The organism is Mesorhizobium sp. WSM4308, assembly GCF_002294905.1.
Lineage (GTDB): Bacteria > Pseudomonadota > Alphaproteobacteria > Rhizobiales > Rhizobiaceae > Mesorhizobium.
In genome coordinates this window covers 57,672-115,342 of record NZ_NSFW01000019.1, presented here as the reverse complement: position 1 = coordinate 115,342, position 57,671 = coordinate 57,672, and the positions used below count along the sequence as shown (strand labels likewise).

Sequence of the window (57,671 nt, the reverse complement as noted above, 5' to 3'; positions counted from 1 at the left end):
AGAAAGCTGATATCGTGGTTAGGCGGGGCAACGCTCCTGGTTTGGATCGCCGCCCCAACCATTGCTGCGTTCATTTTTTGCAATAATGTAAACGAAAGTTCGGATGACTTGCTCCAGGGGAGCGCAGAGTACAGAGAACCAGAGCTGATCAAGGTCTTGAATGGAAAACACGTTGATCAATACAATAACCACTTGCCAACTTATGAAAAGTACTGGACCTATCGTGAGCAGGTTATTAATAAGTACGGGGTAGTGCTTATTTCTGAACCGGAAGAGGGTCAGCAGCCCTTCCCTGATGCTCCCCTGAGTAACGGCTTTTGGCGAAACGCTGATTACCGCGTCTACACAGAGGAGATCCAAGACGGCGTGTATCATCAGTTGGCCGAACCGCTTGATGGCCGCCGTACCACAATCGCGAAGGGCGCACTTTTTGTCTTCCTTCCGACACTCGTGCTCCTGCCCTTTAGCTTAGCTGTTTGGTGGATCGTGATCCGGCGCTCGCTGCGGCCAATCGAGGTACTGCGACAGCAGATCGGATCGCGCGACGGCGGCAATCTGTCACCAATGGACTTGGGCGATTTCCCGGCAGAGTTGGCTCCAATCGCGGCATCCGTCAATCGGCTTCTCGATCGTCTGCGGGCGGCTCTCGAGGCCGAACGCGAGTTCGCCGCAAACAGTGCGCATGAACTGCGCACGCCGATCGCAGGTTCAATCGCTCAGATGCAGAGATTAGTGGCCGAGCTTCCCAATGGGTCGGCCAAAATGCGTGCGCGCGGCATCGAGCAAGCGCTGTCGAGCCTTGGCCGCCTTGTCGAAAAAGTGCTTCAGCTCGCTCAAGCCGAATCGGGGGTTGGCATGGCGGATCACGCGATCGATCTTGTCCGATCGGTTCGGCTGGAAATCGATGACCTGAGGAAAAAGCCGCAATATGCCGGACGCCTGCATCTTAACGTCGACGGCTGCCCCACTTTGATGCGCAAAGTGGATGTCGATGCGTTTGGGATCCTCCTTCGTAACCTGATCGAGAATGCGCTGATACATGGACTGCCCACTGTTCCGACAACAGTTTCCGTCCAAACTGATGGAACCATCGCTATTGCAAACGCCGGACCGGTGGTGCCCCTCCCCGACCTCGAAGGGCTTACAAAGCGATTTAGTCGTGGTGCTACTCCTGCTGCGGGCTCAGGCCTTGGTCTACATATCGCTAACATGGTTATCCAGCGGATCGGTGGCAGTCTAGAGCTTGCGTCGCCCGCCCGCGGTCGCAATGATGGTTTCGAGGCGATCATACGAATTCCTCAATGACACCGGTGAATTCGACGACAGTTGGACACAGGGCGGATTGCTGGCAAGGCTGCTGACAGGGCGAACTGTACGGCAGTATGTATACGGCGTAGAAATCGTACTTCACACAACGCATTTCGGCCGCGGCAATCAATGCCGCTATCATCGTCTGAGCAGTTCGATCGAAGCGACACGACATGATCGGCAAAATCGAAGGCTCCGCCTCACCGCTCGCTCGATTTCGCCCGGGGAGAAAAAAGGCCATCCGAGAAAGTGCAAGCCGCCGCGCAAAGGCGACGTGTCCAATTGTCTGGGTGCCCCTGTGCGCCGGCCCGATCGGGTTGGCGCAGGTCCAGTAAGGACCCGGACCAACCATTCCATTTAGACGACCGGCAGGTTTTAATCGGCGTCCGGATCGCCGTCCCAAAATGCCCCAAGTATACGGCTAGAAAGGCTGCCAACGATCGAGCTTTGGTCGGAGGCGTGCTTGTCAGCGTCTTGGGTGCTTGACCGGCCTTTGCAATGGCCATCGCCATCGCAAGTATCGTGCGTGGCCAGTGAGACCGCAATTTCATCAGCCTGGAGCCGACCGTATCGGTGCTTTTTTATGATTTAGGGATTTTTCGTTTTCCTCTTGGATCATCACGGGTTTGGAGAGGATCTGGTGTTAAGTGCCATTCGGAGCGCCGGCGAACGGCCCGAAATTAATGTGGTCGAGTGATGAAGCCTCCCGAATGCGTTAAACGAGACCCTTTATGGCGGCCCTGGCTGACAACAGTCTGAAAGCTGCAAGCGGCATGCGAAAATGGGGCGATCCTGAATGACGACAGATGCTATCAACATGAAAGAGGCTCGCCCTGAAAGCTGAGCACGCTTTATGCTCAGGCTGCTGACAAGGCCAAAGCAGCGTAAGTGCGTAGTGAAATCCAAGGTCCACATGGGTCGTCGCGCGTCCCATGCGCCTGGGAAGGCGCCGGCCCGGCCAAGCTTTCCCAGCTCGTCCGCATGATGCTTCGCTGAGCGTCAATGGACGTTGGCGCGAGACCAAGGCGTCGTGCGTTGCAATCCGGACGGTCCAGGGTATCAGGAGTTTCACGGCCTCGGCCCGCTTGGCTGGCCACAGTTGAAGCTCCAACGTACCGGCTGGCACCGGGAAATTGGGCTCTGCGCTGCCTCAACGCTGATGGCACGGTCAATGCTTGCCTACCGATGGGGCCGCCCATGCCGTGATGCTGTCGGTCGACGTTCGCAAACCAGACCCTCGCGAGACCCAGCGAAGGGGCTCGCCGGTACGACGAGGGACCTTACCTCTTTATGCGCGGCATCATTATCGAGGATGACATGTTGCCTTACACGTCGTCCCTCGCGCTCGGGTCTTTGTGGGGCGGATGAAGTCCTGATCGCGGTGGCACTGCTGCATGTTTGCGTAAGACCCATCCAGTCACGATCGCGCTGTCCTTCGATGTCGCGGTGCTGATAGGCGGGCAGATCGGTGTGCGCGGCGCCCGCCAAAGGATCGTCGTCACGCCGGAGGAGGCGAGCGTCATAGCCGGCGCGCCGGCGAAAGGCGCTTTCTGTCGGATGCCCGACAATGTCGGATATCGCAAGTATCAAGGTTGGATCAAACCTTGCGAATCGGGGCTTTCTTACTTGGCACGGGGCATGCTCAGGTATCCGCAAACACCCAATGGATAACGAGCAGACTTCCCATGGCCTCACCATGCCGAAAGTTTCCCGGACGCATCCAAAGATGAGGCTCGCGTCAGGCCCAGCAACACGCTGACGGCTCATGTGGCTCGGCGTCGCGTGCCGATCCACTTTCTCCCAATAGGCGTTCGGGAGACATAGATCCTTCAAAATGAGGAACAGATCACTTTGCCAGGAACGCAGCCCATAACCCCACTCTCCCTACCAGAACTACCAAGCAAGCCCCGCACTCATGGGCTTCGCAGGACGTCCGTTGCGTCCGAGTTGGTCGGCGCGGGGCCGGCTCCGATCCCCGTCGCATGGGAGGACGGCAAGGCGAGGGATTTCGTGCTCGACAACGGCATGGAGGTGGTCGTCATTCCCAACCACCGGGCGCCGATCGTCACCCACATGGTGTGGTACAAGATCGGCAGCGCCGACGAGCCGCCGGGCAAATCCGGCATCGCCCATTTCTTCGAGCATCTGATGTTCAAGGCGACGACCAACCATGCGGGCGGCGAATTCGACCGCGCAGTGTTCGAGATCGGCGGCTCCAACAACGCCTTCACCTCCTCCGACTACACCGCCTTCTATCAGACAGTGGCGCCGTCGGCGCTCGAGCTGATGATGAGCTTCGAGGCCGACCGAATGCGAAACCTCATCCTGACCGACGATGTCGTCAAGACCGAGCGCGATGTGGTCATCGAGGAGCGCCGCTCAAGCACCGACACCAACCCGCAGGACGTTCTCCATGAGGAGATCGACGCGACGCTGTGGCAGAACCACCCCTATCGCATCCCGATCATCGGCTGGATGCAGGAGATCGAGCAGCTGAACCGCGTCGACGCCACCGTCTTCTATGAAAAGTACTACTGGCCCAACAACTCCGTGCTGATCGTGGCCGGCGATGTCGAACCGGACACGGTGCGGGCGCTGGCCGAAAAGACCTATGGCAAGGTGGCGCGCGGACCTGACCTGCCGCCGCGCATCCGGCCGGTTGAGCCCGAGCAGAACACCAGGCGCACCGTCACGCTCTCAGACGCCCGCGTCAGCGTGCCCAGTTTTTCGACGCAGTGGGTGGTGCCGTCCTACCACACCGCCAAGCCGGGCGAGGCCGAAGCGCTCGACCTGCTGGCCGAAATTCTCGGCGGCGGTAACCGCGGCCGGCTCTACCAGGCGCTCGCTGTCCAGCAAGGTATCGCTTCCAGCGCCCGCGTCTATTTCCAGGGCACTATGCTCGACGACACCAAGTTCGCCATCTATGGCGCACCGCGCGGCGATGCCAAGCTGGCTGATCTCGAAGCGGCGGCCGCTGCCGAAGTTGCCCGCATTGCCGAGGATGGTGTCAGCAACGAGGAACTAGGCAAGGCCAAGGACCACTATTTGCTCAATATGATCTTTGCGGAAGACAACCTGGACTGGCTCGCCAGCATCTACGGCTCGACGCTGGCCACCGGCGGTACCGTGAAGGATGTCGAGGAACGGCCGAATCGCATCCGCAAGGTTACCCCCGAGCAAATCAAAGCAGTTGCCGCCCGCTATCTCGCGTTCGACCGTTCGACCACGGGCTATCTCTTGCCCAAGACGGAGAATCAAGAGATGACGCTCGGCGCTCGGCCCCATGCTGCGATGAACATCCAGGAGGTGAAGTCCGAAAAGGGCATCATCGCCTGGCTGGTGGAGGACCACACAGTGGAAATCGTCAACATCGGCTTTGCCTTCAAGGGCGGCACCAAGCAGGACCCGGTCGGGAAGGAGGGGATGGCCAAACTGATGGCCGGCCTGTTCATCGAAGGCGCTGGCCATTACGACAGCGGTGCCTTCCAGGTGAAGCTCGACCATGCCGGCGCCGAAATGAGTTTGGACGCGCAAAGCGACGACATCTACGGATCGATGTGCATGCTTTCCAAAAAGCAGGACGCGGCGTTCGGCCTGCTTCGGCTCGCGCTGAACGCGCCGCGCTTCGAGCAGGGGCCGATCGATCGCGTCCGCGCCGAGATTGTCTCCCGCATCGTCGGCAGCGAGCGAGACCCTAACGCCATCGCTCAGCGCAAATGGCTGCGCGCGATCTATGGCGCGCATCCTTGTTCAAGGCTGGGAGAAGGCACAAAAGAGAGCCTGCCCGGCATCACGCCGTCCGACCTCCGCGCCTTCCACCAGGCCATTTTCGCTCGCGACGGGCTCCATATTGCCGTGGTGGGTGACATTGACGCGAACACGTTGAGGGAAAGGCTTGACCAGCTGTTTGGTGATTTGCCTGAGCAACAAACCCTCGTCCCCGTCTACGATGTCGCGCCGAAACTCGGTCAACTGGTGGAGGAGAACTACGACCTGCCGCAGACTTCGCTGACGTTGGCCTGGCCTGGCGTGAAGCCTAGCGCGCCGGATTTCTACGCGGCCGTGCTGCTGAACGACATCCTTGGCGGCTCATACTTGACTTCCCGCCTTTACGAGGAGGTACGTCAAAAACGCGGCCTTGCCTATCACGTCAGCTCTGAACTAACCCTTGACTCGCTTCTGGTTACGACAGAGACACGCTCGGACTGCGCTGCCCAAACACTGAGCATCGTGCGAGATGTGGTAAAGCAGATGGCGCAGCAAGGACCGACCGGGGCCGAGCTCAAGGCGTCGAAGAAGCACCTGATCGGCGCCTATGCCATCGACCAACTGGGCTCGACCCGCTCGATTGCAGACCGGCTCCTGGATTTGCAGATTCACAAGGCCGACGTCGACTACAACCAGCGTCGCGCCCGCAGCATCGGTCGGGTGACGCTCAAACAGGTCAAGGCGGCGGCCAAAAAGCTGCTTTCGGCCGAGCCCGCCATTTTGGTGGTCGGCCCGCCGCTGGGCGGCAAGGATGAGTAAAGAAACTCATCTCACCTTCCTTCTTCATCGGGGCTTCTCGTGGGAAGAGCGAATGTGGAGGCCCGTGGGCCAAGCAGATCATGCAGACGCGCGGAGTCGTTTTCGCCGACCTTGCGCGGCATTGGCGGTCCGGCGGCCTCTCGCCGAAATGGCGCTCCTCAGCATGTATGCCGCCTTTTTGCAGAATTCAGTCGCATGCCACCAGCAGGCATGGTGGATGAAGCAAACATCCGACTGCTTAATCCATCAATTGATGAACCGCGGGCACTCAAACTAACGAAACTGCTGTCTTTTCATCGGGCTAGCGTGGTCTACCAGCTGCTTTGCCGAGGCCCTACGACGAACCCACTGGTGCAGAATACACACTGACGGCCTGTCGACCTGGATGTTCGCTGCGTTGAGGAGGAATCCGGTATTGCCCCTGTGCCTGCCGATGATCCGCCGTCTGAAATCCCCGCACCTGTTTGGAGCCATCGACCGCCTGCCGGCACTCGGCAGACCAGTTGGCAATAAGACGTTCGAGGTCGTCAATCCGTCGACCGGCGAAGTTTTGGCAGAGCTTCCCGATATGGGCGTGGAGGAGACACGTGCTGCGGTAGACAAGGCCTATGTTGCGCAGTCGGGATGGGCCGCGTTGACGGCCCGAGAACGTAGCGACGTTCTTTGGCGATGGCATCAGCTGATCATCGACCATGCAGGCGATCTCGCCGCGATTCTGACTGCGGAAATGGGCAAGCCGCTTGCCGAAGCCATTTCAGAGGTATCGCATGCGGCGGCGTATCTGCAATGGTATGCCGAGGAGGCCAATCGCGTCTATGGCGAGACGATCTCGGCACCCTCGACAGACCGCCGAATGCTAGTGATCAAGCAGCCCATCGGCGTTGTTGGCACGATCACGCCATGGAATTTCCCGGCCTCCATGGTGGCGCGCAAAATCTCGCCGGCCTTGGCTGCGGGCTGCACAATCGTGCTCAAGCCCGCTGAACAGACGCCGCTCGTGGCTGGCGCAATGTTCGCCCTCGCCCATCAGGCCGGCTTTCCCGATGGCGTGGTCAACCTGATCTATGCGTCCGAAGGTGATCGCGTGGGCCGTGAACTCTGCACCAATTCCAAGATTCGAAAGATCAGCTTCACCGGTTCGACCGAGGTCGGACGGCTGCTGATGCGTCAGTGCTCTGACCAGATCAAGAAGGTCAGCCTTGAACTCGGCGGCAATGCACCTTTCATCATCTTCGATGATGCCGACATTGACGGTGCTGTTGACGGTGCGGTCCAGGCGAAGTTCCGCAATGCCGGCCAGACCTGCGTTTCCGCGAACCGCATTTACGTCCAATCGAGCGTTCACGATGAGTTCGTCAAGAAATTCGTGGAAAGAATCCGGCACTTGTCGGTTGGCGACGGATTCGATGCCGGAGTGGACATCGGACCGCTCATCGACAAGCATGCTCTGGCCAAGATCGAGTCTCACGTCGCAGATGCCATTGCGAAAGGCGGCACAATACGATGCGGGGGCCAGCGTATCGGCAAGAATGGCACGTTTTTCGAACCCACGGTCCTCACCGAGATTTCCAGCGTCATGGCAGTCGCGCAAGAGGAGACATTCGGGCCGCTCGCGCCGATCATTCGCTTCAACGATGCGGATCAGGTCGTGCGCGAGGCCAATGACACGATATACGGCCTCGCCGCATACTTCTATGCCTCAAACCTGAAGCGGGTCTGGCGTGTGGCAGAGGCTCTGGAATATGGCATGGTTGGCATCAACACGGGACGCATGTCCTCGGAGGCGGCACCGTTTGGCGGGATCAAACAATCCGGCATCGGGCGGGAGGGTTCCCGTCATGGCCTCGAGGACTATCTGGAAATGAAATATCTTTGCATGGGCGGGATTTGAAACCTGCTGCACTGTCTCTCCGCCCCACCGGGGGGCGGCCTGCGGTCAATGCCGCCACCTAATTGGAAGTTCCAAACGCCGTTGACCTGAAACACGGATGCCCGGCAGGAGACTGAGCTCGCTGTCGGGCCGGACATGCCTTGGGAGGGCATAAGTCAGCGCTCCTAGGGCCGATGGGCCACTCAGTTCGTGCGCCTTTTGCCGATTGCGTTGCATGTGCCGTGCCAAGCCAAAAAGCATTGATAAACCGCCGATGGATCAGCTTTTGCCCTGTTGCGCATTCTACATTGTGGGATATGCGACAATGCCCAAGCGGTTGAATCGTCGTGTTGCAGAACCCCAGACGGGTCATGACTGCTATTCTTAGGACAGTGCGCAGCAAGCCGCTACTCGCTGCACTCCAGGCACACCATTTCCATAATCAAGCGGTGGGTGCTATGTTGACCGAGCTGTCGACCAGGGAACGGTGTGAGGCCTCAGATCCCTCCATATTGTTGCACCCGCCGGTCCAACAGGACTGCAGGTCCGGCCTCAAAGGATCTTGGCTGCTATGGCGACATTGCGGTGCACGCCGCTTTCCGACCAATGATGTGCGTCCAGGTCGAGGCCGGCCCTAATGAACCACCGCCTTGGCACCCTCGCCCATCTCATTTCGGCATCGACAAGCTAGACCAGAGCGCACTTGCAAGGCGCCATGCAGTCCTGTCGGCGGGCGAACTGTTGGTGACGGGTACAGCTGCGAGCGAACGTTCATCCACCGACGCACAGCGCGGACTGTCGCTTTTCAAATTAGGAAATCTCTGTAGCCACCATTCATGAGCGCGCGGCCACGCGAGACGGCCCGACGGATGCGGTCGCGCAGATGATCGCGAGGATCCGCCCAGTCGGCATGGACGCGCCGTTGACCGATGAGAACTTCGGCGAGCTCGCGATGAGGTGCTCCGGCGAGCGAACCGTCGAGCGCACGAAGAACGAAGGACAAACGAACGCCGCGCTTTTCCGGCGCAAACAAGCGGGGGGGCAACTGTTGCCCTAGACTGAGAGCATTGAGGCACTCCAGTCCCCTCAGTCGATGCTTTAAAAGCACCGCGGGCCAGATGGCTTGCGTATGCAGGCAAACAGGGTGGAGGATATTCGCGCCCGAGACGGCGAGCTGCAGCGCGTGGTCCGCATTGCGAAGAAGAACATGCTGGCTCTTGTCGGGCGCCAGCAGGACGATTGCACGACAGGGCAATGCCGAGAGTTCGAACGGCGGTGTCGGCGACGAGGCAGGCAACCGTTCCGCAATGACCGGCAGCACATGGACGCACCAGAGCGGACACCAGAATACGACCGAAGCGCGGCCACAAGACTCCGCGAAACAGAACACCCCAGCGTGACAGGTCGCCGGCCGACGCGACCATATCGAGAAAGGATTGGAGAGACCAAGTCTTGCAATGCTGGCGCGCAGCGGTCAGATCGCGCTGGAACGCTGGATTGCGGCGTAAGAACTCCCAAGCCCACTCCCGCAGCGTCAGGCCAGCGGTGTAGTCGTATGATCTTTCATCCCGCCAATCGGCCTGATCCGCGCCAGTCAGGAGATTCATGACTGACATCCCCTGCCCGCGCCTGCGTGCGTCGAAACATTATGCCACTTCGCAAAGCATCGGCGAAGGCAGCAGACGTCGAAGACCCCGTTTCGTTGAAGCGTCAGCCATCGCCACTGTCGGCGACAGAAGATGTGCCCAAATTGCCACCAGACCGTCGAACTGGCACAGCGACGGCCAGCGCGACCTGGAATTGATCCCGTAACGGTCATCGGCTCCTGCGTCGCGATCCAGACGTCCCTTGAAGGCGCAGTAGCGCGGCAGTGGATCGCACGCTGCTTGTCGGCAAGTTGTCGTAGCGGCGGCGCCATAGGCACGGTCATCGGAGGGTCTCCTGCGGCAAGCTTTCGCCATTGGAGGCCAATCTCCCCGCTAGGGCAGCCTGTGCAGTTGCACAGGTGAAGCGGATCAATCAGGGGGAGCCATGGCGGAAACTGGATGATGGCGGCTTGAGGAGAGCGGCGTATCGAGGCGGGTGATGAAGCCTGCCAGTACCTCTCAAGGAGAGTGATACGCCATGAACGAGACTATCAACACATTGTTCGCCTTCGTCAGCCCGACGAAATCGATGATACCCTGACGGATGTACTTCGCAGCGGCGCGCGCAAATTGCTTGCGCATGCGATCGAGATGGAGGCCGAGGCGTATGCCAAGGCGGTCGACTGCCTGACGAAAGATCATATTGCGTCGCTGGCGCTCTACGATTTCCCCGCCCAACACTGGGATCATCTGCGAACGTCCAATCCCATCGAAAGCGTCTTTGCAACCGTTCGCTATCGCACGGTGCGTACCAAGGGCTCGCTATCCTCGAAAACCGCCCAGCTGATGGTCTTCAAGCTGTTGGCCGCGGCCAGGAAGTGGCGACGATTGAAAGGACAAAATCAGTTGCCGAAACTCATCGCAGGTGCCAGGTTCCTGGACGGAATCCAGGTCATCGAAACGAAGCCGCAGAGCGCCGCTTGATCAGCCTCGTCACCCAAATTCCAGCATAGCTCCATCGGAACTGCCAGCCTTCCTTGCCGATCAGGCGCATATCAGCGCTGACGATACCGAGGACGGCGATGGCGGTCACCTCCAGGCCGCCGAGTAACGACCCTCAAAACACCGCACTGGTCGAGGCCAGCCTGAACCGGTATCTTGTGCCTGCCCTCGGGAGTCGCTCTATCCACCATGTGATCGACACCGACATTGCTAACATCACCAAGAAGATCGTCGCCGGGGGTCACCCGCAAGCGGCTAACACGGCCTTCTGGTGTATGCGGGCATTTTTCAACTGGTGTCGCAAACCGCCGCAACGGCTCATCCGCGGTTTCCCCGCGAGGGATTGGAAAATCCGGATCCGGCCCCGATCGTCAAGCGCAAGCGAGTGGTGAACGATGCCGAACTGGCGGCTATATGAACGGGCTGTGAGCCCGAACCGGGCGATATCGGCTATTCGTTCGGCTCCATCGTCAAGCTGCTCATTCTGACCGGACAGAGGCGTACGGAAGTTGCCGCGATGCGTTGGTCCTCAACCTTGAAGCCGGAACATGGAACTATCGGGTGACCGCACGAAGAACGAAGAGCCTACGCTTATTCCGCTGTCCACACTGGCGGTGTCGGTCCCCCAGACGGTACCGAAGACCAATGACACGTTTTTTTCCCTGCGAGGGGCAACGAAAGAAGCCACTTCTCAGGCTACGCGAAGGGCAAGAAGGCTCTAGACGGCAAGGTCAATACTGACGGGGTGGCTTTGGAGAACTGGACCCTTCACGATCTGCGCAGGACGCTCGCGACAAATCTCGGCAGGCGGCAGGTATTGCCACACGTCATCGAGCACATACTGAATCACAAGGCGGCGTCCTTGACAGACATTGGCGAAATCTACAATCTCTATAGCAACGTCAAGGAGAAGCGCGAGGTGTTGCAGATGTGGTCAAATCACATCGAATGGCTGATCAAGCAGGCTGCGGATGACGCTCTGGCGGCGTAGCTGCTGGCATGGGCGGAAGATGCGGCGCAACAATCGTCAGAGCCTCATCGAATTGGAGAGCATGCTTGACCAGCAAATGCGCGGCCAATGCTTCGATGGCCGACCAGTGATCGAGTACTAGCCGGGCCGTGCAATCTTCGATCCGCCCCCAATCGGGGCGGCGCGGCATCAGGAACCGCAACTCACCATAGATTCGCTTGGCATCCGCGTAGTCGCTGCTCCCCTCATTCCCATCGGACGCATTCATCGCCATATCGCGCGGGTCCAGATAGCCTTCGAATGCGGATTCTGCAAAAGGACCTGCCAGACACGCAACTATCTCCCGGATCGCATCATCGCGTTCCAAACATCGATCCATATCGTCCTCGAAAATCGGCTTTCGCTTCGAGGTGAATCCTTGCGCTGAATAAAAACCCGCGCCTTCGACAACACCACCGCACTCTCCGTCACCGACGTCGGGGTAAATACTAACACTTGAGAAAGCAGGGAGTTCACGGTCGTCGTCGAACGTCTGACGGTGCAAAACGATGGCGGCCACCGCGTGCCCGGCTTCGTGATGCGCCACAAGCGGCAGATATTGGGAGGCTACATTCATGCGGTGCGGCTCTCAGGTCTAGTTTGCTTTTGCGCATAGGACCGCAATTGTCGTGCCAACTGGGAAAATCGTTTCGGGCAATGCGATCGCTCCGATAGCGTTGCGTCTCCTGTCTGACATTGTTGGGAAGTCGACACGCGCCCGTCGCAATGCGGTCGACCTTCCGCGCGAGTTGGGTGACCCGTGAAGGCGGCCGACCAGGACGATGTTGCGCTGATCGGCGACGAAGGCGCGGCCGGGCGAGATCGCGCATCAGGGGGTGACCGGCGTGTCGGCGAAGTCGAAGTCGTCGATGTCCTTGGCCAGCGGCAACTTGGCGACAGCGAACTGGTATTTGATGGAGCGGGCCTGCTTCTCCGATATCTCGGCCTGCAAGAGATCACCGACAATCCTGGGCGGCTCGTGCCGTCGCTTGATGGCGACGCGCCCATGATCTCGTCATAGGCTCTGCGCATTCCGTAGAGCTTCAGCGCTCCCATCAGTTCCAGTACCTCGGTGCGTTCCATGGCTGTTTGTCCTCCTGAGACTGTCATAGCGGGTGCAGTCGGCGACCGCTCGTGAGCTAGCTTCAGCGCTTGGGGAATGGAAAGGATCGTGCCCGGCGCCGGATCGCGGCTGCGGGCCAGGATGTTGAGGATCACCGGCGCCGACGATGCACCGTGCTCGATGGCTTCCTGACAGGCGGCCTCGACCGCGCTCAATCCGTCGGTCAGCACCCAGGTGAGGATCAACACCATCTGCCGGTCGACGTCATCAACCGCCTTGAGCTGCGCCGCACCTTCTCCATTGCCGACCGCACGACCCAGCCAAGGAACGGCGCGCGCCGTGTGCCAGGGATCGTAGGCGACCTCGTTGCGGCCAAAGGAGCGAACGTGTTCTCCCACGACCACGCCATCCTCTGGCGGATGCGATCCGATCGACATAAGCATGGATCTCGATGGGCCGACCGACGGCACTCGACAGCACCGAGTATTTGTTGTTGTCGAAGCGCACCGTGCAGGTCTTCGACACCGACGGGGGAATGCAATGGAAGCCGTCGAAGCGACCGGCAGCCGCTCCCGCTGCGGCTTGGCCGCATTCGCCGACAGCAGCCGGTCCCGCGTCTCACGCCGAGCTCCCATGCGGGGATAGGGCTGGTGCTTGCGCTCGTAGCGGAACTGCGTCTCCTCAGAACGCAGGACCTTGCGCACCACCTTGCGCGAGATCTTCAGCTCACGGCAGATCGCTTTGATCGACTTCCCCTGGACCAGCGACAGCCGACGTATCTTTGCAATCGTCTCTAAAACCAACATCCAAAACACAAATGCCTCCGATCAAGCCGGAGGCATCTTGATGACCCCATCGTTAAGGGGTCCCGTTTGGACGAAAATCACCCTTTAAACAGGGTCCCCATTCCACGAAAAATCAATGCACTACCTTCCAAAGCTGCGAGAGATCGCCACCGACCGCTTTGAAGGGGCTTTCGGCGGTCTCGTCAGCGAGGTTGTGGCATGAAGAAACATCAATCCACAGCATTGGGCCGAAGCATGCCACGGGCTCATGCCGCGGGAGAGCGGGAAGATATTCTTGAAAGAAGAAGCGGTCTCCGACATCAATACCGACAGGATGGGCAGCTTTCTCACATCACTTGAGGTCGAGCGTGGCAGTTGCGACCCGCAATGCAAGGCTGGCGGCGATGCATGCCTTTGCGCGGTTCCTGATTTCGGAGCACCCCGAATATTAGGATACGCTGCAACTGGTGGTGACACTTCCCTTCAAGAGGGCGCGTGGGTGGCACCTGTCGAATATCTCGATGAGCCCGGAAATCAAGAGCGTCCTGGCGCGTATCGTCCGCCGCACGCCTTCTGGACAGCGGGATTACGCTCTGTTTTCGCTGATGTTCAATACGGATGCACGAGTTCAGGGATCCTGAATCTTCGATTGTGACCTTCGTCTGGTATCGCCCTGTCCCGCCGAGCAAAGCAACGACCGCCCCACACTGCTCACCCGGTTCGGTGTTCCATACTTGCTGCGCACACATGGCTGCGGGCGAAGGAACCACCATGGCGGAAAAAAGCATCCATCATCGCCCTTTGCGGGACACGACGGCCATCCACCTCGTCAAGGCGGGTGTTGACATCGCCACCATCAGTCGATGGCCAGGCCACTCGGGCTGAACTAACGATGCGCTACGCCCAGGCCGGTATCGATATGAAGCGGCAAGCGCTCGAACAAGGCTTCCCCGACGTGATGTCATCGGCAAAAGATCAGACGATCATCGCTTTGATGGCTGGATGTTTGGCTGGCTGCACCGCTTGTAGACGCTCAGTTATGTGGAGTTGTATCGCGGGAAGTCGCGCGTCTTGGGCTTTTGCGGTGTCAGCTCCACATCTCTCCGCAGTGCACGTTGTCACTGTTGAAGAGCCGTTTGTTCAATCTTCGTCCTGGCACGGCAAGGGTTGTCGATATTGTGGGCGTCTTGCGCTTGCCGAGCTTGTCCGAAATCCAGCGCCGGATCAGGCGTGAACACTGTTGCGTAGTTCGTCAGCCAGAGCGCGGAGAACGTCGGCGCTTCCTTCCAGCGCCGTAAAAGCGTAGGGATTGAGGAACTGTCGGCCCCAGAACAGATTGCGATCTGTGCCGGATAGCGTAGCTTCCTCGCTGACACGCGGCCAATTCTCCGCAATGCATCGGAGCTGGCCTTCAACAATCGCAAGAGCTTCCGGCGCGCTGAGCAGGAAGTGATGCGCCGCTTCAAGGCAGGACGCTATCCGGCTCATGCGGTTATTGCCGCTGATGAGCATGGCCTGGCTGGCCTCCTGGCCACTGCGGGCCTGCGGACAAATATCGTACGCAGGCGTGAGGGTGAGCTTAGCGCCGTCCCAGAATGCCGCATGGTTGCGGGCATGATCGTCGGTGTTGCCGCAAAGTATGTTGAAGACAATGCGGCTGAACAACTCGCGCAGAGTTTCCGACGGCGCGGTGAATCGGTGGCGAATGATCTCCGCCAAATCCTGGTAGCTGGCGTAACGCGCCATCATCTCATCGAGCGCGAGCATCGTCAGCGCTGAGACCATGGATTTGCGTTGCCAGCCGCCCGTGACCTTGATCCGGTCGAATCGCTCGACGAGCAACACGTCGTTGCCTGCGGCGCGAACGAGCGAGACGGATGCCGCTCTGATGCCGCACAAGGCGGCAAGCCGCATGGCTATGAATTCTCCTTTGACGACGCTGTAAAGGTCGGCAGACGAGGAAAATTTCGCGACATGCTTGACGGCGTCACCCTCGATCAGCGCCTTTGGCCTTGCGCCGCCGATCGAGCTGCCGTGATGCAGCGCCTGATCTAATTCGGGGGTGAGCGGAATACCTTTCTCTACCCGCTCCGCCGATTGGACAAGCTCTTCGAGAGTGGCATTGGCCAGTGCGCGCGGCTCGTAATGCATTGGCGAAAACTGAAAATCGAGCGCGCCGATGCGGTCCGAGCCTGATTCCAGCAAGAACGTCAGTTCTGAAATATCGAGCCGCGCGATTTCATCGCCCTTCACACCGAATTTGCGGTTTAGGATAACCCGTCGTCCCCAGGCATCAGGGGCAGCATCGCGGATGCATCCCGGCATGGTTAGGCCAGGAAGCAAAGGCAATTCGCCTGCCTTCAGGGGCAGTTCCGGGAGATAAAGCGGGATCGCGCTTCCCAGTTCACGAAAGCTCCTGCCATAGTTGAAGCTGACGAGTCCGTCATGGGCATATAGCCGCCCGGCGACAACCGGCGCGGTCTCGCCCGGCAGCCAGACCCAGACATAGGCTTCGTCGTACTTGGGGACCTTAGAACTCATCGACGATCTGCTTGCCGGCCTTGTAGACGTGCTTCGGCAGCAGCGCGATGCGATCGTCCATGCGGCCTGTGAGGGCTGTGATGCCATTGCCGTCGGCATCGAACAGCTTCACACCGACAATGGCAGCAGCTTCGAACATCAGTCCGATTTCGACTTTGGGATCGCCCTTCTCGATGCGCTGCAGGGTGCTGCGTGAAACACCGATTCTCTCGGCTAACTCCTGTGCGGTTAACCGGTGCTGCATCCGGCCAAGCCGGATGGTCTTACCGAAAAGGCCAAGCGCTTCCATCGCGTAGCGCGAATAGGTGCGTTTATACGTTGCCTTCATTCGGGTCTCTGTGACCTATGCATGATCCATATCGCCTTCTTTCGAACTTTATATAGGTAATGTCACAGAGCGACTGCCAAAGTCAAGACTCCGTATCGCAAGCGTTACCCATCCGAACGAGGAAGGCGGATATTGCCGACGGCTCCTGCACAACCGGCCAGCTCTGCGCGTCTCGGGCGAGGCGGAGATCTGGCGCTGGATCGCGGACAGCCTTGAGACGCCTCGCATGAGTCATTCATGGGCGGTCCCTGGTGCGGGGCCGCGGCGCTCGACTGCTGGCCGACATTCTCGGCGGCGGGACCCGCATCCGGCTACACCAGCACTTTTCGACCGCATACGCGCCCAGCTTCTCTCCGAAATCATTGCCAATGAGCGCGAACCTCATGCGATCGCCGAGCTGGCCTGGCGGCGCGGAATCTACGCACGCATCCGTATTCGAGACCGCCCAAGGGAGGCTGACTAGCGTAACGCCCTCCGATCTAAGCGCCTTCCACAAAGCCGCTTTCGCACGCGACGGGCTGCATGTGGCGGTCGTAGGCGACATAGATGCCAAGCCCTGAGAGTAAGGCTCTACCAGCTGTTCGGCGATTTGCCTCAGAAACTGGCGCTTGCCGGCGCGAACCAGTGGTATCGCGAGGGCGAGCACGCCGAGCGCTTTTCCTCCGCCCTCCACTGACCACAGACCCGCACGCAACGAAGCCGCGCTCGATCTTATCGTGGCGTGGCTAGGTGCAATGTTTGCTCTCGCCATCAGGCCGGCTTTCCCGATGGCGTGGTCAACCTGATCTATGCGTCCGAAGGTGATCGCGTGGGCCGTGAACTCTGCACCAATTCCAAAGATCAGCTTTACCGGTTCGAACGAGGTCGGACGGCTGCTGATGCGTCAGTGCTCTGACCAGATCAAGAAGGTCAGCCTTGAAACCGGCGGCAATGCACCTTTCATCATCTTCGATGATGCCGACATTGACGGTGCTGTTGACGGTGCGGTCCAGGCGAAGTTCCGCAATGCCGGCCAGACCTGCGTTTCCGCGAACCGCATTTACGTCCAATCGAGCGTTCACGATGAGTCCGCCGAGAAATTGTGGAGAAGGTCCGGCACTTATCAGTGGTCCGACGTCTACTCCCGGAGCGAAGCCGTCGCCAACCCAAGATCGAGTCCCACATCGCAGATGATAATTCGATGCGGGGCCGAACGATAAATATGCATGCTTTGGCCACCCCGAGGCAGGGCTCATTGAGATGATCCGACCGCCTTGGAACAAAGATGGGGTAGAGCAGATGAAGCGTTGGCAGCGTGTCTCCATTCGACGCGAGCGCTTAGGATGGGATCACGATCATTCGCATCACGCGCAGCCGCAAGGGCGATGCCATGGCTACTTTGGAATCGTTGAAGTGGTTTGAGCCGGACAGTCACAAATACACCCGTTACGCCGCGGCTCAGGAAACGGGGCGGCGTCCGGCGGTGGAGGTGCTCGCTGACTTAAAAAGGGTGCGGGCAGTCGTTGCGCTTGAGAGCGACGACATTTGGGATCCGGCACGGGGTGACCTGCTGCCAATCGGCAGTTAACAGGGTCCGACAAAAGTGTGCACAACATGCTGCTGAAGTGGCCTCCGGAAGCGCTACCGGAAGTTACGCGTCTTGAACTTGATAGGGTCGATATGGTCATACTGCATCGACGATGTCGCGCCCCTTCGGCATGCCGCGCGGATCGATGCCCGATCCGCCGTGATGAGCCTCGTCCCTCGGCCGTGCGGCAACGGAAACGGCGTCTTGCGGTTTCCCACGCTGGCCAGCCCGGCCGACAGATCGGTCAGCTCGTGGGCGACGAGGTGCACCACCTCCTCTTCCGTCGGATGCGTCCGCGGACGCCGAGCATGGCCGAAGCAAGAAGCACGCGCCGGAATTTCTCGAGAGATCTTGACCCAGACGACGACGTTTGCCGCACCCGTCTCATCCTCCAGAGGAACATGAAGCCTTTGGCCGAGCCCGGCCGCTGCCGGACCAGCACCAGGCCGGCGGCCTCGAGCCAGCTTCTGCCTCGCGCCTGCATAGCATCCTGACAGGTCACGGTGCGGCGCCGGTTAGGCGGCACGCCGATTTTGGCAACGCTAGCCTGTGAACTGAAGAATGAAGGTCGGACTTGCGGCACATCGATTAGGTTCAAATGATAAGTTGCTGCCCGGCGAGGTCGTTTCAGCGCATCTCGACTGGTGGGTCGGCAAGACAATGCGGAACGGAAATGATCGCAGGCGTAAAGGACGGCTTTCGGGGCCGGAAGCTTCAGGCCTGGAACCGGACCCCAGTTTGGCGCAAGCATCGTGGCCTCCGCCCGGTCAGGCATTCACCGGCTCGCGAAATGCCAATTGATTCTGCTTAACCGGGCATACCTAAACGGCCACTTGCGTTCCGATCTCGACCACACGTCCGGTCGGGATCTGGAAATACTCCGTCGCGTCGGCGGCCGTGCGCGCCAAGCCGATGAACAGCTTGTCCTGCCACACCGGCATGCCGGAGTTGGGTGACGCCTTGAGCGAGCGACGCGACAGGAAGAAGGACGTCGTCATGATGTCGAACTTCCAACCCTGCTTGCGGCAGATCGCCAGCGCACGCGGGATGTTAGGCTGTTCCATGTAGCCGAAGGTCAGTGTCACCCGCATGAACAGCTCATTGATCGTTTCCATCTTGATCCGCTCGCTGTCGGGCACCACGGGCTGCTGCGCCGTCACCACAGAGAGGATGACGTTCTGTTCGTGCAGCGCCTTGTAGTGCTTCAGGCTGTGCATCAACGCGGTCGGCGCACTGGCGGGATCGCTGGTCAGGAACACGGCCGTACCGGACACCAGCTGCGGTTTCTTCTTCAACAGATTGCCCGCAAGGAAATCGAGCGGAATCTGGTTCCTGCGCGTCTTGTCAAATAGATACCTGCTGCCTCTTATCCAAGTCCACATGGTCATCACGATCACTGCGGCAATGGCAAGCGAGGCCCAGCCGCCTTCGAATACCTTGACGATGTTAGCTGCAAAGAAGCCGGTATCGATGAAGACGAACACCGCCATTAAGGCTATCGCGACGCCGAGCGGCCATTTCCAGATGCGCGTCATCACAACAAAAAGCAGTATGTTCGTCACCAGCATATTGCCGGTCACCGAAATACCGTAGGCCGAGGCCAGCCGGCTGGATTCGCCGAAGCCGACCACCAGCAGCATCACCACCAGCGCCAGCATCAGGTTGATGCGCGGCAGATAGATCTGGCCCGACTGTTTTTCCGACGTGTGCTGGATGACGAAACGCGGCAGCATGTTGAGCTGTACCGCTTGCCTGGTCAGCGAAAAGGCGCCGGAGATCACCGCCTGGCAGGCGATCACGGTCGCCGCCGTGGCAAGCACGACCATCGGAATAAGCGTCCAGCCCTGGTTCATCTCGAAGAACGGATGACCGACAACGCCGCCATTTGCCAGCACGAAGGCGCCTTGCCCGACATAATTGAGCAACAGACAAGGGAACACGATCGCCAGCCAGGCGAGCACGATCGGCTTGCGGCCGAAATGGCCGAGGTCGGCGTAGAGCGCCTCGGCTCCGGTGACGGCGAGGAAGACTGCACCAACCGTAACGAAGGCGACGTCAGGCGAGTTGACCAGGAACGACACGATGTAATGCGGGCTGATTGCCAGCAGGATTTCCGGGTCGTCCATGATGTGGTTGAGCCCGGAAAGGCCGATGGCCAGGAACCACAGCGCGGTAACGGGTCCGAACACCAATCCTACGCCGCCGGTGCCAAACCGCTGTACCGCAAACACGATCGCCAGGATGGCCAGTGTCAGCGGCACCACATAGGGCTGGAACGTCGGCGTGACGACATTCATACCTTCGACCGCCGACAGTACCGAGATTGCCGGCGTAATGACGGCGTCGCCAAAAAAAAGCGCCGCGCCGACGATGCCGATGCCGATGCCGATGCCGAGGATCACCGCAGAGCAGGTCGGGAAACTGTTGCGCGCCAGCGCCATAAGCGACAGCACTCCGCCCTCGCCTCGATTGTCGGCGCGGAGCACGAACATGATGTATTTGATCGTCACGGTGATCGTCAGGGACCAGATGATCAGCGAGAGTACGCCGAGGATGTCGCCACGGCTGGCGACGTTGCCACCCGCTGATGCATGCAACGCCTCGCGAAATGCATAGATCGGGCTGGTGCCTATATCGCCATAAACGACACCTAGTGCGCCCAACATCAGCGCCTTGGTGCTGTGCTGCTCGACCTCAGAATGGCTCGATTGTTCGACAGGTTCTGCCTCGTTACCAGCATTGGTAAGGGCCATGGACGACACTCCGATAAGCGCGCGGTGCTCTACGCTTGCTGCACTGCAATATCAAGTTCCGTCACGTAATGTCTGCCGTCTCGCCTGTCGTTGCTCGCCTTGGTAGACTCGCCAGCCCGCAGCCCTACCGAGCAGCAATAGCGCCCCGGCAGAACCCTCAATCGCCCAGATCAATGAATGGTTATCGCCCACAGTGCCCCCCCGCGATGCGGCCGATGGCGACCAGGGTGTCGTGGGCGCACAAGGATGGCGCTTTCCTGATGACGCCGTGCTCCAGGTGTGATCGCACCGTTGCTGCGCAAGCCATTTACTTGCTCGTCCCAGCGAGGACCGTGGCCAACTGGAACGCAGGGCCACGCCGCTCACCGGCCGCACTTTGCGGCGCAGATAACGATTCGATCTCCGCGGCGAGATTCTGGTTGAAGAAGCCACCAAGCTTGTCGAAGGACACACGGTCGTAATATCGACATGCCAGTATCCGCAACCCAGAAAAGCTCCTTGGGCTCCGCTGCGCGCGCCACGAACAACCCGATCTTCTCTGCGAAGAGGACGCCGTAATCCTTCAGGTTGAAGCCAAACCGGGGGGCGGCCGTGACGTATGGGCGAAGGGCTAGGAGGCGGGTTCGGTGAGGAACGGCATTGATGTCCACGCCGTCTCCTGGAAAGACAGAGGAATGCGGTGTCACCGACTGGCGCCGGAGGTTGATCCGGTGATTAGGAGGAGCACTCGTTGTCGGATTCTCGACGATGTCGGACATCTGACACAACGCTGCCAGAGCGATCACGTTGTTCCGAAACGATTTTCCCAGTTGGCACGACAATTGCGGTCCTATGCGCAAAAGCACTGCGATGCCGCACCGACTGGAAGAACTCATCAATGATCACGCTTTTCGAACATGTGGGCGCCGCTACCAACACTAAGCGTTCCCGATCAAACGGAAGCCTCTATCCCTTCTTTCTGAAGGCTGTCCGGACATGAACGCATTTGATGTCCGTCCAACGCTGGATGCTCCCGACGACGATCTCTATCTTTGGCTTGAAGATGTGGAAGGCGAGCGGGCACTTGCCTGGGCCGCCGGCCAGTCGGCAAAGACCCTGAAGCACTTCAGTGGAACGCAGTTCGAGCGCGACCGCGCGACTCTGAAGGCAGGCCTGTTCCCTAAGCGGCGTCGCATCTCCCCCGGCCGAGTCGCATGGCTTGAATCCGATATCAGGGCTTGGATGGAAACTAGATCTGAGAGCCGCACCGCATGAATGTAGCCTCCCAATATCTTCTCCCGTCTGTGGCGCATCACGAAGCCGGGCACGCGGTGGCCGCCATCGTTTTGCACCGTCAGATGTTCGACGACGACCGTGAACTCCCTGCTTTCTCAAGTGTTAGTATTTACCCCGACGCCGGTGACGGAGAGTGCGGTGGTTTTGTCGAAGGCACGGTTTTCTATTCAGCGCAAGGATTCACCTCGGAGCTAAAGCCGATTTTCGAGAACGATATGGATCGACATTTCCAACGCGATGAAGCGATCCAAGAGATAGTTGCGTGTCTGGCAGGTCCTTTTGCAGAATCCGCATTCGAAGGCTATCTGGACCCGCGCGATATGGCGATGAATGCGTCCGATGGGAATGAGGGGAGCAGCGACTACGCGGATGCCAAGCGAATCTATGGTGAGTTGCGGTTCCTGATGCCGCGCCGCCCCCGTTGGAGGCGGATCGAAGATCGCACGGCCCGGCTAGTACTCGATCACTGGTCAGCCATCGAAGCATTGGCCGCGCATTTGCTGGTCAAGCATGATCTCCAATTCGATGAGGCTCTGACGATTGTTGCGCCGCATCTTCCGCCCATGCCAGCAGCTACGCCGCCAGAGCGTCATCCGCAGCCTGCTTGATCAGCCATTCGATGTGATTTGACCACATCTGCAACACCTCGCGCTTCTCCTTGACGTTGCTATAGAGATCGTAGATTTCGCCAATGTCTCCGGTGCGGGCTCACAGCCCGTCCATATAGCCGCCAGTCTGCTGCCTTCGAGTGGCCCATGTTGGCCGCGGCCAGGAAGTGGCGACGATTGAAAGGACAAAATCAGTTGCCGAAACTCATCGCAGGTGACGGTCTGGTGGCAATTTGGGCACATCTTGTGTCTCGTCGCCAGTAAACACGGATGCCCGGCAGGAGCTGAGCTCGCTGCCGGCGGAAATCGTAGAGCGCCAGCGACGCATTCTGATCTTTCGTCAGGCAGTCGACCGCCTTGGCATACGCCTCGGCCTCCATCTCGATCGACCTGAACCGGTATCTTGTGCGCCATCCGGACGATCTGGGAAAGCTTGGCCGGGCCGGCGCCTTCCCAGGCGCACGGGAAGCGCGACGACCCATGTGGACCTTGGATTTCACTCCGCACTTACGCTGCTTTGGCCTTGTCAGCAGCCTGAGCATAAAGCGTGCTCAGCTTTCAGGCCGAGCACTCATCCATTGTTGACAGCACCTGTCGTCATTCAGGATCGCCCCATTCTCGCAGGCCGCTTGCAGCTTTCAGGCTGTTGTCAGCCAGGGCCGCCATAAAGGGTCTCGTTAAACAATTCAGGAGGCCGTTCCAATGAACAATCAGTTTGCGAGACTTTTTCGAGGACCAGGTATGCAGGCTTGTTTCAGGACAAAGAACTTTCTGGCGGCAACCACCGCGATGACGACGGTATTCCTGCCGGCTGTGTCTCTCGGGGTGGGTCTGGTAGCATTTCCAACTGGAGAAGCGTTGGCCGACGACCCGATTTCGATCCCGCTGGAGTATGTCGGGGAAGGCCATGACCGCCTGGGCATCTGGGCCAAGATCAACAATGGCAACGCGCAGCGATACGTATTCGACACGGGCTCGGACCAGCTCAACACGCAGATCGGGTCAGAGGTGACCGGGGTCCGCCCGATTGCCGACACGCCTTACGTATATACGTACGGGGACGGAACGTATGGTAATAAGCTTCAGAACGTGGAAATTGATAAATTTACATATGTCGATCCAGATCAAAAGATAACAATCGACGGGCCGTCTGTAAGCGATAAGAAATACCGGGCTGCTCGCATTCTCGATTTTGTCTATACCCATGCGTATTGCAAGGACAACAATCTTAAGTGCACGCCGGGATCCGTGACGGATGGACTTAAAGATATGTATGGTCAGGATCTCCAAGAACCTTATCACGCCGATAAGGAGCAGCGGGCGAAAATGACCGCTGGCAAGATGGCAGACGAAGGCGGCGATTTCGCAGGTACATTCGGGGCCGGCGATTTTCTTGGCAAGACAAGTGTCTGGGGCATGATGGGCAGTGTCACCAGGTCTGGCTACGTGGTCTCCGCCAATGTGAATCCGGATTCCGAGAGCGACCAAACGCCTGGCTGTTCCCCCTGCACGATTGTCAACCTCAATCCAAGCCTCCGGGCCCAATATACTAATGCCATGCCATGGGGAGAACCCGAGGAAAAAGATCAGGATTCTTATCAGAATTTTCCTGGCTCTGGCGCCAATGCCTCGACCGAATACGAAGGCAGCTACAATCTGCAGTACACGGTTAAGGATGGAGCCCCACCAATCACCGACCCCAACAAGACCGCGGTATTGCTCGACACCGGCACACCGGGCGGTGGCAGTCTGGAGATCAGTGATGCGATGCTGAAGCAATTTCAGGATGCGGGCGTCAAACTTAAAAATGTTCGGAGAAATGAGCAACGCGAGATCGTAAGCGCATCGGGCAACATCCCGAGCGTTACAATCGCAGGAACGGATGGCGATCCGGTAAGGCTGGACAATATCGACTTCACCTACACCAGCGGCACGACGGAACAACCCAATGACCAGACCAGTTTTGTTGCCGGTCTTGACTTCTTCAAAAACAGATCGGTCATTTTCGATCTGGAGAAGAAGTATACCGCTTATACGTCACATTTCGTCACTGCCAGCAACTTCTCTACCGATTCATCCGCACCCGAAGGGACCGGTCTGAGCAGGATCACGACGAGCATGGGGAATGAGGGCGGGTTCGGCATAGCGGGTGTCGTCTCCGGCTCCGGATCGCTGACGCTTGATACAAAGACGGTGGTCCGGATGACGAATGTCAACACCTACACCGGCGAGACGAATATTGCTCAGGATGCCTATCTCTCGCTTGCGGGGCTCGGCAACATCCAACGGTCAGCGAAAGTCGTTGCAGACGGCACGTTCGATATCTCCGAACATGGAAATGGCAGCGACTATTGGGGAATCTCCGACGCCTACAACGATGCCCGTATTCGTAGCCTGAGTGGCAGCGGAACGGTCGAACTGGGCAAGCGTACCCTGGTGCTAACGGATTCGAACGACACGTTCGCCGGCAGCATCAACGACCTCGACGTTGATAACAATAATATGGGCGGCAAACTATTCGTTGCCGGTGGCGTGCAAACGCTGAGCGGAAAGAACAATTTTTCCGGCATGACGACGGTCGGTTCCGGCGCGGGATTGCTGCTTGCCGATACAGGTGTGCTTTCCCATGATGCGACCACGTCCGGCTTTCTCGGGAATGACGGGCAGATCGGGGGCACGGCTATCGCAAACAGCGGCGGTGTCGTCGCAGGCGGCGGCACCTACGGTGCGGTCACCATTTCCGAGGGCGGCACGGTCGCTCCTGGCAGTGCGACCGATCCGAGCAGGATCGTCACCACACTGACTGTCACGGGCGATTTCGCGCAGCAGTCCGGATCGATCTATCAGGTCGACCTCGCAAGGTCGTCCGATCTCATCGATGTTGGCGGAGCAGCGGCGATCGACAGCGGCGCGCAGATCGAGCTGCTGCGGCAGGGAACGCTATCGGTCGATGCCCGATATACTCTGCTCTCCGCAGCAGGCGGCGTAAGCGGCACCTATGGCGGGCTGACGGGGGCTCTGGCGACAGACGCGACGCCCTTCGTCGATTTCCAGCTCGTCTACGATGCCAACAATGTCTATCTCGATATCAGCCGCACATCGACGGCGTTTGCCGATGTAGCCAGCACCTTCAATCAACGCTCGGTCGCCGCAGCGGCTCAGGCGCTTGGAAGCGGTAATCCGATCCAGGACAACATCCTGTTCCTGACGGCGCCGGAAGCCCGCAACGCTTTCGATATGCTATCAGGCGAGGTTCATGCTTCCATTCATAGCGGCCTCATCGAGGACAGTCATTCTGTACGCGATGCCGCGAGCGAACGGATCCGTGCGGCGTTCGACGGCGTCGGTGCCTCCAGCGTTCCGGTGATGACTTATGGGCTGGGTGGTCTGGAACTGGCCCCGGCAACGAGTGAGAATTTCGCCGTATGGGGCCGTGGCTTCGGCGCCTGGGGTCATCTCGACAGCGACGGCAATGCCGCCGGTCTCGATCACTCGACAGGCGGCTTTCTGGCTGGCGGTGACGCGGCTGTCGGCGAAAGCTGGCGGCTCGGCCTCATCAGCGGCTACAGCCATACCTCCTTGGAGGCGGACGATCGCGCGTCGTCGGGCTCGAGCGAGAATTACCATCTCGGTCTTTTTGCCGGCACGCAGAACGGCAATCTCGGTTTTCGTTCCGGCCTTGCCTATACCTGGCACAGCATCGAGACCGGCAGGTCCGTGGTCTTTCCAGGCTTCGCCGACAGCCTTTCGGCCGATTACGACGCCGGCACGTTCCAGGCCTTTGGCGAGCTCGGCTACCGTATCAATACGGCTTCGGCTTCCTTCGAGCCCTACGCTAATCTCGCTTATGTGAATTTTGACGCCGATGGCTTCACCGAGAATGGCGGCGCAGCCGCCTTGTCGAGCGGGGATCGCTCGAGCGACACGGCGTTTACCACGCTAGGTCTGCGTGCGTCGACGGTACTGACCCTCGGCACCGTGACTGCTACCGCGCGCGGCGGTCTTGGCTGGCGCCACGCCTTCGGCGACGTCAGGCCGGATACCGCTCTTGCCTTTGCTGGCGGTTCCTCCTTCGCCATCAAGGGCGTGCCGATCGCAAAGAACGCAGCTCTGCTCGAAGCTGGGCTTGACGTAAACATCACCGAGAACGCGACGTTCGGCATCGCCTATCAGGGACAGATCGCCTCGGATGCCCAGACACACGGGTTCAGCGCCAAGCTCGGCGTCCGTTTCTAAATCACCCGCAAAAGAGATTGGTTATGAAGTCAGTGAGTGCATTTTCTTTTACCGTCGTTCTCGGCTCAGCGACGGTGATGTCTGTGTCCGCCGCGCGAACGGACGATGCCTGCTACAACAAGGCACAAAGCCTATGATGACGCAATGTTCAATCGACGACCTGAAGCCAGTCGATGGCGAGCTTGACAAGCTCTACAAGGAGATGGAGACCCGGCTCAAAGAGTCCCGGCGCATGTCCAGGAACTGGTCGAGACCGCGAGGGGCTACAACGCCACCTCGGAGAACACGCGCGACGCCTACCCCAAGGATTGGCGGCATTTTTCCTCCTGGTGCCGGCGCGCTGGCTTCGATCCCCTGCCTCCGGGCTCGAAGGTGATCAGGCTCAATATCAGCGCCTGTGCCTCGGGCACCGCCGCCGGCGATCCGAAGCGTGGCGCCCCTGCCCTTTAGTTTGCGACCATCGAGCGGCGGCTTTCCGGCCTCGCCTGGAACTTTACCCAGCGCGGCCGGCCGTTGGACCGCGCGGAGCGGCATATCTATAAGGTTCTTGCCGGCATTCGCCGCAAGCACGCAAAGCCACCGCGGCAGAAAGAGGCGGTCCTGGCGACGATCTGCTGGCGATGATCGCCACGCTCGGCCACGACCTCAGGGCCTGCGCGACCGCGCTATTTTGCTCCTGGGCTGTGGCGGCGGCCTGCGGCGCTCCGAGATCGTCGGTCTCGACGTCATGCGCGACGACAACAGCGATGGCGCCAGCTGGATCGAGATTTTTGACGGCAAGGGCTGCTGGTCACCCTGCGCGGCAAGACCGGCTGGCGCGAGGTCGAGGTCGGCCGCGGCTCCAGCGACCACACCTACCCCGTAGTCGCGCTCGAGAGCTGGATCCGCTTTGGCCGCATCGCACGTGGACCCCTGTTCCGCCGCATCTTGTCGATCAGGTCGATATAATACGAAAAAGCCGCCGCCATTCGGGACGGGCGTCGGCTATCATGTCCAGCCATTATGCGGCGAGCGGATAGCTTTCGCCGGACCAGGCAGAGAACTTGGCGGCAAAAGCCTTCATCTCGTCGACCGCGAATGTGGTGCGCGGTTGCGAACTCGACTTGCTGGGCGAGAGGGACCTCGCCGAGAAAGGCGCTGACATGAGCGGGATGCTGCTTGGCCAAATCGAGATCCGCAAAGCAATCGGCCAGCGCCGCGTCGTCCAGCTGTACGCTGCAGGGCGCGTTCACGTCGTCAAGACGGATGCCAAATGCTTGCTCATAATGGCCGCAAGGTAATCGTTTCGGGTCGGAGACACAAGTTGCCGCCTCCTTCGCCGTAGAGTGGCCCGATACAATCACGATCGATATTGCCACCTCTTATCGATAGTGATCGCATAGTTCCCTGATTCGACTCTCAACCGCTCATATCAAGCGATTACTTCCATGTATCTGCTGCGCTAGCCCGTCCTGGCCTTGGAGTGTCGCTCCTCACCTCCTCCACCACTCACCAGCCCGATGGGAGTATCGCCCGCCAGCAGCTTCTCCTTGCTGAGCAGCGCGGCAACCTCAATCGCCTCGAAATCGGGCAAATCCCGCAGTGTGTCGAGGCCGAAGTGCAACAGGAAGGTCTTGGTCGTGACGTAGGTGTAAGGCGTGCCAAATTCAGCGGGCAGGCAGACGTTGACCCACAACAATCAAGGGGACGGTGCAGGCCAAGATTGCGGCAGGGCTTGGGCCCCCCACCCTTCTCCTCAGAACTCCGCTGCTTCCAGCTGGCGGCTGAAACTCACAGGCGCAGCCAGCTTGGTCTCTAACAGCATCGATCGCATCATGGTGTCTGCCATGAATCCGTGTGCGTGAAGCGCTCCAGAGCGAAGATGTTGGGCGTCAACCAGGTTCACTCCAATGAGCTTCACTTCTCGAGTTCTGCACAGTGTCCACGACTGGCGCCGGAGGTTGATCCGGTGATTAGGAGGAGCACTCGTTGTCGGATTCTCGACGATGTCGGACATGTGACACAACGCTTCCAGAGCGATCGCATTGTTCCGAAACGATTTTCCCAGTTGGCACGAAGGTTGCGGCCCTATGCGCAAAAGCACTGCGATGCCGCACCGACTGGAAGAACTCATCAATGATCACGCTTTTCGAACATGTGGGCGCCGCTACCGACACTGAGCGTTCCCGAGCCGACGGAAGCCTCTATCCCTTCTTTCTGAAGGCTGTCCGGACATGAACGCATTTGATGTCCGTCCAACGCTTGATGCTCCCGACGACGATCCCTATGTCTGGCTTGAAGATGTAGAGGGCGAGCGGGCACTTGCCTGGGCCGCCGGCCAATCGGCAAGGACTCTGAAGCACTTCGGTGGAACGCAGTTCGAGCGCGACCGCGCGGCTCTGACAGCCATTTTCGACAATCGCGACAATCTTCCCCTGATCGCGCGCCGTAGTCAGTACCTCTACAATTACTGGCGAGATGACGGTAATCCACGCGGACTGTGGCGCCGGACCACCCTTGCCGCCTACATGAAGGCGGATCCCCAATGGGAGCTACTGCTCGATCTGGATGCTCTCGCGGCTAGCGACGGAGAGGACTGGATCTGGGACGGCGCGTCCATCGAGCCGGAGAGACGGGAAAGAGCCGTTCTGCGCCTGTCGCGCGGCGGCAGCGACGCGGTCGTGCATCGCGAATTCGACCTGATTTCTCTGAGCTTTGTCGCCGACGGCTTCAACCTCCCCGAGGCCAAAGGCTACGTTAATTGGCTGGACCCTGACACGCTTCTGCTTTCCAGTGCGCTTGGTAATGGCATGGCCACCCGCTCCGGCTATGCGCGCACAGTTCGACTGTGGAAGCGTGACGCGGATCCCCTCACCACGCCGGCAATCTTCGAGGCCGGGTTCGAAAGCTTCCAAGTGTCTGGTCATTCGGACCGCACCGGCCGCAGCGAGCGCCTTTGGTTCATCGAGCAGCCGGCCTTCTTCGAGAAGATCAGCTGGATCGGCGATAGGAGCGGGCCGAGGAGGCAGATCGATCTTCCTCGCGACGCGTCGTGGCGGGTCTTCGGCGACTGGCTGGCGGTAAGGCCGCGCAAGCCCTGGACGGTGGGAGGCACCACCCATCCCGCCGACGCGCTGATCGTCATCTCGCTTTCCACTTTCCTCGCCGGCGGACGCCGTTTTGAGACCCTGTTTCAACCAGGGGAAAGGCGCTCCATGCAGTCATTCTTCTGGAATGACGGGAAGCTCATTATCTCTTACCTCGTCAATCTCGCACCGCGTTTCGAGATGTTCACTCCCGGCCACCAGGAATGGACGCGCCGAGTCCTGAACACCCTGCCCGCCGAAGGTACTGTCGACGTCTGGTCATTCGATGCGGCAGTTCACGAGACCAATGGAGAGGTCCTGATCTGTGCTCAGGATCCGATCACGCCGCCGCAGCTCTTGCTGTTCGATCTGAATGCCGCGCCGTCTCTCAGCGCTTCAGCAATCCTGAAGCGCAGCCCGGAGAATTTCGATGCATCCGGACTGGTGGTCACGCGCCACGAGGCAGTCTCTATCGATCATGAGCTGATCCCCTATACGCAGGTTGGTCCGGCGAACGGGAACGGAGATGCTCCGATTCACCTTTCCGCTTATGGCGGGTTCGGCGTATCATTCCTGCCCTACTACAACTCCCCGCTGGGCAAGCTGTGGCTCGAGCGCGGTGGCACGTGTGTCGAGGCGAACATCCGCGGCGGCGGCGAGTTCGGCACCCGCTGGCACGAAGCCGGGCGCAGGGAGGGCAAGCGTCTCGCCCACGACGATTTCGCCGCCGTTGCCTCCGACCTCGTGCGAAGGGGCATCACCCTGCCGAGGCGGATTGCCGCCGAGGGTGGCTCAAATGGCGGCCTGCTGATCGCAAACATGCTGACCCGCTATCCTGAGCATTTCGGGGCTCTGTTCTGCACAGCACCGCTTATCGACATGCGTCGCTACACCAAGCTCTTGGCGGGCGCGAGCTGGATCGACGAATATGGCGATCCGGACAAGGTTCACGATTGGGCTTTCCTGAAGGAAATCTCCGCCTATCACGCCGCAGCGCCGGGACAGCCCTATCCGCCTATCCTGATCGCCACCACGAAACGCGACGACCGCGTCCATCCGGGCCATGCGCGCAAGATGGCCGCAAAACTGCAGGCTCTTGGCTATCCCGCTTACTTCTACGAGGCCAGCGCAGGCGGGCACGGCTGCGGCGAGGACAATCGGGAGCAAGCCGCATTCATCAGTCTAGGCACCAATTTTCTCCGCAGCGCAATCGGCTTCAACGATCACCCTCCGGAGACGGCGGAACGCGTTGCAACGCAAGAGGGGCATTTGAGGTCCATCAACAATTCATTCGAGCAGGAGACGAAATAGTGCAGTGCATCCTTTCTGAACATCAAGGAGTGAATCTCATGGCGAGAACGCGAATGGGCGTAGCGCGGGCAACAGCAGCGGCGGTGGCCCTGATCATGGTGGGACAGCAGGCCGTCGCCGCGGAGCCTGCGCAAGCAGAGACCGTCCTGGCGGAGACGGGAGCCTCGGTCACCGAAGCGCCAATCCCTTGGCAGGTCCGCCTGCGGGCGTTGGGCGTCGTTACGAAAGATCTGGGCTACGTTGATACGCTTCCCGGCTCCGGTCTTTCGTATTCGGACACGGTGACGCCGGAACTCGATATCTCGTATTTCTTCACCGACAACATCGCCGCCGAACTCATACTCGGTACCACTTATGCCAACATCGCGGGCCAAGGGACGATCGGAGGGTTGGGCAACATCGGCAAAGTTTGGCTGCTGCCGCCGACACTCACGTTGCAGTACCATTTTACCGATCTCGGCGCGTTCAAGCCTTATGTCGGCGCCGGCGTGAACTACACGATCTTCTACAACCAGGACACTGGCAGCGCTGATGCTCTCAAGGTGAAGAACACGTTCGGCACGGCGCTGCAGGTCGGATTCGACTACATGGTGGACCAGCACTGGGGCCTCAACTTCGACGTGAAGAAGCTTTTCCTGAAGCCGGACTTCGACGTCACGGTGACCGGCGCGAAGCTGACGGGGAAGGCGGAGCTCGATCCCTGGCTGATAGGCGCAGGTGTCACCTACCGCTTTTGAATATCAGAGTGAAGTCTGCTTCCCGACTGCCGGTTTAAATGAAGGGCGCCTCGCGCGCCCTTTTTTACGGTCGACACTGCAGCGCAAGACCTCATGAAGCTATTGTCGGGCGGGGTTCTCTTCCGGCGGACCAAGAAGATGCACTGGCCAACCGGCCTTGCGCCTGAGGTGGAGTGCTTAGAAGCGCTTTGGATCGGGACGGGCTTTGGTATTGTGGGTGGAATGCTTCAGCCAGACCATTTGCCAGCATCGTCTCCCGGACGTCATGTGTGAGCTTCTTTGTCAGCGCAAGGCGAACACGGATCTCCTAGCAGGCCGTTGAAGAAGTGTCCCGTTTGGCCTTGAGGATTGCCTCGTCGCCGTTGTGATAGAAGGTGATGTCGATGGAGCCGTCGTCGAGCAGTTCAGCATGGCCGTCGCCTGTGACCTCGTCCATTTCGTCGAATCCGACCCATGTGAAGAAGACCGTCGACGGGCCGTAGCCGAGTTCGAGGGTTAGATGAGCCAAACGCCAGTGGGGCGTCCTGGGGACGACGCGCGCGAGATTCTGGTCGTGGTGGCCAGCCCAATACGATGTGAGAAGTTGCTGCCGGTGCGGGTACCGGAGGTCGCCGATAGTGACAGCCGATGTTCGACAGCGGCAAGGACATGCTCAGCCGTCAACGCGCCGAGGGCTTGGCCGGGAATGGTGGTGATGGAACCAATCCAGAAAGCGGCGGCTGCCCAGGAGAACGCCTTCGCGGGACTTTGACTCCAGTCCGCACACCCTGCTCAGATAGTCCGAAAAAGAGGTCAGAAGCGGAGCATCCGGATTATTATCTACACTGGGAACAGAAGCATGGAAGCGTTCTGGAGCCACTCGCCGCGCGTTTACCAGTGCCGACACTGCTCCAAGCTGACTATCTGCCATGACCACCTGCCGAACGTAGTCCGTTGATGCCACCGGTACCCTTCGCGGTCTGCTCCAGCGGGAAGATCGGGTCTGATCGACCCTGCTGACCTGTGCGGCGGCCTCTCTCGCTAGGGCGTCCCCCTTCCTGTCGTCCTCCTCCGCCGCTTTCGGCTGCTTTCGGCCCGCCGCCCTCGCCAAGGCGTCGTAGTCGGTAAGCGCGTCCTCCGTCTCCTTTAGGGGCTTCATCGCGTGACTAGAGTTTAGCGCGTGTTTGTAGGCGGCGGACCGAATGGTCGTCGAAATGCCACTCAGCGCCACCGCAAGATGCCCTAGGGCTTCCGCCTCATGATCTGACAGCGGCACGTCACGATTAGAGCCGATTGCCCTGCCTTCTTCCAGTTTCACAATGTTTGTAGTCATTTCCTGCTCCATCGCGTTGACTGAGATACGATGGAGACGGAAGTGGAGAACAAATTTTTACAAGCAACTAAGATGATATTCTCGTCAACGGGACAATAGTGGACGTTGAGGGCGGCGAACAGGGTGGTGGTGCCGTTGCGCTTGTAGTCGTGCCTCATCGTACCGAGCCGCCCCTTCTTCATCGGCAGGCCGGGTGGGTGCGGTCGAGCGCCGGATCTGGCTCTTTTCATCGACCGACAGAACGATGGCATGGGCCGGCGCATCGAGATAGAGGCCGACGACGGCGCGCAACTTGTCGACGAACTTCGGATCATTGGAGAGCTTGAACCTGGCGCCAGCGGTGGGGTGCGAGACCATGCGCCTTCCAGATGCGCCTGACGGCGCTGGCGCTGATTGCGGCGGCTTGCGCCATCATGTCGGCGGTCCAGTGGGTCCTCTCGCCCGGCGGATCGGCAAGCGTCAGTGCCACGACGCGCTCGCCGACATCGGGACCGAGCGGCGGAATGCGCCACTGTCGCGTCTTGTCGCGCAGCAGCCCGTCACAGCCTTCCGCGGCAAAGCGCTCCTGCCAGCGCCAGACGTCGGTCTTCGACTTGCCGATGCGGCGCATGACCTCGCCGGTGCCGACGCCGTCGGCGGGCAAAAGCACTATCTCGGCGCGCCAGACATGCTTTTGCGGGGCGTTGCGATCCCTGATCAGCGCCGTCAGACGGACGCGATCGGCCGACGAAACGGTGAACGATCTTCCTGTGCGCATGCGCCAGACTCGCACGCGCAGGCCAGAAAGGGAATCTCTGATTGGACTCCTATGTCAGGCGGGAACCACTAGACGCCGAGACCGCCGATGCAGACATGTTTGGTGTCGAGATAATCCACGATGCCCTGGAGGCCGCCTTCCTTGCCGAGGCCCGATTCCTTGACGCCGCGGAACGGCACCTCCGGCGTGGTGATCAGGCCTTCATTGACGCCGGTACTTCAGTCCTTCCATCACGCGGAAGGCGCGACCGAGATCGCCGGTGTAGAAGTAGGCCGCGAGGCCGAACTCGGTGTCGTTGGCGAGCGGCGTGCCCGACCTGAGACATGGGTGACGTTTTGTACCGGACACGGATGAAGTGCACCCCTCGGGTGAGCGTTTGCTCGATAATATCCACTGAAGTGAAGCAGTCGGTCTTAATGCTGGAACTCATGCCACCCGACCGACCCGGGAATTCGCAGCAGCGGCGCCGTCGAGTGCAGAACGAATGCCGTCAACCAAGGGGTCGATCTCGCTTTCGGTGATTATATAGGGCGGACAGATTCCAAGCACTTCTCCCATATTGCGGATCATGACGCCGTGCTCGCGGCACCGCCGCTCGACATCGCCGATCCTCAGCTCGGGCGCGAAGACGCGACGGGCGCACGATCCTCGACGATCTGAACCCCCGCGATGAAGCCGCGGCCGCGGGCTTCACCGACAAGCGGATGGTCGCCGAGCGCGTCCGCGAGGGCTCCATGCAAGTGATCGCCGAGACGACGCGCCTGGGTCACGAAATCGATCTCGCTGTAGATCCTGATCGCCTCGGCGGCGACGGCCGCTATCACCGGATGACCGGAGTAGGTGAAACCGTGACCGAACACGCCGACCTTGTGGGCCTCGTCAGCGGCGCATTGATAAATCTTGTCGAGATAATGACGCCGCCAATGGGCAGGTGACCGGATGAAAGCCCCCCGGCGATCGAGAGCATGTCCGGTTCCATCCCAAATGTCTGGCTACCAAACCAGTTCCCGGTGCCTCCGAAGCCGCAGACCACCTCGTCGGACAGCATGAGGATAATTTCTCACTTTCTTGCGAAGATCGGGGGTGTCCACGGTCATTCGTATTACGCGAGATCCGCGAGGCCAAAAACCATCATACCAGAGAGGCGAAACTGCTATCTAGGTGTTTAGATGCAAGAAATTAATCCTGCATTGTTCCCGCACCAGGAACACCCGAGAGGATACCAAGCAGTATTGAACCTTGTTGAAAATGCTCTCGGCGCGCTGGGCGTTATAATTTCTCGAAGGCGATCACAAGGACGTCGCGATAAGCGTACGGCATTTTCAGGTTTTCGGCCACAATCGACGATACATCGTGAAAGGTTTCGCGGTCGTTGCAGATCACAAAATCATTCGGGGAGTTCATTTCGACCTCGCCGAGGAACTCCTTTGAGGCGTCGGTGATCATGCTCATGCCGCCGGTGACGTTGACCCGCCCAATCATATAGCAAGCAATGAAGTCCACCCCGTCCTGGTGAAGGCCCTCGGGTGCCGGTTTGCCATTTACACCATCGCGCGCGACAATCCGGTAGGGATGGATCTTGATATTCCAACGATCATGTCGGGCGGCTTCACATAGAATTCTGCAGAAACCTGTCAGAATCTTTTCTAAGACGGGATGGTCTATAAAGGAGTTTTCAAGGGGCTCGAAGTGGCGCTTGAAGCCGCCATTCAGATGATTGACACTTTTTGATTGTTCGTAGGGGGCGTGGGGTAGGAGCCTAAAGATTCCGTCAGTCGCGTCATATTCAAAAGCGCTATAGCGCCGGTAACGATATGTTCCGCCGTCACGCATGTATTCATCGAGAAGAAGTCGATTCCAATGGTCAGCAAAGTTCTTCCAGGCTGCATCAATTTCGATGCCAAAGCAGGCTTCGGCGCGCTCGCCTTTTGAAAACCACCATCCATTTGTCACCAGACCGTCAGTGCATTGTTGACTGAGGTTGGCCGGCGCCTGGGGTGCGTTGTTTTCCACGGGTGTCTCCCTTTTGGTGACTTGGCGAGGACGGAACGCTTTGGACAACGCTATGTGGGTTGCGGCTTGGTATTCCCAAAGGTCGCGGTCCCTAATGTATCTCGGCGTCCTGGCTCGGATCGACCGAGGTAAAAAGCGTGTGTGATCGACTATGTAGCTGACGCTCCCGCTAACGCCCTCGAGGGCGGATGCAATGGCCCGTTCGCACATCTGGTGAATAGTACTGCCCCATGCACCTGAAACCGCCTCTTGGGACCAGGCTTGCTCAAGCCCTTGCTTCAAAACGATTGATGCCACGTCAAGAGAAGCGGTTTCGAGGTGACGCAGCGCGTCGAAGATAATGGCCGCGGCAGGGGCCTCGCGGACTTCGAGAACCTTTTGGCCGGTTGTGATGTGTTCAAGCCCGACAAAGCGGCCGTGCCCGAATTTGCCGACCGTGTTATTCAGGAACGGGATTGCGTCGACCAATGCAACATCACGGTCATCAATTGACACGAGACTTCCGTCTGCAAACCCGAGTTTGATCTCTACCGGCTGCTCTGCGGGAATGTGGCGCGTCCAAGCAAATGCCTCCTCGGGGATGGAAAAGTTCTCGGGATCTTCCAAAGGCCCCGACTCGAATTCCCGACACCAGAGGTTTTCGTCCGCGCTCCACGTGCGGTCCGCCACAAAAGTCGCTCCACACTTGGACAGGTCGGAGGTCTTCTGTTGTCGGGATATCACAGAGCATTCATACGGACTGCCGAAGTTGCCGGAAAATCCTGAGCGCTTAATGCTATTGTTAAGGCGCGGAAGACTGTTTTGAGAAAGGTTTGCTGTATGAAGAACCAGCCGTGAGTTGATTGACCTAGCATGATTAACAACCAAAGATGCGATTATGGGACGGCTCAACGAACTGCTCAACGGATAGATGCCAAGGTACTTGGCGTGGGCTCGAATGGCTGATTTCACGCCTTGTTCGACAAAGGCATCCCGCCCTTCGAGGCAGACAAAGCGCGCGCCGAACATGGCTGCCGTCCGTTCCAACAAAGGCTGATCGATGCGCGTTCCGACATCCGCTGCGACAGCTTCAATGTTCGCAAAGCCAAGGCTTTGCAGCTTGTAGAGAAGATAGGTGCTGTCGAGACCGCCGCTGAACATGGTTGCAACTGGTGCGGTTCGGTCCGGAAAAGCCTCCAGATCTTCAAAACTCGAAATGCCGCCGATGGCGGGTTTGGTGGAAGCCAAGATGGGGTTCATTTGGATGTCCTGCTCTCAAACCAGATGCCAGCAAACGTCGCAGCGAGGACGAGGCCTGCGCCTATCAAGCTCGGTACTGTCAAAGGCTCATTCAGAAGAAGGTGCGCTAGAACGAAACCAAAAAAAGGTTCTGTTCCCATCAAGAAGCCAACCCGTGTCGGTGTGGATTTTCTCACTGCGGCATTTTGAATGTAGAATGCAGCGAGGGTGCAGAAGAGTGCAAGGAAGGCAACAGCGCCCCAAAACTGAAGGGTGGCCCTCACAACAAGGCCTGAAATTCCGAACTGAGCGACGGCCAAAACGAAAGTAAGTGTTGCCACCGTCGATCCTTGGATGGCCGTCAGGGCTGCAGATGAAATCTGCCGGCCGGCCAGAAGGCGTTTGGTGGAAACGACCATAACCGCTCGCAGAATCGCGGCCCCCAAGACAAGCGCGTCACCCGGGCTGAACCTGCTGATCCCGCCAGTGAGAATGCCGACACCGATGCACGCTATGGCAGCACTTGCCAAAATGCCCGTAGGTGGAAGTCGCCGTGATAGCCCATAGTCGATGCTCGGCGTGAAAATCACACAAAGCGATATGATCAAGGCCGTGTTCATTGCGCTTGTCGATGCAACGCCGTAAGTTTCAGCAATAAAGATGCAAAAAAGTATTGTTCCCAATGCGAAGCCGCGGATGAAATCGCCCCAGGAGACCAATGCGATCTCATGTCTTGCAGCCACTGCCGTAATGATCGTAGTAATCAGGAAGCGATAAAGAACAAGTATCGAAACCGGCGCGTAGAACAGTGCGCCTTTCCCGACCGGATAGCTCGCCCCCCAAACGAATGCGACTCCCAGCAAGGCTAGATCCACCGAGAAAGATGGCGTCCGTGTTTTCCTGACAGGTATTGGAGAACTTTCGAAAACGTCCACCTTCAAAGTTTCCTTTGTGTTAGCCATCCACCCCTGCTGCGAGGGTCAAACAGATCAGGTCGTTCAGCCTCTTGGGCGATCCGTGCCGCGGCGTACTTGTTTTTGGTAACGCAAGTGCCGTGCCGATTCGGAAAACCATTGCTAGACAACAACCTGGTCGCCTTGATAGTTCGGCGGTTCATGTCCATTGTTGTCAGAATGCCGACAATGACTTCAACTGCAGGGATCCTACCGGCAGGGCCTCAAGGCGAACACGCGGCTCCAAGATGCCGACACGATGGCTGGTTCAGCCATGCTTCGACAGTTGCCTGTTTTTTCAGTTCCTTTGCTGTTCGTGCGCTAACCGCAACGCTCCATACTAGTCTCGCGTGGCTGTCCCCGTGGGGTGGGCGGCAGAAAGCGATTAGGCCCGCTGAAAGAGGCGAACCGCATCCGAAGGATCGTAACCAAGAGAAGGACCTGAAGCGAGAGCGAAGGTTGCGGGAGGCCGCGGCGGGCCTAAAAGGCAATGCCGACCGCCCCAGGAAAGGCTGACAAAAACCGCAGCGGCCGACTGTCCAATAGGGTGCGCCGGGCCAGGGCGAGCCAAATGGCAGGGGCTGCCGGGGGACCCTAAGAAAAGCCTGGGTTCACGAGCACCCGGCGCGCGCCATCAGGCGGCCAGCTACTTGGAGGGCGGGTGTATCATGCCTGTTTGTCGGGCCGAACCAGATCCATGTGGCTGACGCCGAGGGCCAATGCCAGTTCATAGATCGTGATAATTGTCGGATTTCTTCGGCCTTTCTCCAAGCCGCTGATGTACTGCTGACTGAACCCGGAAATCTCCGCAAGCTGCTCCTGCGTCAGGCGCTTCCTTTGCCTGATCCTCTGCACATTCCGTCCGACCAACTTGCGCATATCCATGCACGCAAGCCAGCGGATCAGGCGGCTTGAGTTTATCAACTATAATATGTAATCCACATTTAGCAGGCACAGGGCTTCGCGGGTCCATTGGCCGGAGATAGAATTAGCGATGTTGCAGCCCAGATCGAACACGCCGTTCGCCGACGAGGTCCCCTGGTCGGACCGCATTACAGCCTACGACAAGGACCACTTTACAACCTATATGAGGCTCCTGGACGCCTCGGCCGACAACGCCACTGAAGAGGAAATGGCCAAAGTGATCCTCGGCATTGATCCGGCACGCGAACCTGAGCGCGCACGCAACGTTCTTCGCAGTCATCTCGACCGTGCAAACTGGGTGGTGACGAGCGGCTACAAGGATTTGTTCGCCAGTTGACGAAATGGGCGGTGCGGTCGCTTCGCTTCAAGCAACGAAGTCGCGCAACCGCCATGCATCGACGTATCACCACAGCGCGGATGGCCCAGCGCTTCGCTGTCTCATCATTTTGTCCTCCGCTCGCCAATGGCTGCTTCCCAGGAATGGGTGCGGCGGCGAATCATGACAGGAACGGGTCCGCCGTCTGAGCCGCACCGCATCCGAAGGGCCGGATGGACAACCTACTGAAAGCTCACAGCTGGCTAAGGGTTGCGGGACGCCGCGGCGGGCCTAGAAGGATGCGGCGCCACCTGCTGAGAAAGGCACAAAACAGAGCGAATTGCGAGAGTCTAACGACGCGCTAGGAGGCGCAGCGGAATGGTCGAGACGCCAGAGCCAAGAAAATCGGGGCTCGACCCACCGGCACACGGCACGCGCGGTGATGGGCGCGGGCGCCCACTACGTGCGCAGGCTCAACAGAATCTCACACGGATCAGCATCGAGGGCCGCAGTTACGTCGAGAAACTCAATGACATCGAGACGCCGTTCGCCACCCTCATATTTCGCCACGAAAGATTGCGGACGACCAAGCTTCTCAGCCACCTGCGCCTGCGTCAGCCCTTTGACATTGCGCAGTGAGATCAACTGGGCCAGAAACCGCTGGTGGCGGGGAGATCGAAGAGATTTGGGCATTTAGGTGAACCGGCAGGTAGAGACCGGCTCAGCGACTAATCCCCGTTTCGGATTATCCCATTTTGGGATATTCTGCCTTGGATCCAGCGATCAACATGCGAGGTTCGCGGCAGACATGAATCAATCAACGGGAACAGATAGGACTCAAAGCTCAACACTGCTCGACGAAGTCCCTTGGTCTGACCGTCTTACCGCCTACGACAGGGCGCACTTTACCATCTATATGAGGCTCCTGGACGCCTCAGCCGATGAGGCGCCCGAAGAGGAAATGGCCCAACTGATCCTCGGCATTGATCCGGCACTTGAACCGGAGCGCGCCAGGAAGGCGCTTCGTAGTCATCTCGACCGTGCGAACTGGATGGTGACGAGCGGCTACAAGGAATTGTTCGCCAGCTGACAAATTCGCAGTGCTCGGTCATAGAAGCGTTCCTGTGCCATTGGTCAGGCTGATCGGGGCCTGCACCACAGACGCGCCGGCAAAATGGACCCGGTGGCGAGCACAATTCAGTTCCCAGGAAATCGGGGTTTGGCAACTGTCCGAGCGTCTGACGTGATAGAAGGTTCCGCTCTGTCTGGATGGGTATTAGCCCGGAGCAGCACTCCATATCGTACCGGCGCTCGACGAAGGGTCCACCTCTTCGCTTTCAAGCCGCATAACCGATAGCCATCGCCCTAAGTCAAGGGTTAGAGATTACCGGCAGGCAGGTATGCAAGCGGGCCATCCTCGGAAACTATATAACCGCACGACTAGCTGTGAGCTTTCGGGAGGTTGTCCATTCGGACCGGACCGGGGAGACTGGAGTTACCAAGCTTCAGCACTCACCGGAGGGTCCGAATGAACATCCATAAGAATGCCCGTCTCACACCGCTGCGTCGAGAGGAGATGGCGCTGTCGGTGATAGAAGGCGCTTTCTCCAAAGCCCATGCGGCGCGTGTCTACGGCGTGTCGGCCAAGATCGTGGCGCGCTGGGTCGAGCGCTACAAGTCCGAAGGGCGGGCCGGCATGATCGACCGTTCCTCGCGGCCCGCCAATATGCCGCAGGCCACCGCTGCGTTGATCGCCGAGCGCATCATGGCGCTGCGGCGGCAACGTTGGACCGGCAAGCACATCGCCCATGAGGTCGGCGTCTCGCCCGCCACCGTTAGCCGGGTTCTCAAGCGTGCCGGACTGTCGCGGTTGCGGGATATCGAACCGGCCGAGCCGATCCGACGCTACGAGCGCGAGCATCCTGGCGAGATGATCCATATCGATATCAAGAAGCTCGGTCGTTTCGAGCGCATCGGTCATCGCATTACCGGCAAGCGCACCGGCAATGCCAGCTCGCGCGGCAGCAGTTGGGAGTTCGTCCATGTCTGCATCGACGACGCCTCCCGCATCGCCTTCTCGCAGATCCTGCCCGACGAGAAAAAAGAAAGCGCCATCGCCTTCCTCAAGGCGGCGGTGGCCTACTACGCCAGCCTCGGCGTCACGATAGCCCGCGTCATGACCGACAACGGCTCCTGCTACAGATCAAAGGCCTTCGCCAAGGCCTGCCGCGATCTCGGCCTCAAGCACGTCAGGACAAGACCCTATACACCCAAGACCAATGGCAAGGCCGAGCGCTTCATCCAGACAGCACTGCGCGAATGGGCTTATGCCATCGCTTATCCGACTTCAGATCACCGCGCCGCAGAGTTGCCGGTCTGGCTGCACAGATACAATTGGCACCGTCCCCACGGGAGCCTAAAGTCCAAAACACCTATCAGTCGCCTCGCTCTAACCGAGGACAACCTGTTGAGGCTCCACAACTAGCTCGTCAGCGACGACACACCCGCTCGAGCACCCATAGACTATGATCACCGGCGCGGACTGGAAGAATACGGCTGCATCGCCCGAGCCGGCGGAACAGAAGATCTCGGCATCCAGTCAACGCTCGATACAAAGCGCGCGATCGAATGGCCCGAGCACAAGGGGATCAAAAAGCTTCTCAGACAATTGAGGACCCTTCGGACCCCAAAAGGGCTATAGCCTGATTTTGGGTTCGCACGCCTAGCTTCTTCTTGGCATTGTCCAAATGAAAAGCGATCGTGCGTGGCTTGATACCCAAGATGCGGCCGGTCACCCAGGCTGAATTACCCCGCGCTGCCCACCTCAGGCACTCATATTCGCGGGATGTCAGCGAAACCCCATCCACTGTTCGATCGCTCGGCAATTTGCGGCGAACGCAACGATGAAAGCAGGCCGCCATCAGTTGAAGAGCTTGTTCGTACCGCTCAGCGACCCGAAGAAATACTGGACGAGGCTCATCGGCGGCAAAAGTAACCGCAGCGATGCGGCCGCGGAGATCGACAATTGGGATCGTCAAACCGCAGCAGATGCTGAATTGAGCCGCCTCATCGAATAGCTGCTGTTGAGCCGGCGACATTTTATCGCCTCCCAAATTCGATCCCCAGTGAAACGGGCAGCCGCCATTTCGAGCACGCAAGACCACAGGATCGAGTTTCTCATACTGATTTTCCAGATACTGTCTGGTCCAGCGGGGTGGATAGTTTGAAATTAACCTCGGTTTGCCGGAAGGCCGTGCTGGCAAGGAGAGGTAGGCAAAGAAGATTAGGTCAAGTCGTCCGGCCGCCTCAGCCATGGCATCCCGGAAATCTGCCTCATCGATACTCTGTGACAGTCTTTCAAGGAATGTCTCGAAAACAAGTGGCATGTGCCTCGTCATCGTCGCGCTCGATTCTTCCTCTTTCTGCACGCCTTCCGGCTGCGTCGTGTATGTCCCGACAAACGTGATTGAATTCGCGGGCGTCGCTGGGCTGACCGGGCTCCAGAATGCTGCCACACTTTCGATCTTCGTCGGTCATCCCAATCATGCTGGGCTCACCCGATGGGCGTCTGGCAGACGCCTCATGATCTCAACAGCTCAATCAGAGAATCTCCATGCATTAAATCATGACCGCCCCTGCACCGACCAAATCAGGAGAAATCATCCTGCGCTGACCAAAAGCCATCATTGACCCCAGCTTTTGCAGGAATTTGGGTCGGCATTAGCATAACAATTCGGATAGCCGCTCATCCCCCACCCGGGGCGCCGTGATCCGCAAAGAAGTGTTGCGATGCTTTCTTTTCTTTGATAGGCAAATCGTCTCAACAATATTAAAATGCCTTTCCTTGTGAACGGGGTGGCGTGTGAGTATCGTCCTTCTATATACCTGACGTGATAAAATTCACCGCAATGATTATGGCCCGCTGCAATGATGTAAAGGGCACGTCTAAGCTCAATCTGCATCGGAACGTGCAGATGACCTTTACCAGACCCTCGATCCCGCACGGGCCATAATGATACTGATTACGTGGGTCAAAAAGGGCGCCCTGCCGGCGGGGAGGTACACCCGCAGGGCGCGCCGCACAGAGGTCCTGGTCGTTGGGCAACAGGACAGCGGCGGCAGAACTGATTCGGTTACAAATCGTGACTGAAATAGCCCGGAGCATGCTCAAGATCAGATATCTGGAATTCAACAGTTTTGGGTCTGCTCGGCGCAGTAGCGCGCAGGGACATGCCTGCCTCCGGACTCGCTCCTTCGCGATCGCAAAATCATACGGCACCCTCGGCCTTCAGCGCGCGATAGGTGGTATCGACCGACTTTACCGTCGCGTCGACAATGATGTCGATCTCTTTTCGGGTAATGATCAGGGGGGGGGCATAACCGAGGATGTCGCCATGCGGCATGGCCCGTCCGATGACACCATTCTCAAACAGAGCAGCTGCAGTGCGCACCCCGACCTGAAGGTCGGGTTCGAATGGTATCCTTTGTTTTGGGTCCCGCATCATCTCTACGGCCGACAGGATACCCACTCCGCGAACTTCACCAACGATGGGATGTCCCGCCAGCTCGGCCTTCATCCGGTCTTGCCAATACGGTCCAACATCGCGGACATGCTCCAGAATATTTTTTTCTTTAAGCAGTCGAATATTGGCGAGCGCGGCTGCGGCACAAAGCGTGTGCCCCGAATATGTCCAGCCGTGGCCGAGTGCGCCGTGCTTCTCAGTTCCTTGTTCCAAAACCGACCAGACACGGTCGCCAATGATTGACCCGGAGATGGGGAGGTAGGCGGAACTCAAACCCTTTGCGATGGTCACGAAATCCGGACGCATGTTATACAGGTGGGAACCGAACTTCTCGCCGGTTCGCGCGAAGCCACAGACCACTTCATCCGCGATTAGAAGGATATCGTATTTGTCGAGCACCGCTTGAATGGACGTCCAGTACCCTTTGGGGGGCGGCACAATACCTCCTGTCCCAAGTACCGGCTCTCCGATAAAAGCTGCAACCGTTTCCGGTCCTTCGGCCAGGATCAAGGCTTCAAGCTCATCGGCACAGCGCCGGGAGAACGCTTCCTCGCTCTCCTCGACACGCGCCTGGCGGTAATAGTGCGGCGTGGTTGTATGGCGCACCAAATCCAGAGGCAGGTCGAAGAAATTGTGAAAGAAGGGAAGGCCAGTTAGGCTACCCGTGACCAATCCAGACCCGTGATAGCCGCGATTTCGCGAGATGATCTTTTTCTTTTCGGGCCGGCCAAGAATGTTATTATAGTACCAGACCAGCTTGATGTTGGTTTCGTTGGCATCGGAACCGGAGAGGCCGAAATAGACCCTTCGCATGTTCTGACCGAAATACTCGACCACGGCCTCTGCCAACAGGGCGACCGGCTCCGTACCTTGGCTGGCATAGACGTGCGCGAACGGCAATTCGTGTGCTTGCCTGGCAATGGCCTCGGCGATCTCCGTGCATCCATATCCCATGTTGACGCAGTAGAGTCCTCCGAAACCGTCGAGGCTCCTTCGGCCTTCGGTGTCCCAGATATAGACGCCTTCCGCACCGGCCATAATCCTATTTGGCGTTTCGCCTCGGCTGTGCTTGGCCAGATGCGTAGAAGGATGGAAGACGAAGCTTCTATCCTTCTCCCGGAGTTGCTCGGTTCCCAGATTGCTCAAGCGCATGTCCCTCTCCTCGCGATAAATTGGCGGAGGGCACTCGGCCAGCCACCTGTTTAGCAAATAGCATACCGGAAACGTCCCTTGAGTTTCTCGGGAATGCAGGTTATTCGCCGTGAAATTCGCGGGATCGGCCCGAATTGCCGTGAAAACTAAGGCGTCACCTTCGCCTTAGCCGAGGGTCGGGGGCGCGTCCTGCAAACACGAACAGCTTACGACGCGCATGCGCCCAGCATAGTGCCCGATTAGCGGGCGATATTGACGGATGAATAGCGCTCGGGACGCTGTTCCCGCCGGCCGCGCGAGGCACGATAGAGCGCCGGCGGCCATGTTCCGCCGAACTGCCGGTCATCCCTTACATTCTGACGGTCCGGATCGGTCTTGCCCTTCCCAAGGGTGGTAATGAGGTGATCAGGGGCAAAGCACATTCGCCTCGATCAGCAGGCAGCGGGTTCCGTGCCGCGGCACAGGCTCCAACCTGGTTGGCCAGCGCTGAGAGGCTGAGGTCGTGCCCTCGCGCATATTGATAGCTTTGGCGGTGCGGCGGCTGGTGCTCGGCAGACTTCTCGAAGGAGCATAGCCAGAAGGTTCGGCCCGGCAAAGACGCGCGGCGAGAGCTCCTTGCCATTGACATCTTGATTCGCAGCCGACCAGCGCCGCCAAGTTCTATCGTCAGCGTGTTGCCTTTCTTGCGATCGCAAATTCGTGGTTGCTGCGCAGGGCGAGCCGAGCTGCGGCTCGCAGGAGGGGGCGAGCCGACAGAATTGCGCGGCCTGAAAAGCTGCCTCCATCAATGCTGGCCGCTCGTGCAGTCTCGAAACGCTGGATCAAGCCTCAAACATCGAACAGCCGCTCCTTTTCCTCGCGAAACCAGCGCCCTCGCGCGACATGATCTTGTCTGACGATCCGACGCTTCGAGCGGGGCTCCTCTAATAGGTTGCACATGACCTGCAGCTTTCAGCCAAACTCAGCAAATCGGACGTCGTGCTCTTCTTATCATCGCTCGGCAAGCTCGGAACACGCTGGCGGACGTTGCTAAGGCTAGTCGCCGCCAGCGGATGGCGAGGATGTTTGGGCGGCTAAGTGCTTTTAGGTGGCGATTATAAGCCGAGATCGCGATAGGTGCTTTCGCCATAGCTCCTGGCGCCATCGCCACGCTGAGCGTTTGAAAGCCGATGAAATTCGCTCGGCCAATTGGCTAGCGCGTGCTTGATGGCCTTCATCTTGAACGGCACGTGCACAACACATTTGTCCCTGATGATAGGCGGACAGCTCACATCTTGTTGCCGCGAGCCGTTAAGGTTTGCTGCGATTATCGGCAGACCTAGATCAAGAGCCAATTCCATTTCCCAGCGCACGAAGCGAAAAAGGTTTTTCGTCTTCTCACCGATCAGGACAAGTACCTGGCTCGATCCATTCATTCTGTTGCGAAGATTGCGTTTAACATAATCTTCGTCCTGTGCTCGGCTCGTCATATTGTCCAGATCGTGAGCGTTCGCGAATTCAAAACTCACATTCTCGCTGGCGTTCCACCCTTTCATAAAGCGGTATGCCCAAGCGTCTTCATCGCCGTCAAATATTACATAGGTCGGATCGCTGTATGCCATTGTTGTCTCTTAGTTGTTTTGACGAGCAACCCACTGGGTGTGCTCCCGTGAGAAAGCCAGTTCGGCTTCGTTCACCGCGGCGGAGAATGCCTCATCCGAGTTGGCGTCCGTAATAAGGTCGGCAGTCAAGCCGATCTCGTGAGCTGTCAACGTGTAAGCCGATGCCAATTCGTTAAATTTCTTGATCTGGGTCCACCCAATAAGGGAGGCGGCGATGACAATTAGCGGCTCGGTCGGCCAGCCTGGCATCGCGGGGTCAGCGATGCGTACTACGATGAACGAGAATCCCAGAGCGTATGCAAAAATACCAAGGCCCATCCAGACTTTCGCGGACCTCTTGTTCGAGCGCGCCTTCTTCTCGTACCACTTCCGTTGGTCGCAGATTCGTCTCTGCAGATATAGGTCTTTTCTTTCTTTTAGCGGGGAGTCCCTTATCGACATCATCTGGTCGGTTGTTTGGGGGGATGCTGAATCGGTGCCGCTCAACGCGCTACCAAGGTGACGATTGCTATCAAGGATACCTTCCATGAGCTTTCGAAAATCAGCTCTGGCGTCAGCGGCGCGCGCGTCATCGAACGGCTGTGCTCGCATCGCGAAGCGCCAAGTCAATGTCTTCACCGACTCTGCCAGAGCTCGAGCCTGATACCAGACCTGCTCGGGCTTTGTGACCGACCGGAAAATGAGGACTCCCATTGAGCAAAGAAATACCGCAGCATAGACACCGAAATAGGCTTTTGATGGCGACAAGTCCAAAGAGAGCACCGACGCTAAAAAAAGAAGAACGTACTCTGCCCGGATCAGGCGCAGAAACGTCGCCTGCTGCTCGTTGGATGCCACGTCGGCGCTATTATAGAGTCCAGGATATTTCATTTTTGAAGCACACCAGTCTATTTTGTGGCGGTAAATTCTTTAAGCCAGGATTTGGCAAACGTGAGGTTAGCAGTCGAGCTTACAGAGCCTATTCTTGAGCGAGGCGCGGTCCCTCTGTTCATAAACAGGAATGCAGGTCCTGTCCCATCAATGTAAGGGTATAGGCCCAAAAATTCTTGCCCGGAGAATGTTTCCGAAGAATTTTTTGCCACGGGCAGAACCGCTACCGCGGTCCGAAACCCATCGAAAAAGCCAAGCTCCCAAGGCATCCATCTGGATCCTGGAGAATTGTTTGAATGCACATAGATTAGCGTCTTTGACTGCCTCATACGGGTCCGCAGCAACTCGGCGGTGGCCGAGGAGACTTTTGTGCGGTCCAGTTGTGAATCTTCGACCCAATCTACGTAAGCAGTGAACCCAAGCTCCTCGAAAATTCGCTTCACACCGAGAACGATCTCTGCGTCCTTGAAAGAATGTGACAGAAAAACGTCGAATGACGATCTGGCTGTAGCTGCGGCCGTCTCTTCCTTTAGAACGATCGATGCGGCTCTATGTCCTCGACTGGCATTCGCAACTCTTTTCAGCTCTGCCTCGGTCAGTAGCACTATTCAAATCCCCCCATGATCTGTTCGCAATCTATGAACTTGACGCCCATTCGATTAAGCGACCCTTGTCTTGTGAAAACTGGCACCATGCTCTCCAGCCGGTAGCGCAACCTCCACCTTCTCAAAGACCACGTCGGGTGGCAGGAGTGACCGGCCTTGTCACCCACCTACGCGATCCCGGCACAGCCATGCTCCTCGCTTAGAAGGCTGCGGAGACCAGCAATGTCAAACAGGACAGACGATCTCCTAATCTCGAACAGCAACGAACTTAGGACGTAAAAACGCGATCTCCGAATGTCCGCAGGCGTCGAGGGCCGGGTTGGTCGCCAAGGCCGAGCGGGCCAGCTTGCACTCCCGCTACCCGTCGGCTTGCCAAACCCTCGCTGTAGATTTCGCCCCCTACACGGATGCGCTGACCGCGACTAAGCTCAATCGCCACTGATCGCCAATCCAGGGCGAAAGTTCCCCCCTTGAAGTAGCGGTAGAGGCATTTTTCGGCACTTCGCATCTTAGATATGGACGCCTCCTCAACCAGGCACGATCCGGTTTGGCTTCTCGCCGTAACCGTGCTGGGCAAGTGCGTCCGATGGCTGCTTCGATCCTCTCCTGGAATAGATCGGTTCCAGATTGCTCAAGCGCATCGTCCTTGCTCGCGATCAACTGGCGGATAGCGCTCGGCCACCTTTTTCCAGCAATTAGTATACCGCAAATGTCCCTTGAGTTTCGTCGGAATGGGTGCCTTTTGCCGACGAATCTACGGGATCCGTGCCAAACGCCGTTGAAACTTAGCTTTTGGGTTACCGTTGCCTCAGGGCGGACAAAGGTATCGGTGAATTGGACTTCACTGGTTTCGTGACGACAAGGCTATAGTATTGATCAATCCCCAAGCCTGCCTGCAGCAGTCCCTCCATGAAATCCTGATAGGCGGCCATAGAACGAGATGCGACCCGCATCAGATAATCCACGCGCCCCCCAATTGCCCAGCAGTCCAGGATTTCCGGAATGTCTTGGATAGCAGTTTCGAAGTGTCGTTGGTCCTCAAGACGATGACGATCCAGCACGACCTCCACCATCACAAAGATCATGCCGCCGATGAGGGCAGGACTCAGCCGCGCATAAAATCCCTCAATAATCCCCGCGGCCTTGAGTGCTCGGAGCCGCTCCGAACAGGCGGACGCCGAAAGATGAACTCGTTTTGCAAGCTCACTTTTTGAAATCCGACCGTCTGCCTGAATTTCGGAGAGGATCCGCAGGTCCCAACTGTCGAGTTGCACGGGATCGGGTTTCGACTTCATAACCTATGCTCTCAGCGATGACATCGCGTTGTGTGCCGATCAATTCTATCATCAATTGAAACGAGCGAATGTAGCAGTGGAAGGCATCCGTTCCAGGCCCGAGATGTGCCAGAATGGGGTACGAAAATCAGCTGAGGGTGAGCGATCCGCTGAGAAAAGCTGCAGAAGTAATTTGGCTATCGCCCCAACGCCCAACGGGGCAATGGTGCAGCTGGAGAGAATAGTCGGCGGCGGCGGAGACCATGATAAATAGATAACCGATTTTCTTGAATCTCGCTGCCGTACTTGATAGACGCGCGACTGCATTCGACCCTCGATCGCATGGACGGCATACTCAATGCAGTATTCACTCGCACATTCAACTATTAGGGTGAATTGAAGGCCTTGCTTGGCCGGCTCGCCGAGGCGCAGGGCACCGCAAATGCCGCTCGTCTTATGGCTTGCCCGATAATTTGGCGCTCGGGTCTGGCCGAAATCGCCCAACCGGAAAGACTCAAACACCGATGTTGCGTGCGATGCTGTCGGCTGCCATACGCTTACGCCACTCAAGAGGCCCGGAATTGTGAATGGAGTTTCCCTCAACATCGACAGCCATGACGACGGGCATGTCCTGCACATCGAATTCATAGATGGCTTCCATGCCCAGGTCTTCAAAGGCGACAATCCGCGCCGCCTTAATCGACTTTGAAATCAGGTACGCAGCGCCACCCACTGCAGCAAGGTATGGCGTTCTGTGTCTTACAATCGACGCGATGGCCGCCGGTCCCCTCTCCGCTTTGCCCACCATCGCGAAAAGGCCGGTTTCGGCGAGCACCTTGTCCGTAAAATCGTCCAAGCGGCTGGAGGTTGTTGGACCGGCGGGTCCAACGACTTCATTCCTCACTGCCCGGACGGGACCGACGTAGTAGATCACGCGGCCCCTCAGATCGACTGGGAGCGGCTTGCCGGCATCAATCAGTTCGACCATTCGTTTGTGGGCAGCGTCACGGCCCGTCAGCATCTTTCCAGAAAGCAGGAGCGTTTCACCGCAGCGCCACGATGCCGTCTCTTCCTTCGTAAGCGTATCTAAATTGACCCGCCGGACGCCGGCTGGGTTCAATTCGTCGGCTCCGATGTCGGGCCATTCGCGCAAATCGGGCGGCTGGAGGCTGATGGGTCCAGAGCCGTCCAAAGTAAACTTCAGGTGCCGGTTGGCGGCGCATTGCGGGATGAGCGCCACAGGCTTGGACGCTGCATGAGTAGGATAGGTCGCAACCTTGACGTCAACGACTGTCGTCAGACCACCAAGGCCTTGGGCGCCGATACCAAGCGCGTTGATCCGCTCATAAAGCTCAATCCGCAGCCCCTCTTCTGCGCTTGACGCCCCCCTTGCGATCAGTTCCGCCATATCTATGGGCTCGTTCATGGCCTCCTTGGCCAGCAGCATCGCCTTTTCAGCGCTACCACCGATGCCGACAGAGATCAGTCCAGGTGGACACCACCCGCTGCCAAGGGTCGAAACGGTATTGACCACCCAGTCGGAAACGGAGGCGGTGGGATTGAGGGTGGTAAAACGTGCCTTGTTCTCCGACCCGCCGCCTTTCGCGGCGATGGTGATCTCAATCTGGTTACCTTGCACCAGGTCGACATGGACAACTGCCGGTGTGTTGTCGCGGGTGTTGACCCGTCTAGCGAGGGGATCCGCAACGATCGATGCCCGAAGGGGATTGTCCGGATCGAGATAGGCTTGACGTACGCCCTCATTCACAAGATCCGCGAAACTGGCTGTTGACTTAATGCGGGCATCCATGCCGACCTTTGCGAAGACAACCACAAGTCCGGTGTCCTGACAAATCGGGCGCCGCCCAAAGGCCGCCATGCGGGAGTTCAGCAGAATCTGACCTATGGCATTCTTCGCCGACGGGCTCTGTTCTCGCGTGTATGCGTGAGAAAGAGACCGGATATAATCTGGAGGATGATAGTACGAGATGTACTGAAGGGCGTCGGCGACGCTCCTTGTGATGTCGCTACCGGCCATGGTCCGTGTTCTGTTTCCCACCGGATTTTATCCAAATGAACCGAGGCCATTGACCATTTTCAGAATCTGGAAGCTTCGCACCCCCTGCTCGCCGCCTTCATATCCATAGCCGCTTTGTTTGACTCCTCCATAAGGGGCATCAGCGGAAACCCCTTTCAGGTAATTCACACTAACAGCGCCCGCAGAAAGACCGCCCACAAGCCTCTGTTGCGTATCGGCCGCGCCAGTAAACAAGTAGGCGGCCAGACCGTACTCCGTGGCGTTGGCTTCATCGATCGCCTCTTCGATCGTATCGAAAGGAGCCACGGTGAGAATTGGTCCGAACGGCTCTTCATGAAGCACTCTCGCTTCCTTCGGTACGCCAGTCAGGATGGTTGGCGGCCAGTAAAACCCCGGTCGGTCAAGGGGGATGCCACCGGTCTCGATTTGGGCGCCGCCCTCTACCGCATCTTTGGTCAGGCGTTGCATGGCCTCGATTCGCCGCGCGTTTGCCATGGGACCCATCTGCGTTGCAGGGTCATCCGGTGGACCGATCCTGATTTTTCGGACCGCCTCCGTCATCCGGAACAGGAATTCCTCATAGCGGGATCGGGCGACAAGAATCCTGCTGGGCGCATTACAACTCTGGCCCGCGCACTCGAATTTGTATTCCGAAATAGCCGGTATCGCCGTTGCCAGGTCGGCATCTTCGCACACAATAACCGGGGAATGTCCACCGAGCTCAAGGATGCAGCGCTGCAGATTATTCGCGGCCAGTGTGGCCAGCTGTTTCCCAACAGCGGTCGACCCCGTGAACGTCAAGACTTTGACAATTGGCGAACTGAGCAGATGCCGTGATATATGCACAGGAACACCGAACACCAGGTTGACCACGCCTTCCGGTATCCCTGCTTGACGCAAAGATTCCACGACATGGACAGCCACGCTTGGCGTCTCTTCGGCCCCTTTGAGGATCACCGGGCAGCCTGCCGCCAGCGCGGGGGCGAGCTTGCGGGCGATGAGAACGGCTGGATAGTTCCACGGCGTAAAGGCAGCGACGACACCGAGGGCCTCCGGGACGATCATCCTGTTCGGACCCAACGGAATCGGGGTCGACAACTCATCGGCATGCCGGCCATTCCATTCCAGCGTTTCGACTGCGCGCGCGTACTCTCCTGTTGCTTCGGCAATCGTCTTTCCCTGTTCGGACGACAGGTCCCTGGCTGCGGCGCCAGCTTTCTCAGCCAGATTGCTGGCGGCAGAGACGAGGATCTCGCCACGCTCTTTGGCGGGGCGTGAGGACCACGCCTTGCGGCTGCGTTCTGCCGAAGCAAGAGCTTCATCCAAGTCTGGAACCGTAGCCGAGGCCACTGAGGCAAATACCTTCTCCGTCGCCGGGTTGATCACCGGCAAAGTGGCTCGGCTACCACCGGCTCGCCATTTGCCATTAATGAAGAGCTCGTAGCTCCTGGCGTGGGACATCGCGGGCTCCACTTGTGATTCTGGCCATGCGAGCGCCGTTTCAATTTTCGAAGCCGCTGAGCTCGCTTGAGCCAGTTTCATCGCGATGGTCGCAGCGGGTCAAATATCGATTAGTGCCTAAATCCATCTGGAATCCAGATCGATCTGTTCCGACAGGAAGGAAGTCATGCCGTTGTTTACAGATCGATGGTTCTCAGGTCGCGTCAGGAGCCGATGCTACCCAGCCCCGGCTCTCAATCAATTCTCTGGCGACCTTCGGAATGAGCTTGCGGACCGCAGAAACGGCCGCAGAACGCTCATCTTTGGGATTTACAGCAAGCACCACGGAGCGGGTAATTACCGGATCGACTATCTTGACCGTCCGGACCAGCCCTTGAGAGGCTTCTTTCTGAACGGCAGACGGGGCGAGAATAGAATGCGCTTTTCCCTCTACGACCATGTTGATGATCGTTGAGAGCGAGTCCACTTCAAACTTGACGTCCATCGCGCAACCGTGTTGTGCGACGACATCAGCCACCGAACGCCTGACATTGTTGTTGCGCATGGGAACCGCCAGGGGGAATGCATGCAGGTCGGCCAGAGATATCGCATCTTCAAACGGTGGCTCGCCGGACGGAACCACCAGACAAAGGTCTTCGCGCGCTAGCACAGTCATTCGCCCCACACTGTCCGCAGTGCGGTACAGAACCGCCAGATTGAAGCGTCCAGCCGCCATCCATTCCTCTAGCGGTCCCGTCATACCCTCGACCATCTTGAGGGACACCTTGGGCAGTTCGTGTCTTACCGTCTCAAGCAGCGGACCGCTCAGGACGCGAGCAGCTCCAGACGGAATGCCAATAGTCACCTCCCCGGCGGGGGAAGCGGCTGTGTTGGTCAATTCCACCTCGGTAATTCGAATTTCTTTGAGAATCGCCCGCGCCCGCTCCAGGAGTTTGGCTCCTGACGCCGTCACGCTCACGCCGGTCCTGTCGCGTATCAGCAGCTGAGTGCCGAAGCCTTCCTCCAATTGGCGCACATGCAGACTCAGCGCACTCTGGGCGACATTCAGAAAGCCAGCGGCCTTCGTGAAACTGCCTGCTTCGACCACGCCAACAAAGTATCTTAACTGCCTGATTTCCACGGGTACTCTTCCGAGGGCGGACTGCAATGATGTAATCTATCTCGAAATGTGATGGCGCGACAGCAATAATTGCAGAGCGACATGACGCCTAACTGTCGTGTCATCTCAGTGTGGTTTGACCAAAACCGTAACCTATGTGTCCAGAATGGACCCAACCCGCCGAGGCTTCAACCGGCCAACTCGGCGCCCTGATCCATGGAGATGATTTCTCGGACCCTTCGAATAACCGGTAGATCGACCATCTTCCCGTCCAATGTGAACGCGCCTTTGCCTTGCGCCGTCGCATCTTTTTCGCCGCGAGGACACGACGGGTCCCTCGAGTTCTTGTGCGCTTGGTGAAAAGCCCCATCGATGTTTAAATGGATCGCCTGCGGCCCCACGAAGTTATCATTGTCTAAGAATCGCCGATGCTTCCTATCGAGCCGAGACTGCCGCATGGGGAACAGAACGGAAAGGTTCGGCGTCAAAAGCAGGTCGAGTTCTGGGGCACCGCCAACAGCTGCACTGAAGTCTTCAGTACCAAGCGCCATTGCAACCAGCGGCGCTAACAAGATGGGAAAGGAGGTCATTGCTATTGCCGCTGGCGGACTTCGGCCGGCCACCCCATTTCCTCTTCCGAGAGGTGAATTGTCCAACCAACCCTGCTGACTAATGACGAGCATGATCGTATCGTCAACGTGTCACAGAATTGCTTGCAAGCTCACGGCCTCAGCTGGGCCAACGAACATTGAACTCCGTGGACGAAGCCTGGACCCGTCGTCATCCAAGTCAATCCGCGCCTCGATGAGGGGACAGATCCTCAATTGGTTCAGCTGGCTTGCAGTATTGCACCTAGCAGTCACGGCGAGGACTGGGATTTGCGAAGAAGGCATTCTCGCAGTGCGGCCGTACGGTACCTCATTCCTGGCACACTGGATTAGATCGCTGGCGACATTAAGATCAGGTGTGACCGAGGTGAAATTTTATGTCGAAAACCTGAAGGCAGGGCGTCAGGCAGGGCGATTACAGAGATCCTATCGGACATGTCATCGCAGTTTCATCCACCATTGCTCGACCGAGGCGACACTCATCGTCCCATCAACCTAATCCATTGGTCGATCACGCCGTTCACGACCCTTGGCGAAGAAGGAATCAGCAGCCCCTAGGCTCAATTGGAAAGCGGGGCGGGGTCCATACGTATCTTCGTTTCCGGGCACCTCATGCTAATGAAGCCGCGACAACAGGTTGGTTATGCACCCAGGTGCTGGCCAATCCGGCTTGACTGGAAAGTTTCATACCCAGGCCTGGCACAGGCGAGCGTGATGCCGCTCTCGCTATGTTGGACCGCAGACGCCGCGACGGCGCATCGACTGGCGCTGGCGAAGCCTAGGACGCGCCAGTCAAGGACCTGCAAAGAGCAAGATCACGCCGCGCGTTGCCTTCAACGCCCATTTGAGCAGAAAGCAACAAGCCTCGCGTATAGCGATCGATGACCGCACGAAGCGCCATCCGGGCTATGATCTCAGTCAGCACTGCCCTAAGGGGTCAGAGGAGGGTTCGGTCAGTCAAGACCTCAGACGGCATGGCCAAGGTCAAGCTGCGAGGATGTGCCACCGCGGGCGCGGCATAACTTGGCGGGCTACAATTTGGTTCGCTTGCCCAGGCTGCTGGCAGCGCCGGTAGTCGGCCGCGCCGGACTGGCACCTACGTCTGGTCCATGAACGGTTGCTTTAGCAAAACCGAAGTCCTCGCCAAAACTCTTCGCCGACGTGCGACGACCGCGCCGGTGCTCGTTCCGGGGTCGGCAAGACGAAGACAGGCCTACTCTGGATTTATGCCCGCGATGACTGATTAGGGAGGGAGCGGACCGCCGGGCGTCTTATGTCTATGCGCCGGACCGAAAAGGCCCAGCGTGCGATCGCTCATCTCGCAGGCTCTCTACCGGAACTTGCAGGTCGACGGCTATAGCGGGCCATCGCTTGCTGGCCGACGAAAAGCGGCTTCACGCTCGCCTTCTGCCATGCCGCGCCCGATCGAGGCGCTAAGAAGGATCCGCGAACTCTAAAAGATCGAGGATGACATCCGTAGCCGAGGCCAACGAGGCCTTGCTGCACGCAGGCAAAAAGTGCTCAACCATCACGGCACTGGACCCAGGGCGGCTAGAGAAGCTCGGCCAAATCAGTCAGAAGACCAAGCTCACAGCGGCGATCCCCTACACGCTCTCGCGCTGGGAAGCGCCTCTCGCGCATCCTGGACGAGGCCATATCAAGATCGACAGCAACGTGGTCGAACGCTCAATCATACGCAACTCTTTTTGCAGCTCCGGCGGTGGCGCTGAGCACTGGTCAGTCATCGTGTCGCTGGGTGATCGCCGGGATTGGCCGGATAGCCTGAAGCTAAGGCCGTCGAGCCAGACCCTCTGACCTGCCACTGAACTTTCAACCAGTGGCGATTAGCCTCGGCCGTTTCTGTTATGGCGCGGTTTGAGCAACGGGCGGAGGCGCGAAGCCTTCATTGAGTGCAGCGTCGGAGCCGGTTGCGGCGAGGGTTCCGGCGAAGACCGCCGGGGTCAAATAGCGAGCGAGGAATGCGGCCTCACGGTGTTGAACAACACCAGGAAAGAACACCCACAGGACCGAGGAACGCAAGTTTCTTTATCCGTGGCATCCTTGGGCCGGGCGTTGTGTTCACGTTCATGAGGTGATCGAGAACGCCGACCGGGAGGTTTTCCGCTGCAGTCTCTCCCGCCACGCCTCCGATCGGTGGCTGGAAGTTCCGGCCTGGATGTTTGATCGCGGTCTGCACCGCGTGGCGCATTGCCCTGCCCCACATATCGATCCCAGAACGCTTGGCGTCTTGGTGACACTGCTGCAGGACCCGACGGCCAATTCCCACACCCCATCGCAATTGGAGGATTCGGGCGCAGCATCGGGTCCTCACGAAGCGAACCGGGGAGAGGTCCATACCGCGCCAGCCTACGACATATCAGTTCGATCTTCTCCAACCCGCACGACGCGCAGACCGCGCAGATGCCGCCATTCGCTCGCGCAGCCGCCGTAAGGCGCGAGATGCTGGCGCTGATTCCGGGTGCACACGAAGGCTACGTCGGCTGGGAAAGGCGGAAGCGATCCGCAAGATGGTGAGCGACCACGTGCCCACGAGCCGGCATCACGGGGCGCCCAAGCATGGCGACGCTCTGCTCGCCGACCTTGTCCGCTGCCGGCGCTGCGGCCGCGAGCTGACGGTCCGCTACACGGGAACCAAGCACAACATTCCGCGCTATTCCTGCTGGCGTGGTCTGCTTGACAATGGCGAGCCGCGTTGCATCGCCTTCGGTGGACTCGCGTCGATCGAAGGCGTTCATCCTCTGCCGGACGGTCCATGGGTCTTCAGCCGATCAACGCTTGACGAACCGGCGGCTCAGCGCATCGTTCATCGCGCGCGGCAAAACCCAAAATACCCCATGGGATCGCATCCAGATCAGCAAAACCTATTCACTCAAATGACATAGACAGATGAGTGTTATGAACAGGATTTAGGTCCTGCCTCCATTCGGCAGTGGCACTGCGGGCGTGGTCGAGGCCGAAGAACAGGCCATCGTTCAACAGCTCGTCTCGCATTCGGCCGTTGAGGGAATCGCGTAGCCATTTTGCATCGGCTTGCCCGGCGCGGTGTAGTGCCATTCGCTCCTGTTCAGCCGCTGATAACAGGCCAGTCAGTTGTTGCCCACAAGAATCAGGATCTCGTGGGCGCGCCGCACCACTGGCGGATCTATCATTTTGCCATTCAACGAGAATGCGGACAGTCCACGCGTGGCGGCATCATTTGCCGCCGCGACAACTTTATGGGCCCACTCGAGCTCCTGGGCGCTTGGCGAGAAAGCCTCATTGAATATGGCCACCTGTGTCGGATGGATCGCCAAAGCTCCGGCAAAGCCAAGCCGCCGCGCCCGCACCGCGGCCTCACGAAGTTTATGCGTGTCCG

Annotated in this window: 41 protein-coding genes and 12 pseudogenes (2 of these 53 cut by a window edge); 20 read left to right on the top strand and 33 right to left on the bottom strand. The window is 58.6% G+C overall.

Annotation, left to right across the window (positions count from 1 at the left end; all coding sequences use genetic code 11):
* From CK227_RS29420 to CK227_RS29400, 4 genes and pseudogenes are all read left to right on the top strand, one after another.
* Positions 1-1,305: the 3' portion of a HAMP domain-containing sensor histidine kinase gene (locus CK227_RS29420; RefSeq protein ID WP_063169275.1), read on the top strand. 24 nt of this gene lie to the left of the window's left edge; the window shows 1,305 of its 1,329 coding nt (coding positions 25-1,329); the start codon falls outside the window, past its left edge; it ends in the stop codon at positions 1,303-1,305.
* A 1,950-nt stretch (positions 1,306-3,255) separates the two neighbouring features.
* Positions 3,256-4,560: pseudogene (locus CK227_RS29410) on the top strand (pitrilysin family protein); the annotation flags it as partial.
* Positions 4,561-4,569: 9 nt separating this feature from the next.
* Positions 4,570-5,835, top strand: a complete 1,266-nt coding sequence (locus CK227_RS29405; RefSeq protein ID WP_128311092.1) for a pitrilysin family protein — start codon at positions 4,570-4,572, stop codon at positions 5,833-5,835.
* Between the two features lie 415 nt (positions 5,836-6,250).
* Entirely contained in the window at positions 6,251-7,726 is a 1,476-nt protein-coding gene (locus CK227_RS29400; RefSeq protein WP_095769043.1) for an NAD-dependent succinate-semialdehyde dehydrogenase, read from the top strand.
* Between the two features lie 784 nt (positions 7,727-8,510).
* On the opposite strand, the gene CK227_RS29395 is transcribed toward CK227_RS29400, so the two are convergent.
* Positions 8,511-9,026, bottom strand: a complete 516-nt coding sequence (locus CK227_RS29395; protein WP_224570032.1) for a DUF2285 domain-containing protein — start codon at positions 9,024-9,026, stop codon at positions 8,511-8,513.
* A gap of 793 nt (positions 9,027-9,819) precedes the next feature.
* On the opposite strand from CK227_RS29395, the gene CK227_RS29390 reads away from it, so the two are divergent.
* Both CK227_RS29390 and CK227_RS37890 read left to right on the top strand, forming a co-directional pair.
* Positions 9,820-10,275 carry a transposase gene (locus CK227_RS29390; protein WP_256748481.1) on the top strand — a complete coding sequence of 152 codons (456 nt, stop codon included), beginning with the start codon at positions 9,820-9,822 and terminating at the stop codon, positions 10,273-10,275.
* Positions 10,276-11,155: 880 nt separating this feature from the next.
* Positions 11,156-11,284 carry a hypothetical protein gene (locus tag CK227_RS37890; RefSeq protein WP_135907184.1) on the top strand — a complete coding sequence of 43 codons (129 nt, stop codon included), beginning with the start codon at positions 11,156-11,158 and terminating at the stop codon, positions 11,282-11,284.
* Here CK227_RS37890 and CK227_RS29375 read toward each other — a convergent pair.
* The 3 genes and pseudogenes from CK227_RS29375 to CK227_RS37535 form a co-directional block, all read right to left on the bottom strand.
* Positions 11,250-11,879 (bottom strand): hypothetical protein, encoded by a 630-nt coding sequence (locus CK227_RS29375; RefSeq protein ID WP_063169279.1) that lies wholly within the window; start codon positions 11,877-11,879, stop codon positions 11,250-11,252. The two genes, CK227_RS37890 and CK227_RS29375, sit on opposite strands and share 35 nt — an antisense overlap.
* Positions 11,880-12,071: 192 nt before the next feature.
* Positions 12,072-12,385: pseudogene (locus CK227_RS37540) on the bottom strand (ATP-binding protein); the annotation flags it as partial.
* Positions 12,386-12,395: 10 nt separating this feature from the next.
* Positions 12,396-12,929 (bottom strand): annotated as a pseudogene (locus CK227_RS37535) (IS21 family transposase); the annotation flags it as partial.
* A gap of 516 nt (positions 12,930-13,445) precedes the next feature.
* On the opposite strand from CK227_RS37535, the gene CK227_RS36420 reads away from it, so the two are divergent.
* Positions 13,446-13,805: a hypothetical protein gene (locus tag CK227_RS36420; protein ID WP_126066776.1), complete on the top strand. Its 360-nt coding sequence runs from the start codon at positions 13,446-13,448 to the stop codon at positions 13,803-13,805.
* Positions 13,806-14,374: 569 nt separating this feature from the next.
* On the opposite strand, the gene CK227_RS29360 is transcribed toward CK227_RS36420, so the two are convergent.
* A complete protein-coding gene (locus tag CK227_RS29360; RefSeq protein ID WP_063169281.1) occupies positions 14,375-15,691 on the bottom strand; it encodes a HipA domain-containing protein in 1,317 nt (438 codons plus the stop codon).
* On the bottom strand, positions 15,681-16,019 hold the full coding sequence (locus tag CK227_RS29355) for a helix-turn-helix transcriptional regulator (protein WP_063169282.1): 339 nt from the start codon (positions 16,017-16,019) through the stop codon (positions 15,681-15,683). The genes CK227_RS29360 and CK227_RS29355 overlap by 11 nt, the downstream gene beginning before the upstream one ends.
* Positions 16,020-16,630: 611 nt before the next feature.
* Here CK227_RS29355 and CK227_RS36930 point away from each other — a divergent pair.
* Positions 16,631-17,127, top strand: a pseudogene (locus CK227_RS36930) (aldehyde dehydrogenase family protein); the annotation flags it as partial.
* 512 nt (positions 17,128-17,639) lie between these two features.
* Here CK227_RS36930 and CK227_RS29335 read toward each other — a convergent pair.
* Both CK227_RS29335 and CK227_RS29330 read right to left on the bottom strand, forming a co-directional pair.
* A pseudogene (locus tag CK227_RS29335) lies at positions 17,640-18,100 on the bottom strand (OB-fold nucleic acid binding domain-containing protein); the annotation flags it as partial.
* A gap of 307 nt (positions 18,101-18,407) precedes the next feature.
* Positions 18,408-20,339: a potassium transporter Kup gene (locus CK227_RS29330; protein WP_063169287.1), complete on the bottom strand. Its 1,932-nt coding sequence runs from the start codon at positions 20,337-20,339 to the stop codon at positions 18,408-18,410.
* Positions 20,340-21,314: 975 nt separating this feature from the next.
* Here CK227_RS29330 and CK227_RS29325 point away from each other — a divergent pair.
* From CK227_RS29325 to CK227_RS36925, 5 genes and pseudogenes are all read left to right on the top strand, one after another.
* The gene (locus tag CK227_RS29325; protein ID WP_063169289.1) at positions 21,315-21,593 is read left to right on the top strand and encodes an AlpA family phage regulatory protein; all 279 of its coding nucleotides are present in this window, start codon (positions 21,315-21,317) and stop codon (positions 21,591-21,593) included.
* Complete coding sequence (locus CK227_RS29320) at positions 21,590-22,222, top strand: hypothetical protein (RefSeq protein ID WP_063169290.1); 633 nt, start codon at positions 21,590-21,592, stop codon at positions 22,220-22,222. The genes CK227_RS29325 and CK227_RS29320 overlap by 4 nt, the downstream gene beginning before the upstream one ends.
* A gap of 702 nt (positions 22,223-22,924) precedes the next feature.
* Positions 22,925-26,458 carry an autotransporter domain-containing protein gene (locus CK227_RS29315; RefSeq protein WP_082826570.1) on the top strand — a complete coding sequence of 1,178 codons (3,534 nt, stop codon included), beginning with the start codon at positions 22,925-22,927 and terminating at the stop codon, positions 26,456-26,458.
* 243 nt (positions 26,459-26,701) lie between these two features.
* A pseudogene (locus CK227_RS37530) lies at positions 26,702-27,385 on the top strand (integrase); the annotation flags it as partial.
* A gap of 116 nt (positions 27,386-27,501) precedes the next feature.
* Positions 27,502-27,738 carry a hypothetical protein gene (locus tag CK227_RS36925; RefSeq protein ID WP_063169293.1) on the top strand — a complete coding sequence of 79 codons (237 nt, stop codon included), beginning with the start codon at positions 27,502-27,504 and terminating at the stop codon, positions 27,736-27,738.
* 161 nt (positions 27,739-27,899) lie between these two features.
* Here CK227_RS36925 and CK227_RS29300 read toward each other — a convergent pair.
* Both CK227_RS29300 and CK227_RS29295 read right to left on the bottom strand, forming a co-directional pair.
* Positions 27,900-28,100 (bottom strand): annotated as a pseudogene (locus CK227_RS29300) (SMC-Scp complex subunit ScpB); the annotation flags it as partial.
* Between the two features lie 93 nt (positions 28,101-28,193).
* Complete coding sequence (locus CK227_RS29295; RefSeq protein ID WP_095769041.1) at positions 28,194-28,454, bottom strand: hypothetical protein; 261 nt, start codon at positions 28,452-28,454, stop codon at positions 28,194-28,196.
* Positions 28,455-28,671: 217 nt separating this feature from the next.
* Between CK227_RS29295 and CK227_RS29290 the strand changes: the two genes are divergently transcribed.
* Positions 28,672-30,834 carry a prolyl oligopeptidase family serine peptidase gene (locus tag CK227_RS29290; RefSeq protein ID WP_082826571.1) on the top strand — a complete coding sequence of 721 codons (2,163 nt, stop codon included), beginning with the start codon at positions 28,672-28,674 and terminating at the stop codon, positions 30,832-30,834.
* A 38-nt stretch (positions 30,835-30,872) separates the two neighbouring features.
* A complete protein-coding gene (locus CK227_RS29285) occupies positions 30,873-31,571 on the top strand; it encodes an OmpW family protein (protein WP_063169295.1) in 699 nt (232 codons plus the stop codon).
* A 307-nt stretch (positions 31,572-31,878) separates the two neighbouring features.
* On the opposite strand, the gene CK227_RS29280 is transcribed toward CK227_RS29285, so the two are convergent.
* From CK227_RS29280 to CK227_RS29245, 9 genes and pseudogenes are all read right to left on the bottom strand, one after another.
* Complete coding sequence (locus CK227_RS29280) at positions 31,879-32,079, bottom strand: hypothetical protein (RefSeq protein ID WP_244514237.1); 201 nt, start codon at positions 32,077-32,079, stop codon at positions 31,879-31,881.
* 144 nt (positions 32,080-32,223) lie between these two features.
* Positions 32,224-32,883 carry a hypothetical protein gene (locus tag CK227_RS37525; RefSeq protein ID WP_063169296.1) on the bottom strand — a complete coding sequence of 220 codons (660 nt, stop codon included), beginning with the start codon at positions 32,881-32,883 and terminating at the stop codon, positions 32,224-32,226.
* Between the two features lie 101 nt (positions 32,884-32,984).
* Positions 32,985-33,640, bottom strand: a pseudogene (locus tag CK227_RS29270) (IS630 family transposase); the annotation flags it as partial.
* A gap of 68 nt (positions 33,641-33,708) precedes the next feature.
* Positions 33,709-33,943 (bottom strand): annotated as a pseudogene (locus CK227_RS29265) (aldehyde dehydrogenase family protein); the annotation flags it as partial.
* A 308-nt stretch (positions 33,944-34,251) separates the two neighbouring features.
* Positions 34,252-34,500 carry an aminotransferase class III-fold pyridoxal phosphate-dependent enzyme gene (locus CK227_RS37885; RefSeq protein WP_063169297.1) on the bottom strand — a complete coding sequence of 83 codons (249 nt, stop codon included), beginning with the start codon at positions 34,498-34,500 and terminating at the stop codon, positions 34,252-34,254.
* Positions 34,461-34,688 (bottom strand): aminotransferase class III-fold pyridoxal phosphate-dependent enzyme, encoded by a 228-nt coding sequence (locus CK227_RS37880; RefSeq protein ID WP_263485461.1) that lies wholly within the window; start codon positions 34,686-34,688, stop codon positions 34,461-34,463. Before CK227_RS37880 ends, CK227_RS37885 begins: the two co-directional genes overlap by 40 nt.
* Before the next feature lie 221 nt (positions 34,689-34,909).
* Positions 34,910-36,892, bottom strand: coding sequence for an argininosuccinate synthase-related protein (locus CK227_RS29255; RefSeq protein ID WP_063169298.1), 1,983 nt, complete (start codon positions 36,890-36,892; stop codon positions 34,910-34,912).
* Positions 36,889-37,833, bottom strand: coding sequence for a DMT family transporter (locus tag CK227_RS29250; RefSeq protein ID WP_082826572.1), 945 nt, complete (start codon positions 37,831-37,833; stop codon positions 36,889-36,891). Before CK227_RS29250 ends, CK227_RS29255 begins: the two co-directional genes overlap by 4 nt.
* Before the next feature lie 657 nt (positions 37,834-38,490).
* Entirely contained in the window at positions 38,491-38,709 is a 219-nt protein-coding gene (locus tag CK227_RS29245) for a helix-turn-helix transcriptional regulator (RefSeq protein WP_029354714.1), read from the bottom strand.
* A 109-nt stretch (positions 38,710-38,818) separates the two neighbouring features.
* On the opposite strand from CK227_RS29245, the gene CK227_RS29240 reads away from it, so the two are divergent.
* Positions 38,819-39,085, top strand: a complete 267-nt coding sequence (locus CK227_RS29240) for a DUF2285 domain-containing protein (RefSeq protein WP_063169299.1) — start codon at positions 38,819-38,821, stop codon at positions 39,083-39,085.
* A 438-nt stretch (positions 39,086-39,523) separates the two neighbouring features.
* Here the strand turns inward: CK227_RS29240 and CK227_RS29235 are convergent, their stop codons facing one another.
* A complete protein-coding gene (locus CK227_RS29235; RefSeq protein WP_082826573.1) occupies positions 39,524-39,757 on the bottom strand; it encodes a helix-turn-helix transcriptional regulator in 234 nt (77 codons plus the stop codon).
* A gap of 115 nt (positions 39,758-39,872) precedes the next feature.
* On the opposite strand from CK227_RS29235, the gene CK227_RS29230 reads away from it, so the two are divergent.
* The gene (locus tag CK227_RS29230) at positions 39,873-40,154 is read left to right on the top strand and encodes a DUF2285 domain-containing protein (RefSeq protein ID WP_063169301.1); all 282 of its coding nucleotides are present in this window, start codon (positions 39,873-39,875) and stop codon (positions 40,152-40,154) included.
* Positions 40,155-40,592: 438 nt separating this feature from the next.
* Complete coding sequence (locus tag CK227_RS29225) at positions 40,593-41,549, top strand: IS481 family transposase (protein WP_063169302.1); 957 nt, start codon at positions 40,593-40,595, stop codon at positions 41,547-41,549.
* Positions 41,550-41,724: 175 nt separating this feature from the next.
* Here CK227_RS29225 and CK227_RS29220 read toward each other — a convergent pair whose 3' ends face one another.
* The 10 genes and pseudogenes from CK227_RS29220 to CK227_RS29180 form a co-directional block, all read right to left on the bottom strand.
* Positions 41,725-42,462, bottom strand: a complete 738-nt coding sequence (locus CK227_RS29220; RefSeq protein ID WP_082826574.1) for a LuxR family transcriptional regulator — start codon at positions 42,460-42,462, stop codon at positions 41,725-41,727.
* Between the two features lie 870 nt (positions 42,463-43,332).
* A complete protein-coding gene (locus CK227_RS29215; protein WP_063169303.1) occupies positions 43,333-44,739 on the bottom strand; it encodes an aminotransferase in 1,407 nt (468 codons plus the stop codon).
* 190 nt (positions 44,740-44,929) lie between these two features.
* Positions 44,930-45,350: pseudogene (locus CK227_RS37520) on the bottom strand (transposase); the annotation flags it as partial.
* A 483-nt stretch (positions 45,351-45,833) separates the two neighbouring features.
* Positions 45,834-46,340: a TIR domain-containing protein gene (locus tag CK227_RS29210; RefSeq protein WP_063169304.1), complete on the bottom strand. Its 507-nt coding sequence runs from the start codon at positions 46,338-46,340 to the stop codon at positions 45,834-45,836.
* A 9-nt stretch (positions 46,341-46,349) separates the two neighbouring features.
* Positions 46,350-47,210 (bottom strand): DUF4231 domain-containing protein, encoded by an 861-nt coding sequence (locus CK227_RS29205; protein ID WP_063169305.1) that lies wholly within the window; start codon positions 47,208-47,210, stop codon positions 46,350-46,352.
* 1,402 nt (positions 47,211-48,612) lie between these two features.
* Positions 48,613-49,110, bottom strand: a complete 498-nt coding sequence (locus tag CK227_RS29200; RefSeq protein WP_063169306.1) for an Lrp/AsnC family transcriptional regulator — start codon at positions 49,108-49,110, stop codon at positions 48,613-48,615.
* A gap of 493 nt (positions 49,111-49,603) precedes the next feature.
* Positions 49,604-51,127 (bottom strand): fumarate hydratase, encoded by a 1,524-nt coding sequence (locus CK227_RS29195; protein WP_063169307.1) that lies wholly within the window; start codon positions 51,125-51,127, stop codon positions 49,604-49,606.
* A 27-nt stretch (positions 51,128-51,154) separates the two neighbouring features.
* On the bottom strand, positions 51,155-52,588 hold the full coding sequence (locus CK227_RS29190; RefSeq protein ID WP_063170369.1) for an NAD-dependent succinate-semialdehyde dehydrogenase: 1,434 nt from the start codon (positions 52,586-52,588) through the stop codon (positions 51,155-51,157).
* A 193-nt stretch (positions 52,589-52,781) separates the two neighbouring features.
* Positions 52,782-53,708 (bottom strand): LysR family transcriptional regulator, encoded by a 927-nt coding sequence (locus tag CK227_RS29185; protein ID WP_063169308.1) that lies wholly within the window; start codon positions 53,706-53,708, stop codon positions 52,782-52,784.
* A 167-nt stretch (positions 53,709-53,875) separates the two neighbouring features.
* Complete coding sequence (locus CK227_RS29180) at positions 53,876-54,277, bottom strand: hypothetical protein (RefSeq protein WP_063169309.1); 402 nt, start codon at positions 54,275-54,277, stop codon at positions 53,876-53,878.
* 1,485 nt (positions 54,278-55,762) lie between these two features.
* On the opposite strand from CK227_RS29180, the gene CK227_RS29175 reads away from it, so the two are divergent.
* Entirely contained in the window at positions 55,763-56,110 is a 348-nt protein-coding gene (locus tag CK227_RS29175; RefSeq protein WP_063169310.1) for a transposase, read from the top strand.
* A 48-nt stretch (positions 56,111-56,158) separates the two neighbouring features.
* Here the strand turns inward: CK227_RS29175 and CK227_RS37515 are convergent.
* A pseudogene (locus CK227_RS37515) lies at positions 56,159-56,295 on the bottom strand (IS3 family transposase); the annotation flags it as partial.
* Positions 56,296-56,823: 528 nt separating this feature from the next.
* Here CK227_RS37515 and CK227_RS37510 point away from each other — a divergent pair.
* The gene (locus tag CK227_RS37510; RefSeq protein WP_063169311.1) at positions 56,824-57,198 is read left to right on the top strand and encodes a zinc ribbon domain-containing protein; all 375 of its coding nucleotides are present in this window, start codon (positions 56,824-56,826) and stop codon (positions 57,196-57,198) included.
* A 55-nt stretch (positions 57,199-57,253) separates the two neighbouring features.
* On the opposite strand, the pseudogene CK227_RS29165 reads toward CK227_RS37510, so the two are convergent.
* Positions 57,254-57,378, bottom strand: a pseudogene (locus CK227_RS29165) (integrase core domain-containing protein); the annotation flags it as partial.
* A 24-nt stretch (positions 57,379-57,402) separates the two neighbouring features.
* Positions 57,403-57,671: the end of a CoA ester lyase gene (locus tag CK227_RS29160; RefSeq protein WP_210326668.1), read on the bottom strand. Its footprint extends 634 nt past the window's final position; 269 of the gene's 903 nt are visible here — the last part of the coding sequence; the start codon falls outside the window, past its right edge — the gene reads right to left on this strand; it ends in the stop codon at positions 57,403-57,405.

What these genes read in the sequence shown, in the direction of transcription:
- CK227_RS29330 (WP_063169287.1), bottom strand. Translation starts at nt 20,339, where the DNA reads ATGGCCCTTACCAATGCTGGTAACGAGGCAGAACCTGTCGAACAATCG.
- CK227_RS29360 (WP_063169281.1), bottom strand. Translation starts at nt 15,691, where the DNA reads ATGAGTTCTAAGGTCCCCAAGTACGACGAAGCCTATGTCTGGGTCTGG.
- CK227_RS29175 (WP_063169310.1), top strand. Translation starts at nt 55,763, where the DNA reads ATGACATCCGTAGCCGAGGCCAACGAGGCCTTGCTGCACGCAGGCAAA.
- CK227_RS29285 (WP_063169295.1), top strand. Translation starts at nt 30,873, where the DNA reads ATGGCGAGAACGCGAATGGGCGTAGCGCGGGCAACAGCAGCGGCGGTG.
- CK227_RS29245 (WP_029354714.1), bottom strand. Translation starts at nt 38,709, where the DNA reads ATGGATATGCGCAAGTTGGTCGGACGGAATGTGCAGAGGATCAGGCAA.
- CK227_RS29220 (WP_082826574.1), bottom strand. Translation starts at nt 42,462, where the DNA reads ATGACGAGGCACATGCCACTTGTTTTCGAGACATTCCTTGAAAGACTG.
- CK227_RS29375 (WP_063169279.1), bottom strand. Translation starts at nt 11,879, where the DNA reads ATGAATGTAGCCTCCCAATATCTGCCGCTTGTGGCGCATCACGAAGCC.
- CK227_RS29315 (WP_082826570.1), top strand. Translation starts at nt 22,925, where the DNA reads ATGAACAATCAGTTTGCGAGACTTTTTCGAGGACCAGGTATGCAGGCT.
- CK227_RS37510 (WP_063169311.1), top strand. Translation starts at nt 56,824, where the DNA reads ATGGTGAGCGACCACGTGCCCACGAGCCGGCATCACGGGGCGCCCAAG.
- CK227_RS29240 (WP_063169299.1), top strand. Translation starts at nt 38,819, where the DNA reads ATGTTGCAGCCCAGATCGAACACGCCGTTCGCCGACGAGGTCCCCTGG.
- CK227_RS29290 (WP_082826571.1), top strand. Translation starts at nt 28,672, where the DNA reads ATGAACGCATTTGATGTCCGTCCAACGCTTGATGCTCCCGACGACGAT.
- CK227_RS37880 (WP_263485461.1), bottom strand. Translation starts at nt 34,688, where the DNA reads ATGCTGTCCGACGAGGTGGTCTGCGGCTTCGGAGGCACCGGGAACTGG.
- CK227_RS29200 (WP_063169306.1), bottom strand. Translation starts at nt 49,110, where the DNA reads ATGAAGTCGAAACCCGATCCCGTGCAACTCGACAGTTGGGACCTGCGG.
- CK227_RS37525 (WP_063169296.1), bottom strand. Translation starts at nt 32,883, where the DNA reads ATGACTACAAACATTGTGAAACTGGAAGAAGGCAGGGCAATCGGCTCT.
- CK227_RS29180 (WP_063169309.1), bottom strand. Translation starts at nt 54,277, where the DNA reads ATGACCTCCTTTCCCATCTTGTTAGCGCCGCTGGTTGCAATGGCGCTT.
- CK227_RS29235 (WP_082826573.1), bottom strand. Translation starts at nt 39,757, where the DNA reads ATGCCCAAATCTCTTCGATCTCCCCGCCACCAGCGGTTTCTGGCCCAG.
- CK227_RS29230 (WP_063169301.1), top strand. Translation starts at nt 39,873, where the DNA reads ATGAATCAATCAACGGGAACAGATAGGACTCAAAGCTCAACACTGCTC.
- CK227_RS29255 (WP_063169298.1), bottom strand. Translation starts at nt 36,892, where the DNA reads ATGAACCCCATCTTGGCTTCCACCAAACCCGCCATCGGCGGCATTTCG.
- CK227_RS29195 (WP_063169307.1), bottom strand. Translation starts at nt 51,127, where the DNA reads ATGGCCGGTAGCGACATCACAAGGAGCGTCGCCGACGCCCTTCAGTAC.
- CK227_RS29205 (WP_063169305.1), bottom strand. Translation starts at nt 47,210, where the DNA reads ATGAAATATCCTGGACTCTATAATAGCGCCGACGTGGCATCCAACGAG.
- CK227_RS29405 (WP_128311092.1), top strand. Translation starts at nt 4,570, where the DNA reads ATGACGCTCGGCGCTCGGCCCCATGCTGCGATGAACATCCAGGAGGTG.
- CK227_RS29225 (WP_063169302.1), top strand. Translation starts at nt 40,593, where the DNA reads ATGAACATCCATAAGAATGCCCGTCTCACACCGCTGCGTCGAGAGGAG.
- CK227_RS29190 (WP_063170369.1), bottom strand. Translation starts at nt 52,588, where the DNA reads ATGTCCCACGCCAGGAGCTACGAGCTCTTCATTAATGGCAAATGGCGA.
- CK227_RS29295 (WP_095769041.1), bottom strand. Translation starts at nt 28,454, where the DNA reads ATGTCCGACATCGTCGAGAATCCGACAACGAGTGCTCCTCCTAATCAC.
- CK227_RS29215 (WP_063169303.1), bottom strand. Translation starts at nt 44,739, where the DNA reads ATGCGCTTGAGCAATCTGGGAACCGAGCAACTCCGGGAGAAGGATAGA.
- CK227_RS29325 (WP_063169289.1), top strand. Translation starts at nt 21,315, where the DNA reads ATGAACGCATTTGATGTCCGTCCAACGCTGGATGCTCCCGACGACGAT.
- CK227_RS29320 (WP_063169290.1), top strand. Translation starts at nt 21,590, where the DNA reads ATGAATGTAGCCTCCCAATATCTTCTCCCGTCTGTGGCGCATCACGAA.
- CK227_RS29355 (WP_063169282.1), bottom strand. Translation starts at nt 16,019, where the DNA reads ATGAAGGCAACGTATAAACGCACCTATTCGCGCTACGCGATGGAAGCG.
- CK227_RS29210 (WP_063169304.1), bottom strand. Translation starts at nt 46,340, where the DNA reads ATGGCATACAGCGATCCGACCTATGTAATATTTGACGGCGATGAAGAC.
- CK227_RS29250 (WP_082826572.1), bottom strand. Translation starts at nt 37,833, where the DNA reads ATGGCTAACACAAAGGAAACTTTGAAGGTGGACGTTTTCGAAAGTTCT.